This is a genomic window from Acidovorax sp. DW039 (genome assembly GCF_037101375.1).
Classification (GTDB): domain Bacteria; phylum Pseudomonadota; class Gammaproteobacteria; order Burkholderiales; family Burkholderiaceae_C; genus Acidovorax.
The window spans coordinates 2242309-2299545 of the sequence record NZ_AP029019.1 but is presented as its reverse complement, the minus strand read 5'-3'; the positions used below and the strand labels follow the sequence as shown (position 1 = coordinate 2299545).

At 60.8% G+C, this 57237-nt stretch carries 54 protein-coding genes, 2 tRNA genes and 1 riboswitch (2 of these 57 cut by a window edge); of the genes, 13 read left to right on the top strand and 43 right to left on the bottom strand.

Features of this window, described 5'->3' with window-relative positions; genetic code table 11:
* The 5 genes from AACH87_RS10210 to AACH87_RS10190 all read left to right on the top strand — a co-directional run.
* Window positions 1-155: the end of an ABC transporter substrate-binding protein gene (locus tag AACH87_RS10210; protein ID WP_338798704.1), read on the top strand. It extends 877 nt beyond the left edge of the window; the window shows 155 of its 1032 coding nt (coding positions 878-1032); the start codon falls outside the window, past its left edge; its stop codon occupies window positions 153-155.
* An 87-nt stretch (window positions 156-242) separates the two neighbouring features.
* Window positions 243-1505 carry an ABC transporter permease gene (locus AACH87_RS10205; protein ID WP_338798702.1) on the top strand — a complete coding sequence of 421 codons (1263 nt, stop codon included), beginning with the start codon at window positions 243-245 and terminating at the stop codon, window positions 1503-1505.
* A gap of 26 nt (window positions 1506-1531) precedes the next feature.
* Window positions 1532-2359: an ABC transporter permease gene (locus AACH87_RS10200; protein WP_338798701.1), complete on the top strand. Its 828-nt coding sequence runs from the start codon at window positions 1532-1534 to the stop codon at window positions 2357-2359.
* A 138-nt stretch (window positions 2360-2497) separates the two neighbouring features.
* On the top strand, window positions 2498-3988 hold the full coding sequence (locus tag AACH87_RS10195) for an NAD-dependent succinate-semialdehyde dehydrogenase (protein WP_338798700.1): 1491 nt from the start codon (window positions 2498-2500) through the stop codon (window positions 3986-3988).
* Between the two features lie 52 nt (window positions 3989-4040).
* Window positions 4041-4114, top strand: a tRNA-Gly gene (locus AACH87_RS10190).
* Between the two features lie 307 nt (window positions 4115-4421).
* Here AACH87_RS10190 and AACH87_RS10185 read toward each other — a convergent pair.
* The 12 genes from AACH87_RS10185 to AACH87_RS10130 all read right to left on the bottom strand — a co-directional run bounded on the left by AACH87_RS10185 (window position 4422) and on the right by AACH87_RS10130 (window position 17310).
* Window positions 4422-4625, bottom strand: coding sequence for a hypothetical protein (locus AACH87_RS10185; protein ID WP_338798699.1), 204 nt, complete (start codon window positions 4623-4625; stop codon window positions 4422-4424).
* Window positions 4626-4808: 183 nt separating this feature from the next.
* Entirely contained in the window at window positions 4809-5717 is a 909-nt protein-coding gene (locus AACH87_RS10180; protein WP_338798698.1) for an SDR family oxidoreductase, read from the bottom strand.
* A gap of 72 nt (window positions 5718-5789) precedes the next feature.
* Window positions 5790-6725: a glutathione S-transferase family protein gene (locus AACH87_RS10175; protein WP_338798697.1), complete on the bottom strand. Its 936-nt coding sequence runs from the start codon at window positions 6723-6725 to the stop codon at window positions 5790-5792.
* A 25-nt stretch (window positions 6726-6750) separates the two neighbouring features.
* The gene (locus AACH87_RS10170; RefSeq protein ID WP_338798917.1) at window positions 6751-7248 is read right to left on the bottom strand and encodes a GNAT family N-acetyltransferase; all 498 of its coding nucleotides are present in this window, start codon (window positions 7246-7248) and stop codon (window positions 6751-6753) included.
* 38 nt (window positions 7249-7286) lie between these two features.
* Window positions 7287-8303 carry an NADP-dependent oxidoreductase gene (locus AACH87_RS10165; RefSeq protein ID WP_338798696.1) on the bottom strand — a complete coding sequence of 339 codons (1017 nt, stop codon included), beginning with the start codon at window positions 8301-8303 and terminating at the stop codon, window positions 7287-7289.
* 81 nt (window positions 8304-8384) lie between these two features.
* Complete coding sequence (locus AACH87_RS10160) at window positions 8385-8816, bottom strand: PaaI family thioesterase (protein WP_338798695.1); 432 nt, start codon at window positions 8814-8816, stop codon at window positions 8385-8387.
* Between the two features lie 163 nt (window positions 8817-8979).
* Window positions 8980-9777 (bottom strand): SDR family oxidoreductase, encoded by a 798-nt coding sequence (locus AACH87_RS10155; protein ID WP_338798694.1) that lies wholly within the window; start codon window positions 9775-9777, stop codon window positions 8980-8982.
* A gap of 152 nt (window positions 9778-9929) precedes the next feature.
* Complete coding sequence (locus AACH87_RS10150; RefSeq protein ID WP_338798693.1) at window positions 9930-10136, bottom strand: hypothetical protein; 207 nt, start codon at window positions 10134-10136, stop codon at window positions 9930-9932.
* A 2-nt stretch (window positions 10137-10138) separates the two neighbouring features.
* A complete protein-coding gene (locus tag AACH87_RS10145; protein ID WP_338798692.1) occupies window positions 10139-11986 on the bottom strand; it encodes an acyl-CoA dehydrogenase in 1848 nt (615 codons plus the stop codon).
* 150 nt (window positions 11987-12136) lie between these two features.
* Window positions 12137-13312 (bottom strand): acetyl-CoA C-acyltransferase, encoded by a 1176-nt coding sequence (locus tag AACH87_RS10140; protein WP_338798691.1) that lies wholly within the window; start codon window positions 13310-13312, stop codon window positions 12137-12139.
* Between the two features lie 34 nt (window positions 13313-13346).
* Entirely contained in the window at window positions 13347-15446 is a 2100-nt protein-coding gene (locus tag AACH87_RS10135; RefSeq protein ID WP_338798690.1) for a 3-hydroxyacyl-CoA dehydrogenase NAD-binding domain-containing protein, read from the bottom strand.
* 223 nt (window positions 15447-15669) lie between these two features.
* On the bottom strand, window positions 15670-17310 hold the full coding sequence (locus AACH87_RS10130) for an oleate hydratase (protein WP_338798689.1): 1641 nt from the start codon (window positions 17308-17310) through the stop codon (window positions 15670-15672).
* Between the two features lie 644 nt (window positions 17311-17954).
* On the opposite strand from AACH87_RS10130, the gene AACH87_RS10125 reads away from it, so the two are divergent.
* Complete coding sequence (locus AACH87_RS10125) at window positions 17955-18143, top strand: hypothetical protein (protein WP_338798688.1); 189 nt, start codon at window positions 17955-17957, stop codon at window positions 18141-18143.
* A 175-nt stretch (window positions 18144-18318) separates the two neighbouring features.
* On the opposite strand, the gene AACH87_RS10120 is transcribed toward AACH87_RS10125, so the two are convergent.
* The 7 genes from AACH87_RS10120 to AACH87_RS10090 all read right to left on the bottom strand — a co-directional run bounded on the left by AACH87_RS10120 (window position 18319) and on the right by AACH87_RS10090 (window position 26133).
* Window positions 18319-18585 carry a hypothetical protein gene (locus AACH87_RS10120; protein ID WP_338798687.1) on the bottom strand — a complete coding sequence of 89 codons (267 nt, stop codon included), beginning with the start codon at window positions 18583-18585 and terminating at the stop codon, window positions 18319-18321.
* A 614-nt stretch (window positions 18586-19199) separates the two neighbouring features.
* Window positions 19200-19895: an ABC transporter ATP-binding protein gene (locus AACH87_RS10115; protein ID WP_338798686.1), complete on the bottom strand. Its 696-nt coding sequence runs from the start codon at window positions 19893-19895 to the stop codon at window positions 19200-19202.
* Between the two features lie 3 nt (window positions 19896-19898).
* Window positions 19899-20684 (bottom strand): ABC transporter ATP-binding protein, encoded by a 786-nt coding sequence (locus tag AACH87_RS10110; protein WP_338798685.1) that lies wholly within the window; start codon window positions 20682-20684, stop codon window positions 19899-19901.
* A 2-nt stretch (window positions 20685-20686) separates the two neighbouring features.
* Window positions 20687-22015: a branched-chain amino acid ABC transporter permease gene (locus AACH87_RS10105; RefSeq protein WP_338798684.1), complete on the bottom strand. Its 1329-nt coding sequence runs from the start codon at window positions 22013-22015 to the stop codon at window positions 20687-20689.
* A gap of 3 nt (window positions 22016-22018) precedes the next feature.
* Entirely contained in the window at window positions 22019-22972 is a 954-nt protein-coding gene (locus AACH87_RS10100; RefSeq protein WP_338798683.1) for a branched-chain amino acid ABC transporter permease, read from the bottom strand.
* 71 nt (window positions 22973-23043) lie between these two features.
* The gene (locus AACH87_RS10095) at window positions 23044-24276 is read right to left on the bottom strand and encodes a branched-chain amino acid ABC transporter substrate-binding protein (protein WP_338798682.1); all 1233 of its coding nucleotides are present in this window, start codon (window positions 24274-24276) and stop codon (window positions 23044-23046) included.
* Between the two features lie 213 nt (window positions 24277-24489).
* A complete protein-coding gene (locus AACH87_RS10090; protein WP_338798681.1) occupies window positions 24490-26133 on the bottom strand; it encodes a 3-(methylthio)propionyl-CoA ligase in 1644 nt (547 codons plus the stop codon).
* A 165-nt stretch (window positions 26134-26298) separates the two neighbouring features.
* Here AACH87_RS10090 and AACH87_RS10085 point away from each other — a divergent pair, with 165 nt between their 5' ends.
* The 5 genes from AACH87_RS10085 to AACH87_RS10065 all read left to right on the top strand — a co-directional run bounded on the left by AACH87_RS10085 (window position 26299) and on the right by AACH87_RS10065 (window position 29891).
* Window positions 26299-27780 carry a YdiU family protein gene (locus AACH87_RS10085; protein ID WP_338798680.1) on the top strand — a complete coding sequence of 494 codons (1482 nt, stop codon included), beginning with the start codon at window positions 26299-26301 and terminating at the stop codon, window positions 27778-27780.
* Complete coding sequence (gene msrB, locus AACH87_RS10080) at window positions 27777-28190, top strand: peptide-methionine (R)-S-oxide reductase MsrB (RefSeq protein WP_338798679.1); 414 nt, start codon at window positions 27777-27779, stop codon at window positions 28188-28190. Before AACH87_RS10085 ends, msrB begins: the two co-directional genes overlap by 4 nt.
* 32 nt (window positions 28191-28222) lie before the next feature.
* Window positions 28223-28765 (top strand): septation protein A, encoded by a 543-nt coding sequence (locus tag AACH87_RS10075; protein ID WP_338798678.1) that lies wholly within the window; start codon window positions 28223-28225, stop codon window positions 28763-28765.
* 11 nt (window positions 28766-28776) lie between these two features.
* The gene (locus AACH87_RS10070) at window positions 28777-29037 is read left to right on the top strand and encodes a BolA family protein (protein WP_338798677.1); all 261 of its coding nucleotides are present in this window, start codon (window positions 28777-28779) and stop codon (window positions 29035-29037) included.
* Between the two features lie 68 nt (window positions 29038-29105).
* Window positions 29106-29891, top strand: coding sequence for a peptidylprolyl isomerase (locus AACH87_RS10065; RefSeq protein WP_338798676.1), 786 nt, complete (start codon window positions 29106-29108; stop codon window positions 29889-29891).
* A 110-nt stretch (window positions 29892-30001) separates the two neighbouring features.
* On the opposite strand, the gene AACH87_RS10060 is transcribed toward AACH87_RS10065, so the two are convergent.
* The 4 genes from AACH87_RS10060 to AACH87_RS10045 form a co-directional block, all read right to left on the bottom strand.
* Complete coding sequence (locus tag AACH87_RS10060; RefSeq protein ID WP_338798675.1) at window positions 30002-30775, bottom strand: heparan-alpha-glucosaminide N-acetyltransferase; 774 nt, start codon at window positions 30773-30775, stop codon at window positions 30002-30004.
* Between the two features lie 133 nt (window positions 30776-30908).
* Window positions 30909-30985, bottom strand: a tRNA-Pro gene (locus AACH87_RS10055).
* 164 nt (window positions 30986-31149) lie between these two features.
* Complete coding sequence (infA, locus tag AACH87_RS10050) at window positions 31150-31410, bottom strand: translation initiation factor IF-1 (RefSeq protein WP_338798674.1); 261 nt, start codon at window positions 31408-31410, stop codon at window positions 31150-31152.
* Between the two features lie 389 nt (window positions 31411-31799).
* Window positions 31800-34181, bottom strand: coding sequence for a S53 family peptidase (locus AACH87_RS10045; RefSeq protein ID WP_338798673.1), 2382 nt, complete (start codon window positions 34179-34181; stop codon window positions 31800-31802).
* A gap of 115 nt (window positions 34182-34296) precedes the next feature.
* Window positions 34297-34384: riboswitch (cyclic di-GMP riboswitch) on the bottom strand.
* A 137-nt stretch (window positions 34385-34521) separates the two neighbouring features.
* Between AACH87_RS10045 and asd the strand changes: the two genes are divergently transcribed.
* Window positions 34522-35367: an archaetidylserine decarboxylase gene (gene asd / locus AACH87_RS10040; RefSeq protein ID WP_338798672.1), complete on the top strand. Its 846-nt coding sequence runs from the start codon at window positions 34522-34524 to the stop codon at window positions 35365-35367.
* A gap of 73 nt (window positions 35368-35440) precedes the next feature.
* On the opposite strand, the gene AACH87_RS10035 is transcribed toward asd, so the two are convergent.
* The 16 genes from AACH87_RS10035 to AACH87_RS09960 all read right to left on the bottom strand — a co-directional run bounded on the left by AACH87_RS10035 (window position 35441) and on the right by AACH87_RS09960 (window position 52165).
* The gene (locus AACH87_RS10035) at window positions 35441-35659 is read right to left on the bottom strand and encodes a hypothetical protein (RefSeq protein WP_338798671.1); all 219 of its coding nucleotides are present in this window, start codon (window positions 35657-35659) and stop codon (window positions 35441-35443) included.
* A gap of 149 nt (window positions 35660-35808) precedes the next feature.
* A complete protein-coding gene (gene hutG / locus AACH87_RS10030) occupies window positions 35809-36624 on the bottom strand; it encodes an N-formylglutamate deformylase (RefSeq protein ID WP_338798670.1) in 816 nt (271 codons plus the stop codon).
* A 27-nt stretch (window positions 36625-36651) separates the two neighbouring features.
* Window positions 36652-38151, bottom strand: a complete 1500-nt coding sequence (locus tag AACH87_RS10025) for a formimidoylglutamate deiminase (protein WP_338798916.1) — start codon at window positions 38149-38151, stop codon at window positions 36652-36654.
* Window positions 38152-38156: 5 nt separating this feature from the next.
* On the bottom strand, window positions 38157-39461 hold the full coding sequence (hutI, locus tag AACH87_RS10020; RefSeq protein ID WP_338798669.1) for an imidazolonepropionase: 1305 nt from the start codon (window positions 39459-39461) through the stop codon (window positions 38157-38159).
* Between the two features lie 66 nt (window positions 39462-39527).
* The gene (locus AACH87_RS10015; protein WP_338798914.1) at window positions 39528-40154 is read right to left on the bottom strand and encodes a HutD family protein; all 627 of its coding nucleotides are present in this window, start codon (window positions 40152-40154) and stop codon (window positions 39528-39530) included.
* A gap of 77 nt (window positions 40155-40231) precedes the next feature.
* A complete protein-coding gene (hutU, locus tag AACH87_RS10010) occupies window positions 40232-41998 on the bottom strand; it encodes a urocanate hydratase (protein ID WP_338798668.1) in 1767 nt (588 codons plus the stop codon).
* Window positions 41999-42039: 41 nt separating this feature from the next.
* Complete coding sequence (hutH, locus tag AACH87_RS10005) at window positions 42040-43596, bottom strand: histidine ammonia-lyase (protein WP_338798667.1); 1557 nt, start codon at window positions 43594-43596, stop codon at window positions 42040-42042.
* 294 nt (window positions 43597-43890) lie between these two features.
* Entirely contained in the window at window positions 43891-44640 is a 750-nt protein-coding gene (hutC, locus tag AACH87_RS10000; protein WP_338798912.1) for a histidine utilization repressor, read from the bottom strand.
* Window positions 44641-44799: 159 nt separating this feature from the next.
* Window positions 44800-45579: an ABC transporter ATP-binding protein gene (locus AACH87_RS09995; protein ID WP_338798666.1), complete on the bottom strand. Its 780-nt coding sequence runs from the start codon at window positions 45577-45579 to the stop codon at window positions 44800-44802.
* A 10-nt stretch (window positions 45580-45589) separates the two neighbouring features.
* Entirely contained in the window at window positions 45590-46435 is an 846-nt protein-coding gene (locus tag AACH87_RS09990; protein WP_338798665.1) for an ABC transporter permease, read from the bottom strand.
* 22 nt (window positions 46436-46457) lie between these two features.
* Complete coding sequence (locus AACH87_RS09985; RefSeq protein WP_338798664.1) at window positions 46458-47423, bottom strand: ABC transporter substrate-binding protein; 966 nt, start codon at window positions 47421-47423, stop codon at window positions 46458-46460.
* Between the two features lie 364 nt (window positions 47424-47787).
* Complete coding sequence (locus tag AACH87_RS09980) at window positions 47788-49098, bottom strand: HAMP domain-containing sensor histidine kinase (RefSeq protein ID WP_338798911.1); 1311 nt, start codon at window positions 49096-49098, stop codon at window positions 47788-47790.
* Window positions 49099-49250: 152 nt separating this feature from the next.
* The gene (locus AACH87_RS09975; RefSeq protein ID WP_338798663.1) at window positions 49251-49937 is read right to left on the bottom strand and encodes a response regulator transcription factor; all 687 of its coding nucleotides are present in this window, start codon (window positions 49935-49937) and stop codon (window positions 49251-49253) included.
* A 17-nt stretch (window positions 49938-49954) separates the two neighbouring features.
* Entirely contained in the window at window positions 49955-50254 is a 300-nt protein-coding gene (locus AACH87_RS09970; RefSeq protein WP_338798662.1) for a hypothetical protein, read from the bottom strand.
* A gap of 17 nt (window positions 50255-50271) precedes the next feature.
* Window positions 50272-50742, bottom strand: coding sequence for a Spy/CpxP family protein refolding chaperone (locus AACH87_RS09965; RefSeq protein WP_338798661.1), 471 nt, complete (start codon window positions 50740-50742; stop codon window positions 50272-50274).
* Window positions 50743-50875: 133 nt separating this feature from the next.
* Entirely contained in the window at window positions 50876-52165 is a 1290-nt protein-coding gene (locus AACH87_RS09960; protein ID WP_338798660.1) for an HD domain-containing phosphohydrolase, read from the bottom strand.
* A 558-nt stretch (window positions 52166-52723) separates the two neighbouring features.
* On the opposite strand from AACH87_RS09960, the gene AACH87_RS09955 reads away from it, so the two are divergent.
* Window positions 52724-53872 (top strand): tyrosine-type recombinase/integrase, encoded by a 1149-nt coding sequence (locus AACH87_RS09955; RefSeq protein WP_338798659.1) that lies wholly within the window; start codon window positions 52724-52726, stop codon window positions 53870-53872.
* A 333-nt stretch (window positions 53873-54205) separates the two neighbouring features.
* Here AACH87_RS09955 and AACH87_RS09950 read toward each other — a convergent pair whose 3' ends face one another.
* The 4 genes from AACH87_RS09950 to AACH87_RS09935 all read right to left on the bottom strand — a co-directional run.
* A complete protein-coding gene (locus AACH87_RS09950; RefSeq protein WP_338798658.1) occupies window positions 54206-54565 on the bottom strand; it encodes a hypothetical protein in 360 nt (119 codons plus the stop codon).
* 493 nt (window positions 54566-55058) lie between these two features.
* On the bottom strand, window positions 55059-55628 hold the full coding sequence (locus tag AACH87_RS09945) for a GTPase (protein WP_338798657.1): 570 nt from the start codon (window positions 55626-55628) through the stop codon (window positions 55059-55061).
* Window positions 55625-56299, bottom strand: coding sequence for a hypothetical protein (locus AACH87_RS09940; protein ID WP_338798656.1), 675 nt, complete (start codon window positions 56297-56299; stop codon window positions 55625-55627). The genes AACH87_RS09945 and AACH87_RS09940 overlap by 4 nt, the downstream gene beginning before the upstream one ends.
* Window positions 56300-56515: 216 nt before the next feature.
* Window positions 56516-57237: the 3' portion of a hypothetical protein gene (locus AACH87_RS09935; RefSeq protein ID WP_338798655.1), read on the bottom strand. It continues 505 nt past the right edge of the window; only the last 722 of its 1227 coding nucleotides appear in the window; its start codon lies beyond the right edge, outside the window; its stop codon occupies window positions 56516-56518.

Here is a 57237-nt window from a genome sequence, read left to right as displayed (position 1 = left end):
ACACCAAGGCCCTGGCGACGCTGGACAAAAAGGTGCTGGATGACCTGCCCACATCGGCCACCAACGCCAAGGAAGCGCTGCAGTTCAGCGTGGGCTTCTGGGCCGACCAGGGCGAGGCGCTGGAGAAACGCTTCGCCGCCTGGGCAACCCAGTAACAGGTTGAGCCTTTGCCCGGAATGCGCCGCACCTGCTGCGTGCGGCGTACCCGGGCCAGTCCATCGGATCGCAGAGAGCAATACACCATGCAAGCCACTTTGGCCTCCCCCTCCCTCAGTGCACATTCTGGCGAAGCGCAGGGCAACCTGCGCCAGGCCTTGGCGCGTGCAGAATCCCGGCGCAAGTGGCGCGCTTTCGCGCTGACCCTGCCATTGCTGGTGTTTCTGCTGCTGACCTTGCTGGTGCCCATCGTGGCACTGCTGCAGCGTGCGGTAGAAAACCCCGAGGTAGCCAATGCGCTGCCCGCTACCGTGCGGGCGCTGGACGGATGGGACCGCAAGGAGGCCCCCTCTGCCAGCGCCTATGCTGCACTGATTCAAGACCTGGGCCACCTGCCCGACAGCTCAGACGCAGGTGCACTGGCCCGCAGGCTCAATACCGACGTGCCCGGTGCCCGCTCGCTCATCATGGGGGCCTACCGCGCCCAGCCCATGGAAGGCGGGCCGGACGCAATCCGCGCCCAATTGCTGGACAAAGATGCCCGCTGGGGCGAACCTGCACTGTGGCAGGCCATTGCCAAGAACGGGGCGCGCTGGACGCCAGACTACCTGCTCGCCTCGGTCGACCTGCAGCGCGATGCCCAAGGGCATGTGCAGCGCATGCCCGAAGAGCAGCGCGCCTTTGGCGGCATCTTGCTGCGCACCTTTCACATCAGCCTGGTGGTCACGATCGTGTGCCTGCTGCTGGGCTATCCGCTGGCCTGGTGGCTGGCCACCCTGCCTGCCCGCAAAGCCAATGTGCTGATGATTCTGGTGCTGGTGCCGTTCTGGACTTCCATCCTCGTGCGGGTGGCGGCGTGGATCGTGCTGTTGCAGTCCGAAGGGCTGGTGAATCGGGGCCTGATGGGGCTGGGCTTCCTCAACGAGCCACTGGCCCTGCTGTTCAACCGCACAGGCGTGGTGATTGCCATGGTGCACATCCTGCTGCCGTTCATGATCCTGCCGCTGTACAGCGTGATGAAGAGCGTGCCCCCCACCTACCTGCGCGCGGCCGTGTCGCTGGGCAGCTCGCCCATCGCGGCGTTCTTTCGGGTGTACGTACCGCAAACCTATCCGGGCGTGGGCGCTGGCGCACTGCTGGTGTTCATCCTGGCTATTGGCTACTACGTCACGCCTGCGCTTCTGGGAGGGGCCGACGACCAGATGCTGAGCTACTACATCGCGCGCTACACCAATGTGGAGATCAACTGGGGCATGGCCTGCGCGCTGGGCGCGCTGCTGCTCACTGCCACGCTGGTGCTGTACGGCGTGTATCGCCGCATCGGCAAGGCCGAATTGAGCCTGGGGTAACCCGTTTCAGAAAAAAGGCACTGACCATGTTTCGCTTGCTCCCACTCCCTCAGTTTCCCCTCTACGCCACCTGGTCCGACAAGCTCGGCTGGTGGGCGGTGCGTGCGCTGTGTGTGGCCGTTCTGGTGTTCCTGCTGGCCCCCATCCTCGTGATGGTGCCGCTGTCCTTTTCAGAAAGCTCGTTTCTCGCCTACCCCATCCACAGCTGGTCACTCAAGTGGTACCAGCACCTGTTTGAATCGCCCGAATGGGCACGGGCTACGCGCAACAGCTTTATCGTGGCCCCCGCTGCCACATTGATTGCCACGGTGCTGGGCACCCTGGCGGCGGTGGGGCTGTCTCGCGCAGACTTCCGGTTCAAGGGTGTCATCATGGCGATCCTGATCGCACCCATGGTGGTGCCCATCATCGTGGTGGGTGTAGCCACCTACCTGTACTTCGCGCCGCTGGGGCTGGCAGATAGCTACTTCGGCCTCATCATCGTGCACGCGGCCCTGGGGGCACCGTTTGTGCTGACCACGGTGCTTGCGACCCTGGCGGGCTTCAACCACAACCTCGTGCGCGCCTCGCTGAGCCTGGGCGAGACGCCGTTCAACACCTTCTTTCGCATCACGCTGCCGGTGATTGCACCGGGCGTGATTTCCGGCGCGCTGTTTGCGTTTGCCACCTCGTTCGACGAGGTGGTGGTCACGCTGTTCCTCGCAGGGGCCGATCAATCGACCCTGCCGCGCCAGATGTTCACCGGCATTCGCGAGAACATCTCCCCCACCATCGCCGCCGTGGCCACACTGCTCATCCTGTTCACCACCAGCTTGCTGCTGGCACTGGAGTGGTTGCGGGGCCGCAGGGGCTGAAGGCATCAGCATCCAGGCTACCGCCCTTTCACTCGCATGGATTCACTTCTGTGACATACCTGGGCCACCCGCACGGCCGAAAATGCATTGAAGAGGCCGTCATACACACTACAGAAATTCCTTTTTGAAAGACCTTCCATGGACATGAAGACATCCCCCCTCGCCCTGCTGAATGACCCCTCCCTGCTCAAGACGGGGGCCCTGGTGAATGGCCAGTGGCTTCAGGGCACCAGCCGCTTCGACGTGCATGACCCCGCCACCGGCCTGAAGCTGGCTGATGTAGCCAACATGGGCGCGCAGGATGCCGAAGCCGCCATTGCTGTCGCCAATGCCGCCTGGGGCCCCTGGAAGACCAAGACGGCCAAAGAGCGCAGCGGCATCCTGCGCAAATGGTTTGACCTGCTGATGGCACACCAGGACGACCTGGCCCGCATCATGACTGCAGAGCAAGGCAAGCCGTTTGCAGAAGCCAAGGGTGAAGTGGCCTACGGAGCCAGCTTTGTGGAATGGTTTGCCGAAGAAGCCAAGCGCGTCAACGGCGAGACGCTGCCGCAGTTCGACAACAACCGCCGCCTGCTGGTACTCAAGCAGCCCATAGGCGTGTGCGCCGCTATCACGCCCTGGAACTTTCCACTGGCGATGATCACCCGCAAGGTCGCGCCCGCCTTGGCCGCAGGGTGCCCTGTGGTCATCAAGCCCGCAGAGTTGACCCCCCTCACCGCCCTTGCTGCGGGTGAGCTGGCCATCCGCGCAGGCATTCCGGCAGGCGTGCTCAATATCCTGACGGCTGACAGCAGCAACTCCATCGCCATCGGCAAGGTGCTGTGCGCCAGCGACGTGGTGCGCCACATCAGCTTTACCGGCTCGACGGAAGTGGGCCGCATCCTGATGGCGCAGTCAGCCCCCACCGTGAAGAAGATGTCGCTGGAGCTGGGCGGCAACGCGCCCTTCATCGTGTTTGATGACGCCGACGTGGACAGCGCCGTAGAAGGTGCCTTCGCCAGCAAATACCGCAATGCCGGGCAAACCTGTGTGTGCACCAATCGTTTCTATGTGCAAGAAGGTGTCTATGACGAGTTCGTGACCAAGTTTGCCGCCAAGGTGAAGACTGCCAAGGTGGGCAACGGCTTTGAAGATGGCGTGAACCAGGGGCCGCTGATTGAAGAGGCAGCGCTTGCCAAAGTGCAGCGCCATGTGGACGACGCACTCGCCAAGGGTGGCCAGGTGGTAGCCGGCGGCAAGCGCCTCAGCAGCTTGGGTTCAGGCCAGTTTTTCGAGCCCACCGTGGTGGCAGGCGCAACCGCCGACATGCTGTGCGCCCGCGAGGAAACCTTTGGCCCCTTCGCCCCCGTATTCAAGTTCAAGACCGAGCAAGAAGCCATTGACGCCGCCAACGCCACCGAGTTTGGCCTGGCCAGCTACTTCTACAGCCGCGACGTGGGCCGCATCTTCCGCGTGGGCGAAGCCCTGGAATACGGCATGGTGGGCATCAACGTGGGCATCCTGGCCACAGAGCACGTGCCCTTCGGCGGCGTCAAGCAATCCGGCCTGGGCCGGGAAGGCTCGCACTACGGCATGGACGACTATGTGGAAATCAAGTACCTGTGCCTGGGAGACATTCAGAAGTAAGATTCCTGCCCCGCCCTGAACACGGGCGCGGGGCCCTATAATGGACGGCTGTGCGGGTGTAGTTCAATGGTAGAACGGCAGCTTCCCAAGCTTCATACGAGGGTTCGATTCCCTTCACCCGCTCCAGATTTCTCAAAGCCTGATGTGCCCCAAGCCATCAGGCTTTTTGCTTTTCTGCTGGGGCTGATGGCCCACGTTTCTGCTTTGCCAGGAGCGCGTCCAGATCAGATTGCTTCTATGCATAGCTGATCTTCTTCGTTGCCACTGGGCCGGGCTCGCTCTAAATTACAGGCACATGAGCAGCAGAGGCTGTGGAGCCAATGGACCCGAGCCCCTGATCTCTCATGGAGTCTCGGTTGTTTGGTAGGGGGTAAACCTTTGCAGCCCGCTTCGTGCGGGCTGTTTTTTTGCCGCGCGCGATGCACTCCGTCCGTCAGAAACCAGTGGGCTTGGCGCCAGCCTGGGCGGCGTGGTTGATGGCGATGATCTGCGCGATGCCCAGAATCTCCGCCTTCGAAAGCTCTGCCCCAGGGAAGAGTTCCTTGGCCAGACTTTGCGCCTCCTGAATCTGCGCCGTCGCCAGATTGCAGGCCTGGTACAGGCCGCGGGCCAAGGTGATGTTGGGGTCCTGGCTCATGATGTCTCCTCGGGTTCAAAAGACACCAGTATGGGGCCTGCCGGACCGGAAAAATCAGGCTGAGCCACCAGCGGGCATGCGCCCTCAGCCTCGACCGCGAGCCAACGCGACAAGAAACCGCACTCCCGCTATGAATTCAGTAGCTGCCAGCGCTTATGGGTAAAGCGCCAGAACGCCATTCAATCAATCCCCGCTGCGCAGGGCCGCACGCAATTGGGCACCCAGTTCAGGTTTGGCCGCAAATGGATCGGTGGGGTTGCGCCCCATCATCACGTCTTCCATGCGCGTCTGTACTGAGGCCAGAGCCTTGGGGTGGCTGTAGATGTAGAACTGACCCTGGGCTGCAGCGTCAAACACCTTTTGTGCCACCTCGGCGGCAGTCACCTTGCCACTGCCCACGGCCTTGTCGCTCATGGCCTGGCCGATGAGCTGGCTCTTGGTGGGCTTGCTGGCCGCCAGTTCGCCTGGGCGGTTTCGGTGGCTCTGGTTGATGCCCGTGGGCACAAAGAAGGGACACAACACGCTGGCACCGATCTGGTCGGTGACCAGTGAAAGGTCTTGGTAGAGCGTTTCAGACAAGGCGACCACGGCGTGCTTGCTGACGTTGTAGATGCCCATGTTGGGTGCATTGAGCAGGCCCGCCATGCTGGCGGTGTTGACGATATGCCCGCGCCAGGTGGGGTCAGACTGTGCAGCGGCCAGCATCATGGGGGTGAAAAGGCGCACGCCATGCACCACGCCCCACAGGTTGACGCCCAGCACCCACTCCCAGTCTTTGACCGAGTTCTCCCACACCAGGCCGCCTGCACCCACACCCGCGTTGTTGAACACCAGATGCGGCGCGCCAAAACGCTGCTGCACATCAGCGGCCAGCTGCTCCATCTCCGCGGCGTTCGATACATCTACCTTGCGGGCCAGCACTTGGCTGCCTGCCGCCTGCATCTCAGCCGCAGCGGCGTCCAGAGCATCCTGCTGCACATCCACCAGCACCAGGTTCATGCCCAGCCGGGCACCGATGCGGGCGCACTCCAGCCCGAAGCCCGAACCCGCGCCGGTGAGGACTGCGGTCTTGCCTGCAAAGTTGTCGATCATCTGTTGTCTCCTTGATTTTGTTGTGGGACGCGCCGCCCGTCGCTGTGTGCGGCGCGTAGCTCTGTCTTGCGCTCAGGCAGTCGCCTTCTTCATCACATACCCGATGCGCGGGAAATGCAGATGCACGGTGCCAGCGCGCGGGTCGGTGCGGCGCAGGGTGTAGCGCGTGCGGGTGGCTGCCAGCAGCTCGCCCTCGGTCACCTCGGTGCCAAAGCTCTCTGCCGCAATCTGCACCGTGCTGCCCAGCGCAATGCCGTGCTCGTCCTGGAACACATCGCCCACCAGGGGCAAGGGCTCCGCCCCGGCGGCCACGGTGATCGCATCGGCCGCGCTGAACTTCTCCATGCGGCCCTGGCCCAGGGCTTCCATGCGGTCCATCCACTCCAGCACGGCGGGGGTGGCGTCAAAAATGCTGTCCATCAACGGCACCACACGGCGCGTAAACCACAGCGGGTGGTAGGCCGCAAAGTCGGCCACGCAGGGGTCTGTGCCAAACAAAAAGTCGTGCTCTTCCACCATGTGGGCAATGCGCCGCAGGTAAGAGCGGTAGGCCGCCGTAGCGTCCTGCGGGCGCTGGCGCACCATGCCTGCGCTCATGGCCTTGCGGTCTTCTGCAAAGGCCTGCGCAGCCGCCGGTGGCAGGCTGGCAAACAGCATCTCGGCCCCCTGGGGCTGCAGGTTGTAGGCCATTGCGGCCCAGAACAGGGTGCTGTCAGCCCACTGCGCAAAAACGCGGGACACGCCCTTGAGGTGCGGCGGATACAGCACGGGCTCGGGCTGCGTGTGCTCCAGCACATCGCAGATGAGTGCGGTGTCGCAGTAAATGTCAGCCCCCACCTGCAGCACAGGGGTCTTGCGGTAGCCGCCCGTCAGCGCCACCAGATCGGGCTTGGGGCTGATGCTGGGGATGATGACGGACTTCCACGCCAGCTGCTTGAACCCGAGCACCGACCGGATCTTTTGCGCAAAGGGCGACGAGGGATAGTGGTGAAGGATCAGGGCGGTCATGGCGGGCTCTCCTGTACAGCGTTGGCTACCGGGCTACTGAATGCATGGAGGTGGGCTGAGACGGCGGCGTCCACAGCATCTCGATGTGGGGAATATCATCTTCCAGATATTCGTCCGACACGGCAACGAAACCCAGACTGCCGTAAAAGCGCTGCAGGTGGGCCTGCGCACTGATGCGCACAGCCCTGCCCGGCCATACCGCCTGGCAGCGTGCCAGCCCCTCGGTCACCAGCGCGCGGCCTGTGCCATTGCCCCGGGCTTCCTTGGCGGTGACCACGCGGCCAATCGAGGGCTCCGGGTAGTTCACGCCAGGGTCTACCACGCGCAGGCAGGCCTGCAATGCACCCGCATCGTCATAGCCAAGCAGATGCCAGGAATGCTTGTCGGCTCCGTCCGGATCCTGATAAGGCCCCTGCTCCAGGATGAACACCTTGCAGCGCAAGGCCAGGGCATCGTGCAATGCGTGCACGCCCAGATCGTCGAAGCGGGCCCACTGCCAACGCAAAGCGGGCGCGCTGGGCATACCGGCCGTGCTGGGTGGCGATGTCTCTGCTGTAGCCATCAGATCAGCTTGACCAGTTGCTTGCCAAAGTTCTTGCCCTTGAGCAGGCCCAGGAAAGCCTCGGGCGCGGCGGCAATGCCTTGGGCAATGGTTTCGCGGGGGCGCAGCTTGCCGGTGCCCACCAGCGTGCCCAGTTCCTTCAGTGCCTCAGGCCAGACTTCCATGTGCTCGCTGACGATGAAGCCCTCGACCTTCATGCGGTTGATGAGCATGAGCGCCGGATTGGCCATGGGCAGCGGTGCGCCGTCATAGCCCGCGATCATGCCGCACAGGGCGATGCGGCTGAAGGCGTTCATGCGCAGCATGACAGCGTCCATGATCCAGCCGCCCACGTTCTCGAAGTAGCCGTCGATGCCATTGGGGCATACCTCTTTCAGCGCCTTGGACATGGCTTTCACGTCGCCATGCACCTTGTAGTCAACGCAGGCATCAAAGCCCAGTTCTTCAGTGGCATAGCGGCACTTCTCCACGCCCCCGGCAATGCCCACCACGCGACAGCCACGGGCCTTGGCCAAGGCGGCAAACGCGCTGCCCACGGCACCCGTGGCAGCGCTCACCACCACGGTGTCGCCCTCCTTGGGTGCAATGATCTTGACCAGGCCGTACCAGGCCGTCACGCCGGGCATGCCCACGGTGCCCAGGTAGTGCGACAGCGGCACATGGGTGGTGTCCACCTTGCGCAGCGCACCGGGCTGGTCGGCGTTGACCACGCTGTACTCTTGCCAGCCCCCCATGCCCACCACTTTGTCGCCCACGGCGTACTTGGGGTTCTGGCTCTCCACCACTTCGCCCACCGTGCCGCCAATCATCACATCGCCCAGGGGCTGCGATGCAGCGTAGCTCTTGCTCTCGTTCATGCGCCCGCGCATGTAGGGGTCCAGGCTCAGGTAATGGTGGCGCACCAGCACCTGGCCGGGTTGCAGCGCGGGGGTGTCTGTGGCCACCAGTTTGAAATTGCTGGCAACGGCCTCGCCCTGGGGGCGGTTGTCCAAAACGATCTGCTGGTTGCGTGGCATGGAATGGCTCCTCTATCGCTATGAAAAACATAGCTGCCTGCGCTTATATTTATTGCGCTGGCAGCCAATGGGGTTTGAACATCAATCCGTGGAGATCACTTTGAGGCCGTTGACGTTGCGCCCATCCACCGGCAAACGCTTGACGTACTTGAACGTGCCCGTGGCATGGCTGCACACGCGCCCCTGGGCGTCGTACACCGTGCCCTCGGTGAATGCCATGGTGGACGTACGGTGAAGAATGCGCCCCTTGGCCACCAGCGGGCCCACGGCAGGCTGCATGAAGCTGGTTTTCATCTCTATGGTGACGACACCCATCTCGGGCGTTTCGCTGCGCGCCGCCGTGGCCATGGTCACATCAAGCAGCGTCATGGATGCCCCCCCGTGGGTGACCGCAAACGAGTTCAGATGCTCAGGCTTGGCCTCGTAATGCAACTCTGACTCACCACCCTCCATGCGGTGCAACGTAAAGCCCAAGAGGCTGACAAAGGGGATTTCAACGCCAAAACTGATCAAGGTTCATTCCTTTGGATTTGGAAACTGTGGGTTGCGACTGGCAGGGCCGAGGCCAGTAAACGCCGCGCAAGGGCCGCCCCGCCGCGCTGGCGGTGTCCCCCTTCCCGCGCGCAGCGCGAGAGAAGGGGGAAGGCGCAAAGCGCCTCAGGGGGTTGTACTCTACCTAACCGCCAGTCACCACACTCACCCCACCATCCACCGCCAGCCACTGGCCCGTGATGTGCTTGCCCGCATCAGACGCATACAGGGCGCACAGGCCCTTCAGGTCCTCATCGTCTCCCAGGCGGCCCAGCGGGGCACCGGCCTTGAGGTTCTCTTCGCCCAGGGCCTTGAGGGTGCCGACCGTCATCTTGCTCGGGAAGAACCCGGGGCAGATCGCGTTCACGCGGATGTTGTACTTGCCCCATTCCGCCGCCAGGGCACGCGTGAAGTTGATGACCGCGCCCTTGGACGTGTTGTACGCAATGGTGTTCATGCCGCTGGGGTTGCCCCCCAGCCCGGCAATGGACGCCACATTGATGATGCTGCCCTTCTTGCGGGCAATCATGCTCTGCTTGGCAATGTGCTGGCTCAGGATGAAATAGCCACGCACGTTCAGGTTCATCACCTTGTCCCATGCATCCACAGGATGGTCTTCCGCAGGGGCACCCCAGGCTGCGCCCGCGTTGTTGACAAGGATGTCCACATGGCCGCCCAGGCGGCGGATGGCTTCGTCTGCAAGGTTGCGAATCTCGGCCTCGTTCGCGCAGTCCGCGGCAATCCATTGCGCATCGATACCCGCGGCCTTCAGCTCGGCGGCAGCTTCCTCCAGGTCAGACGCCTTGCGCGAGCTGATCAGCACCTTGGCCCCTGCCTCGCCCAGCGCATGGGCCAGTTGCAGCCCCAGGCCCCGCGAGCCGCCGGTGACCAGCGCGGTCTTGCCGGTCAGGTCAAACAATTGCTGAATGGTGCGTGGTGTCATGAACGATGTCTCCTGATATGGAATGAGGGTGAGTGAGGGTGAGGCGCTGGAGGGCGCGAAATTCACTGCGGTTTCGACCCCGGTGAACAGCAGCACTCAGATAGCGCAAGGCATTGTGCGAGGCGCGAGGGGCGCGTGCTGTCACCTGAGTGCTAAGGCCCCTCCACCCGCATGCGGGCCCGCACAAAAATGAGCAAGACACCCACCGCCGCCAGGCCGCCGCCCACCACTTGCAACACCACGCCCAGCGGCCCCTGCGTGCGTGCGGTGGCAATGCCCAGCACCAGGGTCAGCAGCCCGCCGTAGATCAGCACCCAGATCAGCTTGTGCAGACGCTGCACTGCGCGTTGCGAAGCCATGCTCAAAACGCCTCTTCAGGCAGGTCTGCGCAGGTCATGTCGCGCGTGCTGACCACGCCCAGCCAAGCGCTGATCTTGGGCAGCTCGTAGCGGAAGAAGAACTGCATGGCCCCCATGCGCCCCTGGCTGGCAGGCAGGCCCATTGGCGCATCGGCGGCCAGGGTAGCCAGGGCCAGGTCCAGCCACACCCAGGCCAGCACGGTGTGCCCAAAAGCCTGCATGTAGGGCACGGCATTGGCCAGTGCCTGCGTGGGCTCGCCCGTAGCCCAGGCCGCCTTGGTGGCCGCGCCCACCTGCTGCAACGCGCCAGCCAGTGCGTTGGCCTGCACCGCCAGTTGGGGCACTTGCAGGGCACGCTGCACCGTGTCGTTGATGCGCCCGGCCAGCAGTTGCAGGCCACGCCCGCCCTCCATCAGCACCTTGCGGCCCAGCAGGTCCATGGCCTGGATGCCGTGCGTGCCCTCGTGGATCATGTTCAGGCGGTTGTCGCGCCAGTACTGCTCCACCGGAAAATCGCGCGTATAGCCGTAGCCACCGTGAATCTGAATCGCCAGGCTGTTGGCCTCCAGGCACCACTCGCTGGGCCAGCTCTTGGCAATGGGCGTGAGCACTTCCAGCAGCAGCCGGGCCTCGTCGGCAGACTCGGGCGTGCCCGTGTGCTGTTCGTCCACCAGCAACGCGCAGTACAGGTTCAGGGCCAGGGCGCCCTCTCCGTAGGCTTTTTGCGCCAGCAGCATGCGTTTAATGTCGGCATGCTCGATCAGGCGCACCTGGGGGGCGCTGGCGTCCTTGCCGCCTTTTCCCACGGGTCGGCCTTGCGGACGGTTCTTGGCATAGTCCAGGCTGGCGTAATAGCCCGCCAGGCCCAGCATGGAGGCCGCCATGCCAATGCCGATGCGGGCCTCATTCATCATGTGGAACATGCACCGCAAACCATCGCCGGGCTTGCCGACGAGATAACCCACCGCGCCAGCGCCACCGCGCACGGGGTACGTCGCCTCGCCAAAGTTCAGCAGCGTGTTGGTGGTGCCGCGCCAGCCCAGCTTGTGGTTCAGCCCGGCCAGGGCCACGTCGTTGCGTTCGCCCGTGAGCTGGCCCTCGGTGTTGACCAGCTTCTTGGGCACGATGAACAGTGAGATGCCCTTGACCCCCGGCACCAGCTTGCCGTCCGGCCCCGGAATCTTGGCCAGCACCAGGTGCACGATGTTCTCCGTCAGCTCATGGTCGCCCGAGCTGATCCACATCTTGTTGCCCTTGAGGCGGTAGCGCGGCCCCAGCGGGTCGCTTTCAAAATCGGCCCCATCCGGCACGGCACGCGTGGCCACGTCCGACAGCGACGAGCCCGCCTGCGGCTCAGAAAGGCACATGGTGCCCGACCAGCGGCCGTTGAATTCATTGAGCGCAAACACCTGTTTTTGCAGATCGGTGCCATGCACCATGAGCAGGTTGGCATTGCCCGAGGTGAGCAAGTTGGAGCCGATGCTGATGGATGCCGCCGCAAAAAAGCTGTTGGCCGCCGCCTCTACGGTGTAGGGCAACTGCATGCCGCCAATGTCGTAATCCTGCGCGGCGCTGAGCAGGCCCGATTCGGCGTACGCGCGGCGCGCTTCGTAGGTGGCCTGGGGCAGCACCACGCTCAGCGTGCCATCGGGCTGCGTTTCGGTGCGCGGCTCCTCCACATCCACCAGGCGATTGAAGGGCGCGTACTTCTCGCGCGCAATGCGCTCCGAGGTGTCCAGCACCGCGTCAAAAGTTTCGCGGGAGTGGTCGGCAAAGCGTTCGCGCGCTTGCAGCTTCTCGGCATCGAGCCACTGGTACAGCAGAAAGTCAACGGTGGGGCGCAGGCTCATGGCGTTTAGATCAAAAGGCCTCTAGCGCTTATCCATCAAGCGCAAGCAGCTATAAAAACAGGAGTATCGAAATAAGAAACCCCGCTACAGCATCACTCAGCTCGGTGGCACTGCATGCGGGGTTGTTCGGGTAGCGAAACCGCAGCGGGATCAGAACACTTCAAAAATGCCCGCAGCGCCCATGCCGCCGCCAATGCACATGGTCACGCACACGCGCTTGGCACCGCGGCGCTTGCCTTCGATGAGCGCATGGCCTGTGAGGCGCTGGCCCGACACACCGTAGGGGTGACCCAGGGCGATAGCACCGCCGTTCACGTTCAGGCGGTCGGCAGGGATGCCGAGCTTGTCGCGGCAGTACAGCACCTGCACGGCAAAGGCTTCGTTCAGCTCCCACAGGTCGATGTCCTCCACCTTGAGGCCCAGCTTCTTGAGCACCTTGGGCACCGCGAACACGGGGCCAATGCCCATCTCGTCAGGCTCGCAGCCTGCCACCGCAAAGCCCAGGAAGCGGCCCAGGGGCTTGAGGCCCTTGGCACTGGCGTACTGTTCGCTGGTCACTACGCAGGCACCGGCACCGTCTGAGAACTGGCTGGCGTTGCCCGCAGAGATCAACCCACCGGGCAGCGCGGGGCGGATGCCGCTGATGCCTTCCTTGGTGGTGCCTTCGCGGGTGCCTTCGTCCTTGCTGACGGTGACTTGCTTGGTGATCAGGCCCAGGGTCTTGTCGGCAATCCCGGCGGTGACGGTGATGGGGGCAATTTCCGCATCAAACAGGCCAGCAGCCTGGGCTGCGCAGGCCTTTTGCTGGCTGGCAGCGCCATATTCGTCCATGGCGTCGCGGCCGATGTTGTAGCGCTTGGCCACCTGCTCGGCGGTCTGCAGCATGCTCCAGTAGATTTCGGGCTTCTGCTTGGCCAGGGCCAAGTCCTGGATCATGTGCAGGTTCATCTCCTGCTGCACGCAGGAGATGCTTTCCACACCACCGGCCACGTACACATCGCCCTCGCCTGCAATGATGCGCTGCGCGGCTGTAGCAATGGTCTGCAGGCCCGACGAGCAGAAGCGGTTGATGGTCATGCCCGATGCGGTGATGGGCAAGCCAGCTTTGAGCGCAATCTGGCGGGCAATGTTGCTGCCCGTCGCGCCTTCAGGTGTGGCACAGCCCATGATGACGTCGTCTACATCTGCGCCGTCAATGCCTGCGCGCTGCACAGCGTGCTGCACCGCATGGCCGCCCAGGGTCGCGCCGTGGGTCATGTTGAACGAGCCCTTCCAGCTTTTGGCAAGCGGCGTGCGGGCGGTGGAAACAATCACTGCGGATGTCATGTGAATTCCTTGGTTCGGTAGATCGTGGCGCGGATTACTGGAAGGCCTTGCCTTCAGCGGCGAGCTTGGCCAGCAGGGGCGCTGGCTTCCAGGCATTGGCGTCGTCCATGGGGTTTTGCGCGAAGCGGTTCATGGCTTGCACCACGTTGAACAGGCCCACTTCGCTGGCGTAGTGCATGGGGCCGCCACGGTGGATGGGGAAGCCATAGCCGGTGAGGTACACCATGTCGATGTCACCCGACTTGCTGGCAATGCCCTCTTCCAGAATCTTGGCACCTTCGTTGACCAGCGCGAACACCAGGCGCTGCACGATCTCTTCGTCCGAAATCTTGCGGGCTGCAACGCCCAGGCTCTTGCGGTGGTCTTCAATCATCTTGTTCACCACATCGCTCGGAATGGCGTCACGCTTGCCTGCCTGGTAGTCGTACCAGCCTGCACCGGTCTTCTGACCAAAGCGGCCCATCTCGCACAGCAGGTCAGCGGTCTTGCTGTACTTCATGTCGGGCTTTTCGGTGTAGCGGCGCTTGCGGATGGCCCAGCCAATGTCATTGCCCGCCAGGTCGCCCATACGGAACGGGCCCATGGCAAAGCCAAACTTTTCGATGGCCTTGTCCACCTGCTGGGGCGTGCAGCCTTCGTCCAGCAAGAAGCCCGCTTGCTGGCTGTAGCGCTCGATCATGCGGTTGCCGATGAAGCCGTCGCACACGCCAGAAACCACTGCCGTCTTCTTGATCTTCTTGGCCACGGCCATCACGGTGGCCAGCACGTCCTTGGCTGTCTCTTTGCCGCGCACCACCTCCAGCAGCTTCATCACGTTGGCGGGGCTGAAGAAATGCATGCCCACCACGTCCTGCGGGCGCTTCGTGAACGAGGCGATCTTGTCCACATCCAGCGTGGAGGTGTTGGAGGCCAGGATGGCACCGGGCTTGGCCACAGCATCGAGCTGCTTGAACACGGCTTCCTTCACGCCCATCTCTTCAAACACGGCCTCGATGATGAGGTCTGCGTCCTTGAGGTCGTCGTAGCTCAGGGTGGTGCTCAGCAGTGCCATGCGCTGCGCGTACTTGTCTTCCTTGAGCTTGCCCTTCTTGACCTGGGCTTCGTAGTTCTTCTGAATGGTGCCGATGCCGCGGTCCAGCGCCTCCTGCTTCATCTCCAGAATCTTGACGGGAATGCCAGCGTTCAGGAAGTTCATGGCAATGCCGCCGCCCATGGTGCCTGCGCCGATCACGGCCACAGACTGAATGTCGCGCTTGGGTGTGTCCGAAGGCACGTCCGGAATCTTGCTGGCCGCACGCTCGGCCATGAACAGGTGACGCAGCGCACGCGACTCGGGCGTCCACATCAAGTTGATGAAGATTTCGCGCTCCAGCAGCATGCCGTCGGCAAACTTCTTCTTGGTGGCGGCTTCCACCGCATCCACGCACTTGGCAGGCGCAGGGAAATTCTTGGCCATGCCTTTGACCATGTTGCGCGCGAACTGGAAGTACGCATCGCCTTCAGGGTGCTTGCAAGGCAGATTGCGCACCAGGGGCAGCGGACGCGCATCCGCAACACTCTGAGCAAAGGCCAGGGCTTCTTCGGCCAGCGACTCTGGCGATGCCGCCATCTTGTCGAACAGCTTCTGGCCGGGCACGGCGCCAATCATCTCGCTCTTGACGGGCTCACCGCTCACGATGAGGTTGAGCGCGGCTTCCACGCCGATCACGCGGGGCAGGCGCTGCGTACCGCCAGCACCGGGGATGAGGCCCAGCTTGACCTCAGGCAGCGCAATGGAGCAGCCAGGGGCTGCAATACGGTAGTGGCAACCCAGGGCCAGCTCCAGCCCGCCCCCCATGGCCACGGTGTGCACCGCAGCCACCACGGGCTTGGCCGAGTTTTCCACGGCCAGAATCACGGACAGCAGATTGGGTTCCTGCAAGGACTTGTCGGTACCAAACTCTTTGATGTCTGCACCGCCGGAGAACGCACCGCCCGCCCCCGTGATGACGATGGCCTTCACGGCCGCATCGGCATTGGCCCGCTGCAAGCCGTCCACAATGCCTTGCCGGGTGGCAAGACCAAGCCCGTTGACGGGCGGGTTCGACATGGTGATCACGGCAACGGGGCCGTGGACTTTGTATTCAGCGGTCATGCTGTTGTCCCTTGCAAAGTAAAAAAGAACGGTCGTGCGATTTTTATTGTAGTGGCTCACAATGACTTTGCCAGTGACAGTGCGTATCTGTTTGTCCCGCTCGGGACAAGACAAGGGGATTCCCTGCGGCCCCTGTGGATCTGCTCAAAGAAAACGGCCACAAAAAAGCCCCCGGGCGGGGGCTTGGTGAACGAGGCGAGCCGCGACAGTTCGCAGTGAAACCTCAGTGAAAGGCGGCCTCCAGCGCCTGCAAGCCTACCTTGGGGTCCAGCAGGCCGTTGTAGATGGCGGGAATCTCCCGGTCGATACCCAGCAGCTGGTAAGTCGCCAGCATGGCGCAGCGCACCGAATACTCCACGGTGAACACCACGTCTTGTTCCATCTCCACAAACTGGCCGAGGAAGGCAAAGTTCTGAGCGCCATCCGGCAGCACCTTGGGCCGATCGCCAGGAGCCCGGCAGGCAAACAAGGCAGAGGCGTAGGGCATCATCACGGTGGTGATGTCGGTGGTGGCCAGCACATGGTCCAGCAGGTCATCAAAGCCCATCTGCAGGATCAGCTCCGTCAGGATTTCGCGGCCCGTGGCCTGCGCCATGGGCTTGCGCACGTAATCCCCCAGGTTGTCCACCTGGAAGCCGTAGCCCCACAGGGTGTAGGTGCCTTCGGCCATGCCATAGAAATGAGGCTGGTATGGCACCACCACCGAGAGATGCCATCCCGATTCGTACCACGTCATCAGCGCCCCGGTGCCGGGCTTGTTGCCCGAGTATTCGGTGATGCGCTGAAGCAAACGGTCGTCGCGCATGGTCAGGGTGAACGACTCCCACTTGTGCTCGTCCACATTGCCGCAAAACGCCGCGGGGCGACCAAAATCCGGGGCCTTCTGCGCAATGCTCTCCCACAAGGCCCAGCCATGGTCCTGCCGGTCGCGCACCAGCGCGGGCACGTCGTCGTTGCCACCATAGCGCGCATCAGAGGTGATGGAGCCCAGGGTGAAAAACGCAATGTCGTCAGCCCCCAGCGGCAAGGTCGAATCGGTGATGGAGCCACCCTGCTGCGCCTGAACCCGCAACGATGTCGCACGGCGGCTGCCATCAAGCAGCGTTTCAAAAGCGGCGTCCACCACGCGGTGCCCAAAGCGCACATCCACGCCCTGCTGCATCAGCCAGCGCTGCAACGGCATCACCATGGAGTCGTACTGGTTGTATTTGGTGCGCCGCACCCCGGCCAGGGTGTGGATGCGCGGAAACTCCTGCACAAACCGCAGGAAGTAGCGGCGCAATTCAATGGCGCTGTGCCACTTCTGGAATGCAAAGGTCGTCCGCCACATGCGCCAGAAGTGGGTCTGGAAGAACGCTTCGTCAAAGAACTCTTCGATGCGTCGGCTGCCAATGTGTTCTTCGCTCAAGGCCAGCAGGCGCAGCATCTGCACCCGGTGCCCCATGCTGAAGCCCAGCTTCGCAGCATCCGCAATCCGGTGCTGCCCATCGATCAGGCGTGCCTGGGCATGGGTGTGCACCTTGGCGTTGAACTGTCTGCACTCTTCGCGCACCGACACCGTGGGGTCTTCCAGCGAAGGAATGCTCTCAAACAAGTCCCACAGGCACAGGTAGGTCTCATCGGTCAGCATGCGCCCGCCACGGGTCACCCAGGTCTGCGGGGCTGGAGCATTGGGCGCGGCCCCACCGTCCATGGAGCCACCGGGGATGGCGGTCTCTTCCAGGATGTGGATATGACTGGCCGGTACCCCGCCGTCGCGGATGGCGAAGGCAGCCACAGACATGCCTGCGATGCCACCGCCCACGATCCAGAGGTGGGCGGTCTGGGGGTTGAAGGGTGTGAGATGGGGTGTGCGTGTCTTCATGTCGGCGTGCTCCCTGATGGACTCGTTGGTTGGAGTCGTTGATCCGTATTGCTGACCAGCACCGGTTCACGTTGCGATTGACCATGCGAACCGGCCCCAGCCATCCACGCCAAGCTTCAGAGCCACGCTGCCTGTCCGGCAGCGGGTGAGCCCCCTGGCTGGCGTTGCAAAACGTTATACGCCTCGCCCGTGAAGGCCGTGAGTGCGCTGCCTGCAAAAGAGGCAAGTTCCAGACACAGATCAAATGCCGCGCCAAAAAAAGAGCCCCAGCAGGGTTGCCGGGGCCTCAAGTCACTTTCACTGACAACGTGCTGGGAGACGTCAGCCTGTGGAGGGCATTGCAGAGGCCAACGCGCTTGCGCTGGGCAGGGTGACACAGTTGGCAATGGCTCCAACACTGAACGCTGCCCAATGCCTTTGCACACTACCAGCGCAGACACACTTTGACTGTTGAACCCGGCAGGGTCATCGGCAATCAGGGCCCGGCTTTGCCTGTACCAGTTGCGGCAAAGGCGGTTAGCGAGCCCAATGCTCCAACCGCACCATGCGTCGCAAATCAGCCTGCCGGAGATTGCCCGCAAGTGCATTGCTAGTCTGCTGCACCATCAGGGACTGTCTCGGGTCAGAGGGTGTAGGGAGACAAGATGCAAGACTTGATCCTACTTTCCATCCAGGCGCAGTTCTATCGGCGCGCAGTCCGCACATGCAAGGCGCTGCTCGGCACCCGTGCATCCAACCGCTTAATCAAAGACAACCCGGAATACGGCCTCATCCAGCGACAGATTGAACGCGAGGCTGAGCTTGCACAAAGCCGCTTTTGGGAGAACGACTGATGAAGAACATCACCCTGCTCTATCGCTTGGCCAGTATGCGCAGTGATGCTGGTGCTGGACCCGTCAAGTCCACCAAATGGCCTGCTGGCCTGCTCTGGCGAGCGCGGTGATCTTGCGCGGGCTCAAAAAGAAAAGCCCTCTTGTGAGGGCTTTTTTGTGCCTGCGACCACTGCACTCAAAGGACTAAACGTACGCAAATGAAAATCCAAACATTACAAATCATGGTTTTTACCCAAGGCGATATCCCCAGCGCAACCATATCGGAAGAATCTTCCTTTTTCGCAAACAACAACACTGGCACCATTAAAGCAAAGTAAAGAACTACAAACACAAAAAATATATGACCAACAATATTTTCGAGTTTGGGCACCGCATTGCTCAATACCAAAGCAATCAACAAAAAACTCCCCAGAATGAACAAAAAATTCCAGCGCAGTTTCATTATCATTGCAATGATTTTTATTGATAGGCTCGCGTATATTTTTGGAGTAGGCATCTGCGCAATAGTTAAATATGAAAACAGTCAACTCTAGCCAAAATAATTATAACTACCCATAAACAACATTCCTAATGAGGTCGTAGTTCATTACCTTAACTTGAGAACGACGAACCAAGCATGTGCCGAGTCTGCCAGGGAAGCTCTTCACAAATCTGTTCTGGCTGAGCCATAGCGCTGCCAAACCAAAAACAGCACCTGCTTTCGAGAATTGGTCACCCCCAGCAGGCGCTGCGAAGGCGCTGGGGTAGAGTCTTGTCTTTTGACCCATACGTGTATTTCTCACAAGCCTAATCACGCTCCAGCGCTTATTGAGCAAGCGTAAGCAGCTATCAATTAAATAGCAAATACACTGCGATGACCTGCACCGCATGGCGCAGTCTCAATGCGGCAAGGAAGCGCTGTTTGAGTACGTCCACGACGCCACAAGCCAGCTGCAAAACTCCAAGGTCGTCACCCGCCCGCCTTAACCGCGCCTTCGCCAACGACTCCCGATGGCGAAACACCTCTAACCGCAAACAACGCAGCCCCGCCACTGCGCAAGCAAGGCAGGAACCTGTCTACACCTCCAGCCACTCCTTGCGGATGTAGTTGTCCGCACGCAGGCTGTCTGGCGTGCCCTGAAAGACGATGGAGCCATGCCCCATGACCAGCGCGCGGTCCGAGATGGTCATGGCAATCGTGAGCTTTTGCTCAATCAGCAACACAGAGACCCCCCGGGCCTTGAGCGCCTGGAGGTATTGCCCCACCAGCTCCACGATTTTGGGAGCCAGCCCTTCGGTGGGCTCGTCGATGATGATGAGATCGGGGTCGCCCATCAGGGTGCGGCACAGTGTCAGCATCTGCTGCTCGCCGCCAGACATCACGCCCGCCTCGGTGTGCTGGCGCTCCTTGAGGCGGGGAAACATCTGGTACATGTCGTCAAACGACCAGCGGCTGCCCTTGCCGTTACCCTTTTGCCCCAGCAGCAGGTTCTGGTGCACCGTGAGGTTGGGAAACACGTCGCGGCTTTCGGGCACGTAGCCTAGGCCCAGGTGGGCAATCTCGTAGGCTTTTTTGCCCCGCAGGTCCTGCCCTTTCCACTGCAGGGTGCCTTCCCAGTCCACCAGCCCCATGATGGCCTTGGCGGTGGTGGAGCGGCCTGAGCCGTTGCGGCCCAGCAGGGCCACGATTTCGCCGGGCTGCACATCAAAGCTGACGCCGTGCAGCACATGGCTTTTGCCGTAGTAGGCGTGGAGGTTGTCGATTTTCAGCATAGGTCAGTGTCCCGCTCCCTGCGCATCTGCAATGGCCGACCCCAGGTAGGCCTCTTGCACGCGCTGGTTGGCGCGCACCTTCTCCGGGGTGTCAAAGGCAATCACTTCGCCATAGACCACCACGGCAATCTTGTCGGCAAGGCCAAACACCACGCCCATGTCGTGCTCCACCGTCAGCAGGGTGCGGCCCACGGTCACTTCCTTGATGAGGCGGATGAAGCGCGAGGTTTCACTTTTGCTCATGCCTGCCGTGGGTTCGTCCAGCAGGATGACGTTGGCCCCGCCTGCGATGGTGATGCCGATCTCCAGCGCCCGCTGCTCGGCGTAGGTCAGGTTCATGGCCAGGGTGTCGCGCTTCTTGTCGAGCTTGATCATTTCCATGAGCTGGGTCGCCCGCTCGTTGGCATCGTGCAGGCCCGATAGAAAGCGCAGGAAGGTGTACTTGTAGCCCATGCTCCACAGCACGCCGCAGCGCAGGTTTTCAAACACGCTCAGCTTGGGGAAGATGTTCGTGATCTGGAAGCTGCGCGAAAGGCCCCTGCGGTTGATTTCGTAAGGCGGCAGGCCGTTGATGCGCTGGCCGTTGAGGATCACATCACCGCTGGTGGGCGCAAAGCGGCCACTGATCAGGTTGAACAATGTGGACTTGCCAGCCCCGTTGGGGCCGATGATGGCCACGCGCTCCCCCTGGGCTACCGCCAGGTTGGCACCGCGGATGATCTCGGTCTTGCCGAAGCTCTTGCGCAGGTCGCGCAGCTCCAGCGCATAGGTTGCGTTGTCAGCCGCCATGGTTACAAGGCCTCCCCGCGTTTGATTTCATGCTCGATCTCTTCCTGGATGCGCCCCCACTGCTGCAAAAACTGACGTCGGCACAGCTCGAAAAGCCCTGCCCCCGTCAGCAACACAAAGCCTGCCCCGAACCAGCTGGTCAAGCCCTTGGCGTTGATGGAGGCTCCGAGGAAATTCATCTGCGGGCCCAATGCGGCATTGAGCTGCAGGTGGTACGTCATCTCGACCATGCAGGCCACGCCCATCACGGCCACCAGGCCTGAGCCAGCCAGCCCCAGGTAAGAGGCCCACAGCTGACGCAGCTTGCCGTACTTGGCCAGGCGCAGGTTCATCATGATCAGGCTGGCAATGCCGCCGGGCGCAAACATGACCATGAACAGAAAGACCAGCCCCAGATAGAGCAGCCAGGCTTTGGAAAGCTCTGACAGCAGCACCGACGCAAGCACCAGCAGCACGGCACCGATGATGGGCCCGAAGAAGAACGTGGCACCGCCGAGGAAGGTGAAGAGCAGATACCCGCCAGAGCGCACCACACTCAGGCTGTCTGCGCCTGTGATGATTTCAAAGTTGATGGTGGCAAGCCCCCCGCCAATGCCCGCAAAGAAGCCCGCAATGATGAAAGCGAAGTACCGCACGCGCTGCGTGTTGTAGCCGATGAACTCCACGCGTTCGGGGTTGTCGCGCACTGCGTTGAGGATGCGACCCAGAGGTGTACCGGTGAACGCAAACATGGCGGCGGTGCACACAAAGCAGTAGGCAGCGATCAGGTAGTAGACCTGGATGGCTGGGCCGAAGCTGATGCCGAAAAACGGTTTGCCGTATACCCGGTCGGTAGTGATGCCGCCCTCGCCACCAAAGAACTCGGGAAACATGAGCGCCATGGAGGCCACCAGCTCGCCAATGCCCAGCGTGATCATCGCGAAGGTGGTGCCCGACTTTTTGGTGGTGACGAAGCCGAGCAGAATCGCAAAAAACGCCCCCGCAAGACCGCCCACCAGAGGAATCAACACAAGCGGAATGGGCAGCGCCCCCTTGCCAGCCATGTTCATGGCATGGATGGCAAGAAAAGAGCCCAGCCCCGTGTACACAGCATGCCCGAAGCTGAGCATGCCCCCCTGCCCCAGCAGCATGTTGTACGAAAGGCAGATGATGATGAGGTAGCCAATCTGGGACAGCATGGTCAACGCCAGGCTGCTGCGAAACAGCATGGGCGCGACGATGAGCGCAATGGCAAACAGCGACCAGATCACGAAGCGCCCCACATTCCAGGGCTTGAACCGGTAGTAGGCCACGGGGCCCGATGCAGAAGACGGTTGGGTGGATGTTGTCATGCGTCAGTCCTCCCGGGTACCCAGCAGGCCCTTGGGGCGGAAGATCAGGATCAGAACCAGGAACAGGTACGGCAGGATGGGTGCCACCTGCGAGATGGTGAGCTTGAGCAGCGGGTAGCCAAAGGTCTGCTCGGTAACTGCTACCCCCACCAGCCGGAAGGCATGGATCAGCGAATAGTCCAGCGCCACCGCAAAGGTCTGGACGATGCCGATGAGCAGAGAGGCCAGGAATGCCCCCGCCAGCGAGCCCATGCCCCCCACCACGACCACCACGAAGATGATGGAGCCCACCGATGCCGCCATGGCAGGCTCCGTGACGTAGGTGTTGCCCCCGATCACCCCGGCCAGCCCGGCCAGGGCCGCACCGCCGCCAAAGACCAGCATGAACACGCGCGGTACGTTGTGGCCCAGGGCCTCCACCATTTCGGGGTATTTGAGGGCTGCCTGAATGACCAAGCCAATGCGGGTGCGCGTGAGCAGCAGCCACACCGACAGCAGCATCAGCAACGCCACCAGCATCACAAAAGAGCGGGACTTGGGGAACTGCGTGCCGTACAGCGTGAACAGCGGGCCTTGCAATTGCTCAGGCAGCCCATAAGGCACCGTAGAGCGGCCCCACACCAGTTGCACCAGTTCCAGAATGAGATAGGAAAGACCGAAGGTCACGAGCAGCTCAGGCACATGGCCAAACTTGTGCACCCGGCGCAGGCAATAGCGCTCAAACGCGGCCCCCATCACGAACACGACCAGAGGTGCCAGCACCAGCGCGGGCCAGAAACCCACCACGCTGGAGATGGTGAATGCGAAATAGGCCCCCAGCATGTAGAAGCTGGTGTGCGCAAAGTTCAGCACCCCCATCATGCTGAAGATCAGCGTAAGCCCTGAACTCAGCATGAACAGCAGCAGCCCGTAGCTGACGCCGTTGAGCAGGGAGATCACGAAAAACTCAAGATTCATGGGAATTTTTCATCTCTGGATCGTAAAAAAAAGGCCCGAGTATGTCGGGCCTCCGAGCTGTGCCGCCGAGCTTACGGGCGCTTCATCTGGCACGAGGTAGGCGTGCTGGCCACATAGGGCTCGTAATACTTCACAGGTACAAAGGTGTAGCCGGTATTTTCAGAGTCGATGGGGTACTTGTCGTTGACCTTCTCCCACTTGGAGATGAACAACCCCTGTTGCAGCTGGTGGTCGGTCTTGCGCATTTCGACCTCACCATTGAAGCTCTTGAACTTCATGCCCTCCAGCACCGCGGCCACCTTGACGGGATCGGTGGATTTGGCTTTGACAAAGCCTTCGGACAGCATGGTGTAGGCGTGATAGATGGAGCCGGTGTACATGTCGTCGTTGAACTTCTTCTTGTAGTCCAGCACGATCTGGTTCAGCGGGCCAGGCAAGTTCATGTGCGCATAGGCCACCATGTAGACGCGGCCTGCGGCGGCCGAGCCCATGGCCGTGGGGCTGCCAGTGACCGAGCCGTAATAGGTGTAGAAGTTGACGTTGTTCAAACCTGCATCGTTGGCGGCCTTGATGAGCAGCGCCAGGTCAGAGCCCCAGTTACCGGTGATCACGGTGTCTGCCCCTGACTGCTTGATCTTCGCGATGTAGGGAGAGAAGTCGCGCACCTGGGCCAGCGGGTGCAGGTCGTCGCCCACAAACTGCACATCGGGGCGTTTGCGCGCCATCATCTCCTTGGCGTACTTGGACACCTGCTGGCCATGCGAATAGTTCTGGTTGATGAGGTAGACCTTTTTGACCTCGGGCAGGTCCTTCATGTAGGTGGTCAACGCCTCCATCTTCATGGAGGTGTCTGCATCCAGACGGAAGTGCCAGTAGCTGCACTTGCTGTTGGTGAGGTCTGGGTCCACCGCCGCGTAGTTCAGGAACAGCACTTCCTTGCCGGGGTTGCGGGCGTTGTGCTTTTCCAGCGCATCCATAATGGCCAGCGCGGGGCCAGAGCCATTGCCCTGCACAACGTAGCGTGCGCCCTGGTCCATGGCCGAGCGCAAGGCGCTGGTGGTTTCCTGAGGGCTGAGTTTGTTGTCGATGCCGATGATCTCGAATTTCACACCTGCGGGGTTCTTCTTGTTGAACTCCTCCGCCAGGAACTGAAAGCTCTTGAGCTGGTTGGTTCCCACCGCTGCCATCAAGCCCGAAAGGGGGTCGAGCCAAGCGATCTTGACGGTCTCGCCCTTTTGGGCAAAAACCCCGCCAGCGCTCACCAGAAGTACGGAAGCCGCTACAGCCTTGATAGCAAATTTCATGGTGTTGTCTCCTTGTTGATCGACACGACGCAGAGTACCGCTTTGCAATCCCTGAACGCTCAGGGATTGCCCCTAGCAGCTATCGCACACGCGACTGGAGGCCCACCATGAAGTGCCAGAAGCCTGTTGACGGACCACGCCAAAGACCCGGAGAAACCGCCCAAAGCCCCGCCAACAGGGGCTTTGGCGGCATCCGCAGCGTGGCCCTCAAGCTCAGAGGCCTGGCAGCTTGTAGTCCTTGAGCTGTTCGCGCAGCTTGGTCTTGAGCATCTTGCCCGTGGCTCCGATGGGGATAGCCTCGACAAACACGACGTCATCCGGTATTTGCCACTTGGCCGTCTTGCCTTCGTAGAAGGCCAGCAACTCCTCGCGCGTGACTTCTGCCCCTGCGCGCTTGACTACCGCCACGATGGGGCGTTCGTCCCACTTGGGGTGGGGCATGCCCACGCAGGCGGCCATGGCGATCGCGGGGTGAGCCATCGCGATGTTCTCGATGTCGATGGAACTGATCCACTCCCCACCCGACTTGATCACATCCTTGCTGCGATCGGTGATCTGCATGAACCCATCGGCATCAATGGTGGCCACGTCACCGGTGGGGAACCAGCCCCGGCCCTGCGCATCCTTGACCAGCGGGTTGCCGCCCTCGCCCTTGAAGTAGCTTGCAACGATCCACGGGCCTTTGACCAGAAGGTCGCCATAGGTCTTGCCGTCCCACGGCAGCTCCTCGCCATCGCCTCCCACGATCTTCATGTCCACGCCGTAGATGGCCCGCCCCTGCTTTTGCACGATCTTCATCTGTTCGTCCTTGGGCAAGGACAGATGCTTGTTCTTGAGCGTGCACAAGGTGCCCAGCGGGCTCATTTCCGTCATGCCCCAGGCATGCAGCACGGTCACTCCGAACTCTTCCTGGAAGGCGGTGATCATGGCGGGCGGACAGGCAGAGCCACCGATGACGGTGCGCTTGAGCGACGAGAACTTGAGCCCCGCCGGTTTGACATGGCCCAGCAGCATTTGCCACACGGTGGGCACACCCGCCGCGTAGGTCACCTGCTCTGCCTCCATCAGTTCGTAGACCGATTTGCCATCCAGCGCCGGGCCGGGGAAGACGAGCTTGCACCCTGTGAGCGCTGCCGAGTAGGGAATGCCCCAGGCATTGACGTGGAACATCGGTACCACGGGCAACACCGAATCGCGGGCAGAGATGCACATCACATCTGGCAGGGCCGCGGCGTAGGCATGCAAGGTGGTGGAACGGTGGCTGTACAGGGCTGCCTTGGGGTTGCCCGTGGTGCCGCTGGTGTAGCACATGCTGGAGGCCGAGTTTTCATCAAACTCCGGCCAGGCGTAGTTGCTGTGGTGCGCCCCAATCCAGGCCTCGTAGCTCACCAGCCCGGGCACGCCCGTGTCAGCGGGCAGCTTGTCTGCATCGCACATGGCCACCCACTGCTTCACTGTGGGACAGCGGGCGTGCACGGCCTGCACCAGGGGCAGGAAGGTCATGTCAAAACACAGCACCTGGTCTTCTGCATGGTTCACGATCCAGGCGATCTGATCAGGGTGCAGGCGGGGGTTGATGGTGTGCAACACCCGGCCCGAGCCGCTGACGCCGAAATACATCTCCATGTGCCGGTAGCCATTCCACGCCAGAGTGGCCACGCGGTCGCTGAACTGGAGCTGCAAGGCGTCCAGGGCGTTGGCCAGCTGGCGCGAACGCGCAGCAAGGTCCCGGTAGGTATAGCGGTGAATGTCCCCCTCCACCCGCCGCGAGACGATTTCGGCATCGCCGTGGTGGCGCTCTGCAAATTCGATGAGGGATGAAATCAGCAGCTGTTGACTCTGCATCAGACCCAGCATGTTGGCTCCTTGGATGTAGTTATGGACAAAGAGATCATCGTAATGCGCACAAAGCGCTGAGCGTGTCGCAAAAGGCACGTGAAATCCCTTGGTTTCGCCCCGAAGCCGGTACGCGCGATGGCCCCTCGGGCGGGGGGAGTTTGTGCGCTACGAGACAATGCCACCATGCAATCACAGTCCCCCAGCCCGCACAGCGAGCCACTGCAACTGCAGTGGCAAGCCGGGTTCGCTGCCTTGGGCAGCGCCTTTTACACGCAGCTGCGCCCCACCCCGCTGCCCTCGCCTTATTGGGTGGGGCATAGCGAGAGCGTGGCGCAATTGCTGGGCTTGCCCGAGCAGTGGCAACACGCACCCGATGCCCTCACGGCCTTTTCGGGCAGCACCTTGCTCGCGGGCTCTGAGCCGCTGGCCAGCGTGTACAGCGGGCACCAGTTCGGTGTCTGGGCAGGACAGCTGGGCGACGGGCGGGCCATTTTGCTGGGCGAGACGGCGGATGGGCAGGAAATCCAGCTCAAAGGTGCTGGCCGAACCCCCTATTCACGTATGGGCGACGGGCGCGCCGTGCTGCGCTCCAGCATCCGAGAGTTTTTGTGCAGCGAAGCCATGCACGCGTTGGGCATCCCCACGTCACGCGCTCTGTGCATCACCGGTTCGCCTGCGCCGGTGTACCGCGAGGAGGCAGAAACCGCAGCCGTGGTTACCCGCATAGCACCCAGCTTCATACGCTTCGGGCATTTCGAACATTTTTCGGCCAACGGCATGGAGGCAGAACTGCGCCAGCTGGCCGACTATGTGATAGACCGCTATTACCCCGGCTGCCGCACCGAGACCCGCTTTGGCAGTAACCCATACGCGGCCTTGCTGCATGAGGTGAGCGAGCGCACGGCACGCCTGATGGCCCAATGGCAGGCCGTAGGTTTTTGCCACGGTGTGATGAACACGGACAACATGAGCATCCTGGGCCTGACCGTGGACTACGGGCCATTTCAGTTTCTGGATGCCTTTGTGCCTGGGCACATCTGCAACCACAGCGACACCCAGGGTCGGTACGCCTACAACCGCCAGCCCAACATCGCCTACTGGAACCTGTTTTGCCTGGCGCAGGCGCTGATGCCATTGATTCAGGACCAGGAGCTGGCCCTCGCGGCGCTGGAGCCGTACAAGACTGCCTTCCCCACAGCATTCATGCACGAGATGCGCCGCAAGCTGGGATTGACCGCAGCGCGTGAGGGAGACGCCGAGCTGATCGATGGGCTGCTGCAACTGCTGGCACGCAATGCAGTGGACTACACCATCTTCTGGCGGCGCTTGTCGCATGCGGTGGGCAATGGGCTGTTTGAACCTGTGCGCGATCTGTTTGCCGACCGCGCCGCCTGGGATGCTTGGTTGCTATCATATTCAGAGCTGCTAGCGCTGGAAGATAAAGCGCTAGCGGCCAAAACCATGCTTAACACCAACCCCAAGTTCGTTTTGCGCAACCACCTGGGTGAACAGGCCATTCAGGCAGCAAAATTGGGTGATTATTCCGTCCTGGCCACCTTGCAGCGGGTGCTGGAAAGCCCGTTTGAGGAACACCCGGACCACGAAGCGCTTGCAGACTTTCCGCCCGACTGGGCTTCCTCCATCTCCATCAGTTGCTCATCATGACCTTCCCCATCCAGAAGACTGAAGCCGAATGGCAAACCATCCTTCGTGAAAAGGGTGCAGAACCCCTGGCTCTGCAGGTCACGCGCCATGCCGCGACCGAGCGCCCGTTCACCGGCAAATATGAAGCCCACTGGGCAGATGGCAGCTATCACTGCATCTGCTGTGGAGCCAAGCTGTTCGACTCGGACACCAAGTTTGACGCCGGTTGCGGCTGGCCCAGTTTCTCGCAAGCCATTCCCGGCACCATCAAGGAAATCGTGGACCGTAGCCACGGAATGGTGCGCACCGAAACCGTGTGTGCACAATGCGGGTCCCACCTGGGGCATGTCTTTGAAGATGGACCGGCTCCGACAGGCTTGCGCTATTGCATGAACTCCGCGTCACTGGACTTTGAACCCGACGCATCCTGACCCGCTGCGCCAGTGGTTGCTGGCCTTGCTTTATGAAGATATTGATTGATTTTTTCCCGATCCTGCTCTTTTTCGGGGCCTACAAGCTGTTCAACATCTACACCGCAACCGCCGTACTGATGGCGGCCACTGCGTTGCAGATGGGGCTGATTTACGCCATCGACCGCAAACTGCAGACCATGCACAAGATCACGCTGGTGCTGATCCTGCTGTTTGGCACGTTGACACTGGTGCTTCAGGATGACCGCTTCATCAAGTGGAAGCCCACCGTGCTGTACGGTGCCATGGCCTTGGCGCTGGCGATTGCCGTGTGGGGCATGAAGAAGAATATTTTGCACATGCTGCTGGGCAGCCAGCTCAGCCTACCCGACGGGGTTTGGATGCGGCTGAACCAGGCGTGGATTGTTTACTGCGCCTTCATGTCAGCCGTGAATGCGTATGTCGTTTTCAACTTCAGCACCGAATTCTGGGTGGACTTCAAGCTCTGGGGCTATGCATTCCCCTTGGTCTTTCTGGTGGGCCAGGGCCTGTACATCGCTCCGCACATCAAGAGCGACGAACCCAGCAACTCGTGAAGGCCTACCCCATGACGTCTGTCGCCCAGCAAATGCACGACAAGCTCAGCCGCGTGCTTTCGCCCAGCCAGCTCGAAGTGCTTGACGAGAGCGCAGCCCACGCAGGGCATGCAGGCTCCAACGGAAGCGATTTCGGCACCCACTTTCGGGTGCGGATAGCGTCACCTTTGTTTACAGCAAAGTCGCGCGTAGCCCAGCACCGCCTTGTGTATGATGCGCTGCAGGAATTTATTGACCGGGGTGTTCACGCACTCGCCATTGAAATTCTCTGAGCCGGCCCCACTCTTCAGAACTTGCCGGTTTTCAGCCTGAAAACACCTTCTCTTTATTTGGATTTCGCATGAAGAAACAGCTCCTGTCTGGCCTCGTGGCCGCTGCCGTGCTGGGCACGATGGCCCTGCCCGTTTCCGCCCAGAACATCGCCATCGTCAACGGCAAGGCCGTCCCCAAGGAGCGCGCTGAAGTGCTGCGCCAGCAGGTTGAGCGCTCGGGCCGCCCCGTGACTCCCGATGTGGAAGGTCAGATCAAGGAAGAAGTGATCGCCCGCGAGATCTTCATGCAAGAAGCCCAGAAGCGCGGCCTGGAAGGCTCCGCAGACTTCAAGGTGCAAATGGAACTGGCCCGCCAGACCATCCTGATCCGCGAATTGTTCGCTGACTACCAAAAGAACAACCCCGTGACCGACGCCGAAATTCAGGCTGAGTACGACAAGTTCGTTGCTGCCAACAGCGGCAAGGAATACAAGGCCAGCCATATCCTGGTGGAAAAGGAATCGGAAGCCAAGGCCATCATCGCCGCCCTGAAAAAAGGCGCCAAGTTTGAAGACCTCGCCAAGAAGCAATCCAAGGATCCAGGCTCCGCAGCCAAGGGTGGTGATCTGGACTGGGCCAACCCCGCCAGCTACGTCAACGAGTTCACAGAGGCTCTGCTGAAGCTCGAAAAGGGCAAAACCACCGAGACCCCCGTCAAGAGCCAGTTTGGCTGGCATGTGATCCGCTTGGTGGACGTTCGCCAAGCCGAGCTGCCCAAGCTGGATGACGTGAAGCCTCAGGTTGCACAACAACTGCAGCAACAAAAGCTGGTGAAGTTCCAGGAAGACCTGCGCGCGAAGGCCAAGGTGGAATAACCTCGCCCGACCCTCAGCACTGAGGGCACGGAAATCAAAAGACGCGGCCAAGGCCGCGTTTTTTATTGATGAGCTGACGGGGACGAGGTCGGTTCACCGAAGGCCCAGCTTCAACGGCTTACAAACCACAGCACCGCCATCAAGCCGCCGATCAAAACAGGCTGATGCAGCATGTAGTAGCTGAGACTCCACCGCCCCAGAACCCCCAGCCATGCACACCCACGCGGCGCTGACCATTGCAGCCAGCTGGGCTTGTAGCGCAAAGCCCATTGACCCGAAGCCATTCCCAGCCACATCACCCCTACCCAAGGGAAGACAGGCACGTAGTCCTCAGTGAACGGCTTGCGGCTGACCAGACCCAGCCAATTGAGCCAGCGCCCATTGAATACAGGGGCCCAATGGGCGAAATCATGAGTCAACAGGTGGGCAGCCAACGAGGGCGCACAGAGCGCAAATACGCCAGCTAACCAGAGCCAATGTCCACCATTCGCTGAACAGCGAACCAGCACAAGCATGACGGCCATGCCGTGCAAAACCCCAAAGTAGATATAGCTTTGCGGGAACATGATGTAAGACCCTATGCTCACGAGCAAGGCACATCCCGCAATCTGCAGCCATCGCCTCCCAAAGCGCCCCCAAGCCTGCCCCTGCTGCACGGCAATGGCTTGCGACAGCCCCGCGCAGAACAAGAAAAGGCTGACGATCACTGTGCGCTGCCCAGTCCAGAACGGATCCAGACGAAAGTTTTGAGACCACAACCCAAAGTGGGCCAAGTCAAAACAAAAGTGGAACAAGGTCATCCACACCATGGCGAAGCCCCGCAGTTGATCCACGATGGGGTAGCGGACAGTCGGTCGATGGGAGAGTGATGGGCTGGCGGTCATGGGAGTTGAAAAAATGCCTGTCCAAGCCTGAAAACAGACGAAGTCCATGTGGGCACAACTTGGAAGATGTTGTGCCGACCGAAAAACAATGCAAAAAGGGTCTGCAACTTGCGTTGCAGACCCTTTGAAACAATGGTCGGAGCGGCGGGATTCGAACTCGCGACCCTCTGCTCCCAAAGCAGATGCGCTACCAGGCTGCGCTACGCTCCGACAGCTCGTATTCTAACCTGTTTTTTCTAGGTTTCTGGCCAAACAACAATGTTTTTGAAAACACTCTTGTTTACGAGATGACCAGATCAGTGATTTGCCAGCGAACTAACCAAATACTGAAGAGCTTTAAATTATATGCTGGATTTAAGCCGCTGAGAAAAAACTCAGCGGTTGCCACCCGAGGGGCCAGGACCTGGGCCACGTCCTGCCAAGTGGCGGAAAGTGATGCGACCCTTCGTCAGGTCATAGGGAGACATTTCCAGAGAAACCTTATCGCCAGCCAGAATGCGAATGTGGTGCTTACGCATCTTTCCACCGGTGTAAGCAATGAGCTGGTGTCCGTTGTCCAGGGTCACGCGGAAACGGGAATCGGGCAGCACTTCAGTGACGGAGCCCTGCATTTCGATAAGTTCTTCTTTGGCCATGAGGTAGGTTTGGTGGTCTCGGTAATGAGTCAATAATTTGCGCGCTGCACATGCGGGCATCCGCCGGTCGGCCACGGAAGTATCAATTCCAGTACCGAATCCGGTGCCTAGCAGGCGGGTGAGTCGCTGCACCCGGGGCGCAGATCAGAATGAAAAGAGGCCTGGATGAGACGGCTTCAATGAACAGGCAAGGCGCTGTGCACAAGCTCTCATATTGTACTGCGCTGCCACACTTTTGCCTATTCTCCAGGAAACGCTGCATGCGAGGGCCCGGGCAGGCGACTCAATCCCTTATCTTTGGTGACACAGTAAAGCGATTCAGACAAAACAAAACGACAGGGATGCCCGTCAGAGCTCCCTGCCGCCTTTAAAAGTACAAAACTTCGTGCTTACTTCGCAGTGATGGTGATGGGCACCAACGCCTGAGCAGTTCTGCCCGCCGAGTCCTTCGCCACCACCGTGAGCTGGTAGTTACCCGTGACGGGCGATGGCCAGGTCGCGGTGATCGTAGTTCCGCTGATGGAGAAGCCCATACCGAAAGGCACGCCCGTGATGGAGACTGAAAGGGAGGTGCCTGGTTGCGCGGAAATCGCAATCGTGCCAGTCAACACCTTGCCCGCCACACCAGTCATCGCTGGCGCAGTGATGGTCAGTGCAGAGGTGGCGATCTGTACCGAATAGGTACCCTTGCCTGAAAGACCTGTCTTGGTGTCCTTGGCGGTAATCACCACCGAGTAGGTTCCCAGCACAGGTGAACTCCAGCTCACCATGCCTGTAGTGGAATTGATGGTCATCCCCGCTGGGGCACCTGTCATGGAATAGGTGATGGGGTTCGACGAAGCCACCGCAGCGCTGAATGACAGGGCAACGCCCACCTTGCCAGAAATGGTGCCGCCCGCCACCACTGGCGCGCTAGGTGGCGGGGCGATGTTCACCGTGTAAACGCCCTGCCCCGTCAGACCGGTCTTCGTATCTTTTGCAACGACAGTGACTGCGTAGCTTCCTGCCACGGGTGTAGACCAGGTCACAACACCCGTCGTGCTGATCACCATACCGGAAGGCGCACCGCTCAAGGAGTAGGTCAGCGGATTCGGTGCAGTCACCGAGACAGTGAACGAGACCGGAGTCCCCACTTGCCCTGTGATCGTGGCAGGCGTTACCGATGGGGGTACCGCAGGGGCTGAGGCACCCGACAGAAGACTGATCAAGCTGCCAGCATTCGGCGTTCCCAAACCGCTGAGCTGGTCGTAGCCACTGCGAGCTGCACAGGTGCTGCAAGTGCCGTGCGATCCCGAAGTGATATCAGCAAAACCACTGGCGTAGTTGCCCGGCACTGCGCCAATCTGCGAGTACAAGGTAGCGTGAGCTGATCCACCCAGAAGCGGCTTGGATGCTTGCAGACGGGTGGCGTTAGCAACAGCAACCAAGCCAGCCCACATGGGCGAAGACAGGCTCGTCCCGCCCGCGCTGATCCACTGCACGGTGGTGCTGCCTTGGGCAATCACCGCAACGTAATTGCCAGTGGCAGGGTCTGCATTCATGGCCACATCGGCCACGGTACGACGCGCCACCGATCCAACACCCGGGAGTCCGGATTGCTGGTACGTGGGAGTGGGGACATAAGCGCTCGTGCCTCCGCCCGTGCCAGACCAGCTCACCTCAGAACGGGTGCCCGTGCCTGTGTACGTCAGGGAGGTCCCTCCTACACCCAGCACATTGGAGGCAACCGATGGCCACATCACACTGACCCCGTTATCTCCTGTGGCGGCCAAGTAGGTCATGTTGGTGCCGGTGAACAAGGAATCCAGCGATGAAGTCCATGTGCCTTCCGGCGCCCCGAAGCTCATGGACAGCACGCCGGGGCCCATGGAATTCGCCAGACGAATGGCGTAGGCCAAACTGTTGACCGATGCATCAGGCGCCTCGACCAGCACGATGCGGGCCAGGGGAGCCATGGCGTGGGACCATTGAACGTCCAGCGCAATCTCGGTTGCCCAGCCAGAGTCATAGGCGGGCGGAGTGGAAGTCAAAGTGCCTGTGGTTGTGCTGTAGGCAAGCACCAATTCGCATCCAGAAGCCGAGGCAGCAGCCAAAGGCAAGGATGTGGAAGGTGCGAGAGTGCGCACAGCACAGTTGGGCAAGCCAAACTTCTGGTTGAACGCTGCCAACTCGGCCGCCACATTGGGATTGTGCTTGGCGGCAACGATATAGATCGTCTGCCCAGCGCCTAATTGGGCAGCCTGGGCACCCGTGGGAACCGAGCCCACAGCGGGCAGCGCCGGGAAGCCGTAAGCTGCGCGCATCTGGGCCACTGTATAGGTTGTTACGACGCCGGTTCCAGCCAAGGGAGTTGCTGACTCACCGTCAGCCGATTTGACCGCTTGAGCGCCCTTGGTGCGCGCCACTTCCAGGGCTTCAATCGTCAACCGCTTCGTCGACAGCGACCGCAGCTCAGAAGGCACTACCTGGGCCTTGGGGGCCATGAAGGCAGAGGCGTTGGCCTCACGCTCATCAACGTCGTCAGGAGGCGTGAGAACCACAGGGGCCACGTGGAAAGTGGGCTTGGCCAGCAAGGCAGGATCTGCCGTACCAACCTCCGCTCCGTCCAGATGCAGAGTGGTGGTGGTCGTAGCAATCTCTGCTTGTGCCTGAGCGACCGGATCCGTACCGCCCCCGCCGCAGGCAGCCAGCGCTGCCGCCACAACACCGCTCATTAGCCATCGGGTGGCACGCGAGGCGGGAGGTAAACCAATGATGGATGAACTGTGCATGTATGACTCCAAACAGGGCTGCATCAATACAAGGCACGTTCAGCGAGAGTCTCGTTCAGCCGCCACGTTCGTGGCATGGAGCGCTCTCATCAACGGCCTCATGGAGATCCGCTGCGCTGGCAACCCCGCTGTCATGCCCATAAACAGGTTTAGACCGGAGGCTTTGCGACCCCGGCTTTCGCTCGGGTGTGCCTTGATGGATGTAAATGTAATTACTTGTTTCAATTGCGTCAATAGCATTTACATCATTTTCATCAAATGAGAATGACTGGCATTCCGTCGTGCATTCACCCTCGCACGCTTAGAATGGCCCGCAACCACAGCCTTGAAGGAATAGCCCTTGTCTGATCGCCTTGCCGTGCTACCCCAATACCTGCTTCCCAAGCAGGCTCTGACATCCACTGCGGGCCGCCTCGCCCGCGCGCGGGCCGGCAGGTGGACGACAACAGCCATTCAGAAATTCATCGCTCGTTACAACGTGAACATGGCCGAGGCGGCAAACCCCGACCCAGCGTCGTACGCCACCTTCAACGACTTCTTCACACGGGCTCTGAAGCCGGGGGCACGTCCGTTGGCAGATGCGACGTGGATCTGCCCTGTCGATGGGGCGATCAGCCAGTTCGGTCGGATTGAACGGGACCAGGTGTTTCAAGCCAAAGGGCATGCCTATTCCACGACGGCGCTGGTGGGTGGAGATGCCCAGCGGGCCGCCGTGTTTGAAAACGGCTACTTTGCCACCCTGTACCTGAGCCCCAGGGACTACCACCGCATCCACATGCCATGTGCAGGGCAACTGACCCATATGGTGCACGCCCCGGGTGACTTGTTCTCAGTCAACCCGACCACGGCACGGGGGGTGCCTGGTTTGTTCGCCCGCAATGAGCGCGTTGTGTGTTTTTTTGATTCAGAGAACGGGCCCTTCGTCATGGTGCTGGTGGGCGCCACCATCGTGGGCAGCATGGCCACCGTGTGGCACGGACTCGTCAACCCGCCCCGCACCGGGCAACTGCGTCGGTGGGACTATGCCCCCGGCCAGGTCCACCTCCAGCAAGGCGAGGAGATGGGCCGCTTCCTGCTCGGCTCCACGGTGGTGATGCTTTTCCCCAAGGGAGCCATGCAATTCAACCCGGCATGGGAGCCCGCGCGGCCGATTCGGCTGGGCGAGGTCATGGCGCAACGCCGCTGATTCACAACGGCACAGTGTCTTGTTCTCTGGTGAGCAGGCTCACCAGAGGTCGGTAAGAAGTGTTCCGTACCGTTCAGTACCCGCAGTCGCGGTCTGGTTGACGGGTCAGGCAAAAAGCCGTGGGTGCCAATTGCAGGGATTCAGGATGCACTGGTGAGTCATGCCCACGCAGATACACCATCAGTGCAAATCGGCGCAGCACGACGTGGCTCACGGTCTCCTGGCGGGAGCCCCATAGAACGGCTGCTCCGGGGCGAAACAAGGGCATGTAGTAGTAAGCCGCATCGTGCATGGTCTGCGGCTCCTCCCGCATCGGTGGCGGAGCCACCGGGCCTGCCCCACTGCGGGGCTAACGTCTGCCTGCATGGTAGCACCTCAATCGCATGCGCAGCCGGGTTAGCACAAGCAAAGAGCCCCCCGGCAGACAGACTGAGCAAATCGCTACATATGCGATTTGCGGGCAAAGGCCAGTGCAGCGTTCAGCATCTGTTCGAGCACAGGTTGAATGCGCTCGGCACGCTCAGGCAGGTAGTCAAAGGGCAAGGCCTCCTGCATGTAACTGCTCTGCGTCATCTCCAGTTGCACGGCATGCACGCCCTGTTCGGGCTCGCCGTAGTGGCGGGTGATGTAGCCGCCCTTGAACCGGCCATTGAGCACTGCCGTGTATCCGTGGGCCGCCTTGGCAAGGCTCAGCAGCTCTTGCGCCAGTGCAGGGTCACAGCTCGCTCCATCAGCCGTGCCCAGGTTCAGGTCGGGCAGCTTGCCTTCAAAAAAACGTGGAAGCACCGAACGGATGGAGTGTGCGTCCCACAGCATGGCCACACCATGCTGGGCCCGAATGCGGTCCAGTTCAGAGCGCAGTTGGGCGTGGTATGGCGCCCAGACCGCATCGCGCCGGGCGGCAATCTCTGCGTCGTCCGGTACATCGCCTGCCGCGTAGATTGGCGTATCGTCAAACGTGTCTACCGGGCACAGGCCCGTCACGCTCTGGCCCGGATACAGACTCGCACCATCGGGCGGGCGGTTCAGGTCCACCACGTAGCGCGAATGCGTGGCCACCAGGATAGACGCCCCCATGTCTTTGGCAAACGCGTACAAACGCTCCATGTGCCAGTCGGTATCGGGCACCTGGCGGGCTTCGGGCGTAAAGCGCTCAGCCAATGCGGTAGGCACATAGGTACCTGCGTGTGGCATGGAAACCAACAGGGGCTGCGTGCCCTGATGAAAAAGAAAAGGAGGGGGTGCGGTTTCAGACATAAAGACTCAAAGCAGAGGTTCAAATAATCAATCAGCCGCGACCGTGGCGGCACGCGCGGCCACAAAGGCACGGGCAGCGGGCTCATGAAGCGCATGACGGCCTTGTGCCACGCGGCACTGGCCGCCCACCCACACGCTGTGGATAGCCGACGTGCGGTGGCTAGCAAACACATGGGCGGACAGCATAGAGGGTGCGGGCAACCCCTGCAGCGCGACGTGCTGCGCGTCCAGCACCACCCAGTCCGCTGGCTGACCGATTGCAATGCCCGCCCCAGCCCCAGCCCCAGCCCCAGCCCCAGCCCCAGCCCCAGCCCCAGCCCCAGCCCCAGCCCCAGCCCCAGCCCCAGCCCCAGCCCCAGCCCCAGCCCCAGCCCCAGCCCCAACCCCCAGGCGGCCCGACGCCTGCGCCCCGCCCTGCAGGGCCTGCAGCGTCATGGCCGTGGCTACTTCTGCGTGGGTTTCAGACGCCAGCACATTGCGCTGGCGGCGCGACAGACGCTGGCCGTATTCAAGTATCAGCAGTTCCTCCGCCGCATTGACGCAGGCGTGGCTGTCAGAGCCCACGCCCCAGCGCCCGCCGTGCTGTAGCCACAGGGGCATGTCAAAGATGCCATCGCCCAGATTGGCCTCGGTGGTAGGGCAGATGCCGGCCACCGCGCCGGTGCGCGCCGCGCCTGCGTATTCGTCCTCCGTCATGTGCGTGGCATGCACCAGGCACCAGCGCGCATCCACCAGCGCATGGTTCAGCAGCCACTGCACGGGGCGCTGACCGCTCCAGGCGATGCAGTCCTGAACCTCCTGCGTCTGTTCGGCAATGTGGATATGAATGGGAGCATGCGGGTTGAGCGCCGTGACTCCCTGCACGGCAGCGGTCAGGCTGTCAGGCGGCACAGCGCGCAGCGAATGCGGAGCCAAGCCCAAAACAGCCGCTTGCGCTTGTGCAGCGGGCGCAAGACGCTCTAATAATGAGAGCATGTTGTCCGTGCTGCGGATGAAGCGCGCCTGGTCAGCCCGGGGCGGCTTCGCGCCAAAGCCGCTGGTCTGGTACAGCACGGGCAGCAGTGTGATGGCGATACCCGCCGTCTGCGCCGCACGCAACAGGGCCAGCGACAAGGTGGCGTCGTCGGCATAAGGGCGGCCATCGGTGTCGTGGTGCACGTAATGGAATTCGCACACGCTGGTGTAGCCCGCCTCCAGCATCTCGATGTAAAGCCAGGTGGCAATCGCCTCGAGCGATTCGGGCGTGATGCGCTGGGCAAAGCGGTACATCAGGTTGCGCCAGCTCCAGAAGCTGTCTTGCGCCTGGCCGCGGTATTCCGTCAGGCCCGCAAACGCGCGCTGGAAGGCATGCGAATGCAGGTTGGGCATGCCGGGCAGCAGCGGGCCTGCCGCGGTGGCCACGCCAGCAGGGGCGGCAGCATGGGGCGTGACCTGGGTGATGCGCCCTGCCCCATCCCACGCCAACAGCACATTGCGCGCCCAGCCCATGGGCAGCAGCGCATCGGCAGCAAACAGTTGGTGCGTCATGGCGCTCATGCAGCGTCTCCGTACACGCGCCCCTGGCGCACGATGGTGCAAGGGGGTTTGTGGCCGAACCAGTAGGCCAGCTCGGCAGCAGCGGCCACAGGCCAGAGCACAAAATTGGCGGGCCGCCCCGATGCGATCAAACCGTGCGAGTCTTGCAAGCCCAGCGCGCGCGCGGCGTGGGTGGTGACGCCCGCCAGCGACTCGGGCACCGTCAGCCGGAACAGCGTGCAGGCCATGTTGGCCATCAGCAGCAGGCTCAGGGCGGGCGAGGTTCCGGGGTTGTGGTCGGTTGACACCGCCATGGGCACACCCGCATCGCGCAGCGCCTGGATGGGCGGCAGGTGCGTGTCGCGCAGCGTGTAGTAGGCCCCTGGCAGCAGCACGGCCACGGTACCTGCGGCCTTCATCGCCGCGATGCCCTCTGCCGACAGATGCTCGATGTGGTCGCACGAGAGCGCACCGTAGCGCGCTGCCAGCACCGCGCCCCCCATGTCCGAGAGCTGCTCGGCATGCAGCTTGACGGGAATGCCCAGCCACTGCGCAGTCTGGAAGACCTGCTCGGTCTCGGACAGAGTGAAGGCAATGCGCTCGCAGAACACATCGACCGCATCCACCAGCCCCTCGGCAGCCAGCGCGGGCAGCATGTCGTTGCAGACGAGGTCGATGTAGTCCTGGCTGCGCCCCGCATATTCGGGCGGCAAAGCGTGTGCGCCCAAAAAGGTGGTGCGCACCGTCACGCCAAACACCTCGCCCAGGCGGCGGGCCACGCGCAGTTGCTTGCGCTCGTGCTCCAGCGCCAACCCGTAGCCTGACTTGATTTCGATGGCGCACACGCCTTCAGCCAGCAGCGCCTGCAAGCGCGGCGCGGCCTGGGCGAACAGCTCGTCCTCGGTCGCGGCACTCGTGGCCTTCACGGAGGACACGATGCCGCCCCCAGCCTGGGCAACTTCTTCGTACGTAGCACCTGCCAGGCGCATGGCGAACTCGTTGGCACGCTGCCCCCCGTAGACAAGGTGGGTATGGCAATCCACCAGCCCTGGGGTCGCGAGAGCGCCAGCACCTTGCCTGTGCGGCAAATGCTGCCAGGCGGGTGGCACAGCGGCATCAGGCCCCACCCACCGGATCTGCCCCTGTTGCACCACGATGCTGGCACGGGCCGTGGGAGCCATGGCAGCGTCTGCCACCGCGAGGCCTTCCGCCAGCTGCAGCCCGTGCCAGATGCCGTCTGCACTGGCGCCGGTTGCACTGCTGCCGTCAGCAGTCGTACCGTTTGCAGTCGTGCCAAGAGGTGGAGAAACAAACGCTGTCATGGCCGCAATTACTCTCTTTTTGATAGCTGCTTGCGCTTGATGGATAAGCGCTACAGCCTGATTTGACTATATATCACCGGAGCGCACATCCACCCACACCAGCGCAGGCCGTGCATCCGGAGCAAACGGATGAGGGTGTGCGGCCTCTGGCCCCAGCGGCTGCAGAGGCTGCAGCACGCAGGGGCCGATGGGCGCGGGCCACCACAGGCCCTGCCCCGGCTGCAGCAACTGGGCCATGCCATTGCCCAGCACGGCCCACTGGCCCTGCAGCACCATGACCAGCCCGGCACCTGTGGTGCCCACGGTGCAGGCGTCGCGCACCACCTGCATGCCGCCATGCCAATGGCCTCTGCGCACCATCAGGTTGAAGTCGGTCGATGGCCCGCCGATCAAACAGCAATCCAGTGGCAGTTCTCCGGCAAAGCTCCAGGGCTGCCATCTTTGCTGCAGCGTGTGGCACAACTCCGACTGCTCGCCATACAGCGTGACGCCGTCCCCATCGAGCAGCATGATCTGCCGGTCCACGTCCGGAAACGCGGAAAAAGGCCCAGGCGCAGCGATGCGCGCCACGCTTACGCGCCAGGCAAAGGCTTGCGTCCCTGCACCGGGCGGCCAGCTCACCAGCTCACGGGTGCTGCCACCGCCGTTCTTCCACGGGGTGGCGGGCACCGTACGCAAGTCAAACCAGTGCACAGCGCAGTCCGGCTGCGATGCAGGTTCAGGCAGGGGGTGCATGGTGGCAAGCGCGGTGGCAGACATTCACCCGTGCCTCAGCTCTTTCCTTTCCCGCCGGTCGTCCCCTCAGCCCCTGCAATCATGGGGAGCTTCAGCCCCTGCTTCTTCGCGGTTTCCACGGCCAGGGGGTAACCTGCATCGGCATGGCGCATCACGCCGCTGCCGCAGTCGTTCACCAGCACACGCGCCAGGCGCTCGGCCGCAGCGTCGGTGCCGTCGGCCACGATGACCATGCCCGAGTGCTGCGAGTAGCCCATGCCCACCCCACCGCCGTGGTGCAGGCTGACCCAGGTGGCACCGCCCGCCGTGTTGAGCAGCGCATTGAGCAGCGGCCAGTCGCTCACGGCGTCGGTACCGTCCTGCATGCCTTCGGTCTCGCGGTTGGGGCTGGCCACGCTGCCAGTGTCCAGGTGGTCGCGGCCGATGACGATAGGGGCCTTGAGCTCGCCGTTTTTCACCATCTCGTTGAAGGCCAGGCCCGCGATGTGGCGCTCGCCCAGGCCCAGCCAGCAGATGCGTGCGGGCAGGCCCTGGAAGGCGATGCGCTCGCCCGCCATATCGAGCCAGCGGTGCACATGCTTGTTCTCGGGGAACAGCTCTTTGATCTTGGCATCGGTCTTGCGGATGTCTTCCGGGTCACCCGACAGGGCCACCCAGCGGAACGGACCCTTGCCTTCGCAGAACAGCGGGCGGATGTAGGCGGGCACAAAGCCGGGGAAGTCGAACGCGTCCTTCACGCCTTCGTCAAACGCCACCTGGCGGATGTTGTTGCCGTAGTCCACCACCGGAATACCCATGTGCTTGAAGTCCAGCATGGCCTGCACATGCGCCGCACAGGACTTGGCGGCCGCTTTCTTCAGCACCTCATGCTGGGTCACGTCCTGCTGCGCGGCGCGCCACCGGGCCACCGTCCAGCCTGCAGGCAGGTAGCCGTTGACAAGGTCGTGCGCCGAGGTCTGGTCGGTGACGAGGTCGGGCTTCAAGCCCCCCGCCTTGGCGCGGCGCACCAGCTCGGGCAGGATTTCTGCGGCGTTGCCCAGCAGTGCAATCGACACGGCCTCTTTGGCTGCGGTGTGCTGCTGGATCAACTCAAACGCGTGGTCAATGTCACGCGCCTGCTTGTCGACATAGCGCGTGCGCAAGCGGAAGTCGATGCTGCTTTGCTGGCATTCGATATTGAGCGACACCGCCCCCGCAAAGGTGGCGGCCAGCGGCTGTGCACCGCCCATGCCGCCCAGGCCTGCCGTAAGGATCCACCGGCCTGCAAGCGAGCCGCCAAAGTGCTGGCGCCCGGCTTCGGCAAAGGTCTCGTAGGTGCCCTGCACGATGCCTTGCGTGCCGATGTAGATCCAGCTGCCCGCGGTCATCTGGCCGTACATGAACAGACCCTTGCGATCCAGCTCGCTGAAGTGCTCCCACGTGGCCCACTTGGGCACCAGGTTGGAGTTGGCCAGCAGAACGCGCGGTGCATTGGCGTGGGTCTTGAACACGCCCACGGGCTTGCCCGACTGGATGAGCAGCGACTCGTCCTCATTCAGATCCTTGAGCGAGGCGAGGATCTGGTCAAAACATTCCCAGTTGCGCGCAGCACGGCCAATGCCGCCGTACACCACCAGGTCTTGCGGGCGCTCGGCCACCTCGGGGTCGAGGTTGTTCTGGATCATGCGGTAAGCGGCTTCGATGAGCCAGTTCTTGCAGGTCAGCTCGCTGCCACGGGGGGCGCGGATCACCCGGCTGGCGTCGTGGCGCGGGTCGGTGTGGGCGGAAGCTGCTGCGGCGATGATGGCGTCATTGGCGTTCATGGTGGGCTCCTGGGGAATATGGCGGGACGGGGTGGTGGCTCTCAGGCGTAGCTGGGCTGACAGGCGCGCAGCGGTGCGGGCCAGTCAGCCTGCAAAGCCCACTGGCGCATGGCTTCGATGTCGGGGGCGAGGTAACGGTCTTGCTCCAGGAAGGGCACGCGCTGGCGGATGGCGGCGAACTGCGCTTCCATCAGCGGGGAGGATTTCAGCGACCGGTCAAATTCCATACCCTGCGCAGCGGCCATGGCTTCGACGCCCACCACCACGGCTGCGTTGTTGACCATGTCTGCCAGACGGCGCGCGCCGTATGTGGCCATGGAAACATGGTCTTCCTGGTTGGCCGAGGTGGGCAGGCTGGTCACGCTGCTGGGGTTGGCCAAGCATTGATTTTCTGCCGTGAGTGCCGCGGCGGTGACCTGGGCAATCATGAAGCCAGAGTTCACGCCGCTGTCTCGAATCAGGAAGGCGGGCAGGCCCGACAGGCCTGTATCGAGCAGTAGCGCCATACGGCGCTCGGAGATCGCGCCAATCTCTGCCACCGCCAGCGCAATGATGTCGGCCGCAAAGGCCACGGGCTCGGCGTGGAAGTTGCCGCCCGAGATGACCTCGCCCGTGTCGGTGAACACCAGCGGGTTGTCCGATGCGGCATTGGCCTCGATGCGCAGCACGCGTGCAGCGTGCTGCAGGTTGTCGAGGCACGCACCCATCACCTGCGGCACGCAGCGGATGGAGTATGGGTCTTGCACACGGCCACAGTTGGGGTGCGATGGGTCGATCTCGCTGCCTTCGAGCAAGGCGCGCACCGCCGCCGCCACGGCAATCTGCCCCAGCTGGCCGCGCGCCTCGTGGATGCGGGCATCAAAGGGTTTGACCGAGCCCTTGATGGCTTCCAGCGAAAGGCAGCCTGCCACCAGGCCTGCAGCCAGCAGGTTCTCTGCCCCGAACAGCCCCGCCAGGGCCAGCGCGGTAGATACCTGCGTGCCATTGAGCAGGGCCAGCCCTTCCTTGGGGCCCAGCACGAAGGGTTCAAGGCCGATGGAGCGCATAGCCTCGGCACCCGACACCACCTTGCCATCCAACTTGGCCTGGCCTTCACCAATCAGCACGCAGGACAGGTGCGCCAGCGGCGCCAGATCGCCCGATGCGCCGACCGACCCCTTGGCGGGGATGACGGGCAGCACGTTGGCGTTGGCCAGCGCCAGCAGCGCATCAACCAGCGCAGGGCGAATGCCCGAATGCCCCCGCGCCAGGCTCACGGCCTTGGTGGCCAGAATGAGGCGCACCACACCGTCGGGCAGCGCATCGCCCGTGCCCACGCTGTGCGACAGCACCAGGTTGCGCTGCAGCTCTGCCAACCGGTCATGCGCAATCTTGGTGCTCGCCAGCTTGCCAAAGCCGGTGTTGATGCCATAGACCACCTGGTCCTCGTCCACGATGCGCTGCACCACGGCCTGCGCCTCGCGCATGCCCGTCAGCGCAGCAGGGGCCAGACGCAAGGCAACGCCCCCGGCATGGACGCGGCGCAACTCGGCCAGGGTGACGGCACCGGGCACCAGCGTGATGGAGGAAGAAGGGCTGTGAGGTGTAGAGGTGGTCATAAATCTCATCCTGTATATACAGGTAAGTATCAGCGAAAAAATGGATCTTGAGAAGAGGTCAATTCCTAGGGATGTCCTGCATAACTCCCTGCGGACGGTGATAGCACGGCGTCGGGCGGTCCACTGCGTTGCTTTTCTTGCCAATAGCCGGGCTATTGGCCGCAAAAAGACGCCTTGTGGCCCATCCCGATCCGCACTATCACCGCCTCGCGAGGGTTATGCAGGGCATCCCCGGGATATCTCCGAATCGGTTCACGGGAGAGGAACACGCGCGCACTCCCCTGCCCCTCTGCGTCAGCCCGCCGCCGGGTTCCCATCGGCCTTGAAGCGGCTGCCCAGCCGGTAACGGGATGCCGGGTGCAGACAGCGCACCACGGTGATGGGCACGCCACGCGACCAGGTGCGCCGGGTCAGCAGCAAGCAGGGTTCGGTCACCGGCATCTCCAGCAATGTAGCCTGCTCCGCAGTGGGCATGACGGCATCCACCACATGCTCCACCTGATCAAACGGCACGTTGCGCACCAGGTATTCGGACGGCTGCAGCGCGACAAAGTCTTGCGCTGCAAACTGGGGCACCTGGCGGGGGTTGACGTACCGGTCTTCCAGCTGCACCGGCAGGCCGTCTTCACGATGAATGCACAGCGAATGGAACACCGACTCGCCGGTGCGCAAATCCAGCGCAGCAGCTACCTCCAGCGATGCGGAGACTCGCTCCACCGCCAGCACATCGCAGCGGTAGTCGTGCCCGCGCTGGCGTATCTCGCTGGCCAGGTTGGCAATCTGCAGCAGGGTGGACTGGGGCTTGTCTTCCGCCACAAAACTGCCCACCCCGGCCACACGCACAATGCGCCCCTGCTCTGCCAGCTCGCGCAAGGCGCGATTCACGGTCATGCGCGAGATGCCAAACTGGGTGACCAGTTCGCTCTCCGAGGGCAGACGGTCCCCCGCGCGCCATGCACCCTCCTGGATCTTGCGGGCAATGAAGTCCTTGACCTGCTCGTACAGCGCCATGGCGGACGTGGCCGCAGGGGCCGACTTTGACATCACGCCCTTGGCCGCCGCTCCCCCCTGCCCTTCACTGGCGTGGGTTGCCCGCCGCCCCTTCACCCCTGCAGAGCGCTTGGCGGAAGAGGTGTTTAGGGCAGGAGTGGCAGGGGCCGCGATGCGGCGTGGGGAACGGACAGGCATGGAGAATTCAGGCAATCAGTGCAAATCGGCAGCCATGGATTCTGCGCGAATCTCTTCGGTCAACCGGGCTTTGAGCTGCATGAACTCTGGGCTGGTCTTGACGGTGTAGTGACGCGGATGCGGCAGGTCCACCGCCATCTCAGTCTTGATGCGCCCGGGCCGCGCACTGAACACGGCGACACGGTTGGCCATGAAGATGGCCTCGTCAATGTCGTGGGTGACGAACAGCACGGTCTTGCGTTCAGCCTCCCAGATGCCCAGCAGCAGCTCTTGCATCAGCACGCGGGTCTGGTTATCCAGCGCGCCAAAGGGTTCGTCCATCAGCAAGATTTTCGGGTCATTGGCGAGAGCTCGGGCAATGGCGGTGCGCTGCTGCATGCCGCCCGACAGCTGCTTGGGAAAGTGCTGCTCAAACCCACGCAGCCCCACCTTGGCGATGAAGTACGCAGCGCGTTCTTTCTGCTGGGCTTCGGGCATGCCGCGCTCGCGCAGGCCAAAGCGAATGTTCTGCTCAATGGTGAGCCACGGGAACAGGGTATAGCTCTGGAAGACCATGCCCCGGTCTGCACCGGGGCCTTCCACCGGTGCGCCGTCCAGCAGCACACGGCCGCTCGTAGCGTGGTCCAGCCCTGCCACGATGCGCAGCAGGGTGGACTTGCCGCAGCCCGAAGGGCCCAGGATGGTGACGAAGTCGTTGTCACGCACTTCAAAGTCCACCGGCAGCAGGGCCTGGGTGCGCTGGCCTTGGGTGGTTTCAAAAATGCGCGAAACCGCTTGAATGGAAACTCGGCTCATGGGTGCGTCCTCAAATAAAGCTCCACGCAAACAGGCGACGGTTGAGCGCCTTGAATGCGAAGTCAGACACCAGCCCGATCAGGCCGATGACGATGATGCCGAAGATGATCTGGCCGGTGTTGAGCAGCGCCTGGCTGTCGGTAATCATGTGACCGATGCCGCTGGATGAGCCAATCAGTTCGGCCACGATCACATAGGTCCAGGCCCAGCCCAGCACCAGGCGCAAGGTCTCCGCAATCTCGGGGGCTGCACCGGGGATCAGCACGCGGCGCACGATGCCTTGGTGCCCGGCACCCAGGGTGTAGGCAGCCTCCACCAGATCACGCCGCGCACTACCTACGGTGACGGCCACCATCAGCGTGATCTGGAACACCGAGCCGATGAAGATGACCAGAATCTTCTGCATCTCGCCAATGCCCGCCCACAGGATGAGCAGCGGAATGAAGGCAGACGCAGGCAGGTAGCGGCAGAACGAGACGAAGGGTTCAAAAAATGCCTCGATGCCTTTGTAGGCACCCATGGCAATGCCCAGGGGCACGGCAATGACGGCCGCCAGAACGAAGCCACCGACCACCCGCCAGATGGTCATGCCGATGTCCTTGATGAACCCGTATTCGGTGAACAGCGACCAGCCTTCTCTGGCCATGGTGACGGGGCTGGCCAGGAAGGTGGGAGACACAAAGCCCCCCAGCGTGAAGAACGCCCACACCGCCACAAACAGGGCAAAAAAGGCCAGGCCCAGCATCCAGCGGGCCCGGCTGCTCACGGGCTCCAGCGGAGCCAGCGAACGCCGACGGGCAGTGGCATGGATCTTGGTGTCGGGCTCAGACACAGACAGGGGTTGCACGGCAGACATGGCGCGTTCTTCTTTTCTCTGTTTACTTGATGAAGCTCGCGTCAAAGGTCGCATTCAGGTCATCCGGCGCCTTGCGGATGATGCCTGCCTCCAGCAGGATGGCGGTGGCGTCTTTCATGAAAGACTGCAGTTCACCGGCAAAGAACTTCTGGTTGGCCGCCTTGTCTTGCCAACGCAAGAAAGAAGATGACTTCGCAAACTGCTCGCCCGTCTGCTTGACGGCGGCTCCCATGATCTCGTTGGACTTGGCTGGGTCGGCCTTGATCATGTCCAGCGCCTGGAAGTAAGAGTTAGCCAAGGCCTGCGCGGCCTTGCCGTTGGCCTTGAGCCAGGCAGGATCGCAACCCACGGTGTCCATCACCATCGGGTAGTCCAGCGTGGTGGCCAGAATCTTGCCCGCGCCGGGGTTTTCGCGCACGGTAGACAGGTAGGGCTCATAGGTCATGGCAGCATCGTTCTGCCCTGCTACAAAAGCCTGCGCAGCAGCCTGGGGGGACAAGGTGGTGGTCTTCACATCCTTGAGGCTCATGCTGTTCTTGCTCAGCATCCAGGCCAGGCCGAAGTAAGGCGCGGTACCGGGCGCATCCACCCCGACGGTCTTGCCCTTGAGGTCAGCAAAGCTGTTGATGTTGCCGCGCACGGCGATTCCATCAGCGCCGTAGGACTTGTCCATCTGGAAGATCTGCACGATGGGCACGCCGTTGGCATTCCAGGCCACATGCGTCTCTACGGTGGTGGCGGCGCACTGGATGGATTTGGAGGCCAGTGCCAGGTGGCGGTCTTTCTGCGGAATCATCTTGATCTCCACATCCAGCCCGTTCTTCTTGAAGATGCCTGCCTTGTCGGCCAATGTCAGCGGTGCAAAGCCCGTCCAGCCCGACATGCCCAGCACGATTTTGGTGTCCTGGGCCACTGCCTGCCCCGCAACCACTAATGCGCACGCCGCAGCGGCTGCCAGCTTTGCCATCTTCATCACCGATCGAGTCATCATCTGCTCCTGTCTGAAAAAAATGTGGGTTGCCTGTCCGGACGGCACCAAGCTCCTGCCGGTTCATCATGATGGCACTCAGGACATACCTGTCTATACAGGGTAAGTACCAACGACACCTCCAGAACACCAGGCTGCACTTGTTCAGCAAGAACAAGGCCAGCCTGAGCAACACCGCATTGAATTCTCAAAGATTTTGATTTGCTACTCTTTTGATAGCTGCCCACGCTTGATTCAAAAGCACTGGAGGCCAGTTTCAGCCTGAGGCAATAAAAGTCCGGCGCATTGACTGCAACGCACCGCAGCGGTGCGTGCAAACCCGGCGGAAACGGATACCTGGGGATGAGAAGCTGCAGCGCAGCCGTCAGGCAGGACTGGTGCTGCTGGCAGGCGGCAGCACCACCCGCACCAGCAAGCCGGGGGCCGCATTGCTGAAGTGCAAGGAGCCGCCATGGGCCTGCGCCACCAGTCGGCAAAGGTACAGCCCCAACCCCACGCCCCCCGTAGCCCGCTGACGCGCCGTATCTGGACGAAAGAAAGGCTCTGCCAGCCGCGAGAGGTGTTCTGGATCGACACCCGGGCCATAGTCGCGCACGCGCACCACCACGGCACCGGCGGCATCCCAAGTGCAGTGCAACTCCACGGGAGGCAAGGCAGGGTCGGTATGGCGCAGGCTGTTGTCCAGCAAGTTGCGCAGCAGCAACCGCATGCGCGAGCGATCCAGCGGCAGCAAAGGCATTTGATCCGCTGGCCCATCGGTGCGCACAGCCACGTGATGGGCATGCGAATGGCGAGCCGACAACTCCTCTACCACTTCGCGCGCCAGCGAAAGCAGGTCTACCGGTTCGCGATGAAGCGCCGCGTGACGTCCTGCCAAGCGCTCGCTCTCGAGCAAATCAGAAATCAGCCGCGCCATTTCCCCCAGGTCGCGCAACAATGCGTCCCGCTGGGGCTGGGTATCGGCGCTCTCGGGCAACAGCTCGGTATGGAGACGGGCACGCGTGAGGGGACTGCGCAACTCATGGCTCATAGCCAGCAGCAGCGCCCTCTTGGCTTCCAGCATTTGGTGGATGTCTTCACCCATGGTGTTGATGGTGGCTGCCAACTGGTGCAACTCATCAGGCCGACGTGTGGGCGGCAAGGCGATGGGTTGCGAGAAATCACCCGCACCAAAGCGCCGTGCGCCTTGCCGGATATCTTCCAGGGGGCTCAGAAGACGGCGAACCCAGGCGTAAGCAAATGCTGTGAGAAGCAGGAGCGCCGTGAGCGTGAACCAGGCGATGCGGGGTTTTTGCTCCCAGGTCATGGCGTTCAGCCCAAAGACGATGGTGTGACCATCCTCCGTCACCCGTTGCAGCAGTTTCTGCCCATCGACCTCAGCCAGCCAGCGCTTGTCGGACCGGACCGCATGGCTCATCCACTCGGGTCGGGGCTGCTCGGGGTGTGAATCCCAATTCACCTTCGGGCCCGCAATGTGCATGTGGATCGGCAGCCGATTCACGATGGCCCGGGCGCGCTCAATGTCCGGCGGTGTTCCCACCTCTTCCACCAAGCGGTCCACATAGTCCATCAGAAGAGGCCGCGCGGCCTCACGCCAGCCCATGGCAATAGCCTTTTGCACCCCGCCCAGGAAGATGATGGTCATGGCCAACGCCAGCACCGTGAACACCAGCATGAGCCGCAGACGCAAGGAGTAACCCACAGCATCGCGCGTGCGCCGATGCCAGGGGCAGGGTCTGATGCCCGCCTTGGGCGTGGCCGCGGCTCGCAAAGCCGCCGTGTCACTCCACCGTGCGCGGGAGCGACGGCGATGCCAACCCAGCCCTTTCACGCCTGCACCCTGCGCAGGGCAAGTGCGTAGCCCGCGTTGCGCAGGGTCTTGATGCAGTCCAGCGGCTCGAGCTTCTTGCGAAGGCGGCTCACCACAATATCAACGGCCCGGGTGTACAGCTCAGCATCGTGCCCTCGCAGCTGGCTCAGTATGTCGTCGCGGCTGAAAACGCGGCCCGGTTCCCGGGCCAGCAGGTGCAACAAGTCAAACTCTGTTCCTGTCAGCTCCACGGGCTGCCCCTGCCGCATCACGCTGCGGCGGCTGGTATCCAGGCTCAACCCTTCAAACTTGAGAATGTCTCCAGGCTCTGCCTGCACACTGCTGCGGCGCCTGCGCAGCACTGTCTGCATGCGGGCCACCAGTTCGCGCGGTTCGAACGGTTTGGGCAGGTAGTCATCCGCCCCCAGCTCCAGCCCCACAACGCGGTCCATCACATCGCCTCGCGCCGTGAGCATGATGATGGGCAGGTCGCTTTGCTTGCGTATGGTGCGGCACAGTTCAAATCCGTCCATCTCGGGCAGCATCACATCCAGGATGGCGGCATCAAAACCACCCTGCCCCAATTGGGAGAGGCCCTCACTGGGCTTGAGGGCATGGGTGAGGGCCATTTCAAACCGCTGGAAATAAATCGCCAGTGGAGGGCCCAGCTGTTCGTCGTCGTCGATAAGCAAAATCCGATGCATGGGGGATTCTTACACCATCACCCGCCAGCACCGCACGCCAGCGCACGGTGTCGCAAAATCATCCGGCGCAGCCGTGTCTGGGCCGCTACCTGAAGCTGATCAAACTGGTCTGCGGCATCCAGCAAGGCGGGCAGCACGGTTGCCGCAGCCTGAGGCTGACGGGCCACCAAACCCATGGCATGGGCGCGATCAAAGCGAGGGCCCCAAACGAGGGACATCAGCTCGTCATGCGGTTCAGCGACACCCGCCAACAGAAGCGGGCCATGTTGGCGCAGGCCGCGGGCCAGACTCAGCACGGGCTCTTCACATTGGGGCATATTTCACTCCCTTTTGTTCAGGAATGAGAAGACATCCATCCCCGGCGGCGCTGCATCATGTCGCGCACTTTTTGCTGCTGCTCAGGGCGAAGACTGTCATAGAAATCCCCCATGGCTGCGATGACCGAGGGGCTGCCCGACTGAATCGCCTGGGTCTTTTCGTTCACCAGTGCCTGGGCGGCGGCGCGGTCAAACTTGTCGCCAGATACCAACGCCTGCACTTGCGCGCGAGGCTCTGCGCCCGTGCCCGCCATGGCTTTGCGCTGGGCAACCAGCACCTCCGACAGCGCCTGGAGCTTGAGCTTCTGAGCCGCGTCCAGATCCAGCTTGCTCGCGATTCGCTCAACCATCTTCCCCTGCATCGCAGCCATGTGCTCGGGGCTGCCGCCATGCTGCCAGGGGCGCACACCTGAACACGCAGTGAGACCCCCCAGTGCAATACCCGCACCAAAAACTGCAAACAAAGATCTCTTCCACCAGGATTTCATGGTCCCCTCTTTTGCCAAGCGTTGAACATGGCATCCATGGTGCCGGACCAGCCCCTATCGGTCTTCTCTGGACGGTTTCGGTTTATTGCGCTTTGTTTCAATGATGGAGTATGGCGGCGTGGAGCGCTGCCGCTCACCCACCATCGCTCTGCAGCCCTGCCCCCATGGCAAACGAATCGCACAACTCCAGCAGTTGGCCTGCGTAGGGCTCTGGAAGATGCCCGCCTCGCAAAAGCACGGAGCGCTTGATGCCTCGAAGGCGAAAATACAGCTCGTCCTCCAAGGCCTCCACCTCTGCTGCATCCGCTGTGGCAAGGGATTCAGGATTCCACAGACCACTCTCGTTCCACCCCGTTCGCAGTCGCTGCAAAAGGAAAGCTGCAAGGGTCAACGCCCCCTGGTGCGCTGGCAAATCGGCAGAAGCAGCTTGTAGTCGAACACCCTCTTCCGCATCGTTCAGCACGGCATCCAACGCGGCAAGTCGCTGCTCGACTTCCTGGCGCTCCAGCACCGCAGCCTGCGGAGGCTGCGCACTCGCCGCCGCGGTGATCTTGCCGACCCAGTGAAGATCAAACTCGCCAGGCACGGCACGCAGCGCCACACTGGCGTGCAGCAGGTGGCTGTAGGGACTGCGCAGCGCTTGCAAAGTGGCCTCAGTCACAGCCAACATGCGCCCCCACCGAGAGAGATCATCGGCCTGCAACGCGTTGGGATAACCAGAGCCGTCCAGCTTTTCGTGATGCTCGGCAATCGCGCGGGCGACCTCGGGCGGGTAATTGGTAAGTTGCAATACCAGCAGGTAGCCCACATGGGGATGCACCACGAGCTGCTGGTAGCTTTCAAAATCCAGATCCCGGTCAGCCTCCGCTTCACCATGGTCAGGGCCAATGTACATCTCGCCCAGATCATGAAGCAGCCCGGACAGCATCGCCATGCGCACGGCCTTGTCGTCGCCCGCATCAGAAGCCATGAGAGCCCCGTTGAGCACCATCGCAGCCACCGCGTGCTCGAAACGCTCAGGCCGAGCAGTCTGCGCAGCGGTCAGAAGCAATTGCGCAACAGGGTGCAAGTTCAACTGGGAAACAAGCCCGAGCAGATACTCACGCGACTCCCCCACCAGTATTGCCAGCGGAGGCATCTTCGCGAGCAGCGCACGCACGGCATCAGCCAGAGTGGCGGGCGAGACCCCATCCTGGGCGACGAGACTCGTTTCCAGCGGTTCGCGCAACTCGCGATCCAGCAGCTTGCGCTGCAAGGCCGCAGAAACGGGCTGATTGCTCGCCCACAGCTTGATCCCCGAGATGTCGTAAATATCGGTCGCAGAAATGATGCGACGGGTTTCACTGGCCTCCAGAATCGTCGCCAGCGCGTGGGGATTTGCTGTACCAAAAGCATTGCGGCGGGTTGACACAGATGAGGTCATGGCGCACCTTTTCCGGAACGTGATGGGAAGATTATGGTCCCGACACAGTGCCAACGCACCTGTTTTGTGCAGCTCCACTCCGATGCTTTGGGTGATCAGGAGGCTCCATCGCCTGCTTCAACCGCACAAAAGAAAAAGCCCAAGCATTGCTGCTTGGGCTTTATCTTGGCGGAAACAGAGTCTTTCTCCGCCAAATGCAAGCACGTCCAACCTCTTCAAAATAAAACCTCTAAGTGATTGATTTATAAAGATTTCAATGAATTTTCACCTCTCGTCATTTCCAATGAAATCCAGTGAAATCCGCTCTAATCCAATCCATATTGGTAGATAAGATGGTGTAATATTTCTCACTCAAATCTAATGGCGGAGAATTTTAGCGATTGACCCCATAAAAAATCGTTTCAATATAAGAATTCAGAATAAGGCAAAAAATGCGAAGGAGCTCTCAGCCCTAGAAGTCGGACGCCTCACCTCTCCAGGAAATCATGCTGTAGAGGGGTTGCAGGTCTCTATTTATATGTTGTGGATTCAGGTGCAAGATCCTGGGTTCTCCGAACAATGATCGGCTCCAAGCGCCGACATATGGGGCGTGGCGGTTTTCCGGAGGTGCCTCTGGCAAAAGCTAAAGAAAAGGCTCGAGCCGCAAAAGAACAGATAACCCAAGGGATTGATCCGATAGCCCATCGGCTTGCCACTGCCAGCAGCCTCAAAGCCCAACAGGCCACAGAAATCACGTTCGCAAAGGCAGCTGAGGCTTATATCGAAGCACATGGCGAGAGTTGGAAGAGTCCGAAACATCGTGCGCAATGGACAGCGACCTTGACGACGTACGCGTATCCGCACTTCGGCAACTTGCTCGTCAAAGACGTTGCACAGGAACATGTCCTCAAAGCACTTGAGCCCATCTGGAAATCAAAAACGGAGACCGCCACCAGATTGAGAGGACGTATTGAATGCATTCTGGATTGGGCAACCGTACGCAAATACAGAACGGGTGATAACCCGGCGCGATGGAAAGGACACTTGGACAAGCTCCTGCCAGCCCCCGGCAAAATCCAGAAAGTGGAGCACCACAAAGCGCTGCCCCTGTCGCAGATGACTGCTTTCATGCAGGACCTGAGAACGAGAGAAGGGATTGCAGCCCGAGCCTTGGAGTTCGCAATTCTCTGTGCCTCTCGTAGCGGAGAGGTTCGCGGCGCCCGCTGGTCTGAAATTGACATGCAACAAGCTGTCTGGGTTGTACCTGCAGAGCGCATGAAAGCAGGCAAGGAACATCGTGTGCCACTCAGCACTCAAGCTCTGAACCTGCTGAAATCACTTGCAAAATCCGAAGCAAGTGACTTGGTATTCAGATCCACATCTGGGAGCCAACTGTCGGATATGGCGCTGACTACCGTAATGCGACGAATGAAAGTCGATGCTGTGCCTCACGGGTTTCGCTCAACGTTCAGAGATTGGGCAGGTGAAATGACAAACTACCCTCGCGATGTTGCGGAACAGGCCTTAGCTCATGCGTTGGAAAACAAAGTAGAGGCAGCGTATCGCCGAGGAAATGCGCTGGAAAAAAGGCGCCTAATGATGCAAGAGTGGGCGGATTACAGTGATGCATCCAAGCAAAGCGAACAGGGACTAACCTCAGCGATGCATTCACAGGCGGAGTCGCATCAGCTAATTGACATAGCAGGACGAAGCACCACAAGCGAGTGACTGAAGTTGCGACACTCCCGCGATGCCTCATTGCGAATAATGCTACATATCAAGACAGAAAAGACTCACAAATGAGTGCGGTGGAACAAGCAACAAATTGACGCACCGCACGTTAGATGTGTCGCCACGACTCATTGCTCTGCTGATAGCAGGATGTAACCTTGCGGCCTAACGCTACTTCGGTCAACTCAACCGTACTATCCGGTCTTCAGACGAAGACTCAAAGAGTAATGCTCACCCTCTGTGATTTAGCGAATTTTCGCGTTGAAACACGGAAACTTCTTTGCCAATGCACTATGAGAGCTCTGACCTGATTCAGCTATCTCTTCATCTTCAAAAGAGTAAAGACTTTTCGATTTCCTGAACCTTGCGACGCGCAAGCGCAAGGTTAGCCTTCGATTTATCAAGGACCAGATAAATAAACACCCCTTCTTGTTGCAGCATAGGTCGGATAATGTGGTATTGCTTACCCAGAGTAATCAGGATGTCATCAATAACGTCATCCAGTCCCAGTGCGCGCATGGTTTTGATTTTTGCTCGGACTACCTCTGTATTACCCGCTGCTGCCAGCTCCATGTCAACGCCACCTCCAGCACTGCCAAGCAGCATACCGCTAGTGCTGTCAACTACTGCAGCACACAAAGCGCCGTCAACAGCAACCAACTGACTCAAAGATTCATTCAGATTAGACACTTACTTTCCTTTTGTAGATTGGCCTTTAAAAATCAGACTGTGGCGGCCAATAGAAAGCCACACTCCTAAAATCAGGATTTGGATGAAGTAGCAAGCGAAGAGTCTTCCACCAGAACTTTCGCAATCTCTCCGGCCGCCCAAAGCAAGCGTCCCAGAACCCCTCCGCGCTTAAGAACCATACACAGGATGCAAGGGAAACCGCCTCCTATAGATTGGAAAAGTACTACATTCCCCTCTGCCTCAAAAATGAGCCTATTACAAGAATTAGCTTGAATTTCGCGAGCAACTGCGCGCCCCATGGCCATGAGTGAACTAGACATTGGAGCCAACCGATTGATCCGAAAATCTGAGCCTCTGCTAAAAGAAGCAATGTCAAAACCGTCTAAAGTGGTTATTAAAGCGACTTCTAACCCTTCTATGGAGGCGGCATAGTCACCCAAAACTCGGTTAGAGGTATTAATTAATAGCGGGGGAATTGAAGAGTATGAGGGATTCATAACAACTCGCTGCGCAATGAAAGCATGGCAACCAAAACCTCCAGAACTTGAAGGAGTTGATTTCGATCCCGAACATCAACCGGCAGAACTGGCATCACGCCAAAGCCAGCTGACAATAAATCATTCGAAAAGGATAGAATCTGGTCGTTTGAAGCTTCGCGTGCGCAAAGTATTAACGTCACAGGACGTGTCGGAGCGAGAGAGATCTCCCGTAGCAAATCAGTGGCTGACTCCATCACCTTTTCAGAGCCTAAGTCCACCATCACAAATATGCCAACAGAGACAGATATAAGCCATTGACGAGCGAAGTCAAAACGATCTTGACCTGGGCAACCCCACAGTTGGACTCGCTCACCGCCGCCAAGATCTATTTCACCAAACTCGACGCCTACTGTGGTGTGTTCTTTCGTATGAGCGATCCGATCTAGGTTTGGAACATCAGACGAAACAATGTCACTGCCGCACAGAACACGAATCGCAGTAGTCTTGCCAATCCCCATCGGGCCCAATAAAGCAATACGATGCATTCCGTCCGTCATATCAGAGGAGCCGAAATGCTTAGTCATACGCGCACCGTTCCGATGATCCAATTGCTGAGACGCTGAACGAACCGTCGATAGCTACTGTGTGTAGAAGATCTCGATTTAATGTCCACCTTCCCGCTCGGCGGAGAAGTAACCTTACTTACGTGTAGCACTTCTCGTTTTTGGAGCTCCATCAGCAGGGCGCGTACTTGATCTTGGGATAAGCCGGAGTGATTCTTGAGTTGCGACAGCGTTGCAGCCTCGCGCGTCATTAGAGCCAGGGTTCGAACATATTCAGTTCGATCAAATGGAGGGGCTAGTGATATCCAACTCATCAATTGGTATTTGACACTAAAGGTATGTTCAGCGTGTGACGTGCCATGCCCTTTGATAGCCAAAGTCGAATCATGAATTCGGCTCCCCTTCCAATCCATTAGAAATACAGCAGCTCTGTCCAGTATATCGATCAATTCTGAGACGGTGTAGTTCTGAGGCAATAGCTTCACCCAGTCAAAATTATGTGAAAAATGTTTTGGCTGCTCCCCAAGCCAGATCACACAAGGTGGCCAACTCGGTAAATTGATATCCATTACGGTGCTATCGAGAACCAGCACCTTCGCATGCGAGAGCTCTGCCTCACTCCATGCAAATACCGACTTTCGTGAGGCAACAGAAAATAACTCGAGAAAACGCGCCCGGAGGTTCTGAGACAACAAGCAGGTTGCTATATCTCCATTCAATTTCCTACTCATATGCACACACCTCAATCAAATCCGCAATTACCAAGCACAAGGCAATCTAAACACCTAAAACAACCAGAGATACTACTTTTTTAAAAAGCAGAACCATAACCAATAGATTAGATTATCACCAAACAAATCGCCACCACTTTCAAGAAACAACCTTAAAAAACCAAAATAAGTAAGGCATTAAGTTGCACTCTTCTTTTTACGGCGTCGCTGAAGATAGAGACCGACTAATCCGAGCATGCTAGAAGTCGCAATTAAACCCACCTCATCGAGAACAGGAATTGGCTCGACACCGGTGGCATTCGTAGTTGCACTTCCAGAACAAGTCAATGTTGCAGTAGCGGGTACCTGCATCTGTCCAAGAGTGGTATTGAATTCCCCTGTCAATGCACCATCTTTATTTCCGAGCAAAGCGGAGCGAACACTACTACTATTGGCAGGGGTAATAGTATTAGTAATTGTCGGAGATGATAGACAAATATTCGCAGCTTCAGTGGTTTTCGGCCATTCAACTTCAGCAGTAACTTGGCAACCAGTTATCGGAATACTAGTATTTGTAAGACTTATAGTCGAGCTTCCTGAAACTGCTGTGAAGCTACCTCCTTGGCAAGAGTGCGATGCACTCACCAAACGAAGAGGAGAAGGCAAAATATCTGTCAGATTTGCACCAGGCACCACAGTACCCAGACTTGGGTTCTTAAGCAAGATGATGAGAGTACTTCGCCCCCCTAGGGAGATTGTCGTCGGTGAAAAGCTCTTGCTCACGCTCGGAGAGTCCGCTATCCGAACATCCCCATAAATGAAATCTGCTCCCGCAGAATTGGTGGCACGAAATGTAATTTCGCGCACATACGGTGTCAATTTTATTTTTAGCCCGTTACTCTGAATATTACCAGAGCCAG

Bases quoted from the DNA above. Each gene is read 5' to 3' on its own strand.
- AACH87_RS09970 (WP_338798662.1), bottom strand. From the start codon at position 50,254: ATGCCCCAATGTGAAGAGCCCGTGCTGAGTCTGGCCCGCGGCCTGCGC.
- AACH87_RS10155 (WP_338798694.1), bottom strand. From the start codon at position 9,777: ATGACACCACGCACCATTCAGCAATTGTTTGACCTGACCGGCAAGACC.
- AACH87_RS09975 (WP_338798663.1), bottom strand. From the start codon at position 49,937: ATGCATCGGATTTTGCTTATCGACGACGACGAACAGCTGGGCCCTCCA.
- AACH87_RS10165 (WP_338798696.1), bottom strand. From the start codon at position 8,303: ATGCCACGCAACCAGCAGATCGTTTTGGACAACCGCCCCCAGGGCGAG.
- AACH87_RS10025 (WP_338798916.1), bottom strand. From the start codon at position 38,151: ATGACGCACCAACTGTTTGCTGCCGATGCGCTGCTGCCCATGGGCTGG.
- AACH87_RS09955 (WP_338798659.1), top strand. From the start codon at position 52,724: ATGATCGGCTCCAAGCGCCGACATATGGGGCGTGGCGGTTTTCCGGAG.
- hutI (WP_338798669.1), bottom strand. From the start codon at position 39,461: ATGACAGCGTTTGTTTCTCCACCTCTTGGCACGACTGCAAACGGTACG.
- AACH87_RS10045 (WP_338798673.1), bottom strand. From the start codon at position 34,181: ATGCACAGTTCATCCATCATTGGTTTACCTCCCGCCTCGCGTGCCACC.
- AACH87_RS10090 (WP_338798681.1), bottom strand. From the start codon at position 26,133: ATGCTGGGTCTGATGCAGAGTCAACAGCTGCTGATTTCATCCCTCATC.
- AACH87_RS10070 (WP_338798677.1), top strand. From the start codon at position 28,777: ATGACGTCTGTCGCCCAGCAAATGCACGACAAGCTCAGCCGCGTGCTT.
- AACH87_RS10075 (WP_338798678.1), top strand. From the start codon at position 28,223: ATGAAGATATTGATTGATTTTTTCCCGATCCTGCTCTTTTTCGGGGCC.
- AACH87_RS10065 (WP_338798676.1), top strand. From the start codon at position 29,106: ATGAAGAAACAGCTCCTGTCTGGCCTCGTGGCCGCTGCCGTGCTGGGC.
- hutH (WP_338798667.1), bottom strand. From the start codon at position 43,596: ATGACCACCTCTACACCTCACAGCCCTTCTTCCTCCATCACGCTGGTG.
- AACH87_RS10185 (WP_338798699.1), bottom strand. From the start codon at position 4,625: ATGAGCCAGGACCCCAACATCACCTTGGCCCGCGGCCTGTACCAGGCC.
- AACH87_RS09960 (WP_338798660.1), bottom strand. From the start codon at position 52,165: ATGACCTCATCTGTGTCAACCCGCCGCAATGCTTTTGGTACAGCAAAT.
- AACH87_RS10175 (WP_338798697.1), bottom strand. From the start codon at position 6,725: ATGACCGCCCTGATCCTTCACCACTATCCCTCGTCGCCCTTTGCGCAA.
- infA (WP_338798674.1), bottom strand. From the start codon at position 31,410: ATGGCCAAAGAAGAACTTATCGAAATGCAGGGCTCCGTCACTGAAGTG.
- AACH87_RS10195 (WP_338798700.1), top strand. From the start codon at position 2,498: ATGGACATGAAGACATCCCCCCTCGCCCTGCTGAATGACCCCTCCCTG.
- AACH87_RS10105 (WP_338798684.1), bottom strand. From the start codon at position 22,015: ATGACAACATCCACCCAACCGTCTTCTGCATCGGGCCCCGTGGCCTAC.
- AACH87_RS10135 (WP_338798690.1), bottom strand. From the start codon at position 15,446: ATGACCGCTGAATACAAAGTCCACGGCCCCGTTGCCGTGATCACCATG.
- AACH87_RS09985 (WP_338798664.1), bottom strand. From the start codon at position 47,423: ATGACTCGATCGGTGATGAAGATGGCAAAGCTGGCAGCCGCTGCGGCG.
- AACH87_RS10140 (WP_338798691.1), bottom strand. From the start codon at position 13,312: ATGACATCCGCAGTGATTGTTTCCACCGCCCGCACGCCGCTTGCCAAA.
- AACH87_RS10205 (WP_338798702.1), top strand. From the start codon at position 243: ATGCAAGCCACTTTGGCCTCCCCCTCCCTCAGTGCACATTCTGGCGAA.
- AACH87_RS10110 (WP_338798685.1), bottom strand. From the start codon at position 20,684: ATGGCGGCTGACAACGCAACCTATGCGCTGGAGCTGCGCGACCTGCGC.
- AACH87_RS10095 (WP_338798682.1), bottom strand. From the start codon at position 24,276: ATGAAATTTGCTATCAAGGCTGTAGCGGCTTCCGTACTTCTGGTGAGC.
- AACH87_RS10200 (WP_338798701.1), top strand. From the start codon at position 1,532: ATGTTTCGCTTGCTCCCACTCCCTCAGTTTCCCCTCTACGCCACCTGG.
- AACH87_RS10115 (WP_338798686.1), bottom strand. From the start codon at position 19,895: ATGCTGAAAATCGACAACCTCCACGCCTACTACGGCAAAAGCCATGTG.
- AACH87_RS10035 (WP_338798671.1), bottom strand. From the start codon at position 35,659: ATGCACGATGCGGCTTACTACTACATGCCCTTGTTTCGCCCCGGAGCA.
- AACH87_RS10125 (WP_338798688.1), top strand. From the start codon at position 17,955: ATGCAAGACTTGATCCTACTTTCCATCCAGGCGCAGTTCTATCGGCGC.
- AACH87_RS09980 (WP_338798911.1), bottom strand. From the start codon at position 49,098: ATGCTGGTGTTCACGGTGCTGGCGTTGGCCATGACCATCATCTTCCTG.
- AACH87_RS10060 (WP_338798675.1), bottom strand. From the start codon at position 30,775: ATGACCGCCAGCCCATCACTCTCCCATCGACCGACTGTCCGCTACCCC.
- AACH87_RS10120 (WP_338798687.1), bottom strand. From the start codon at position 18,585: ATGAAACTGCGCTGGAATTTTTTGTTCATTCTGGGGAGTTTTTTGTTG.
- AACH87_RS10170 (WP_338798917.1), bottom strand. From the start codon at position 7,248: ATGCCCAGCGCGCCCGCTTTGCGTTGGCAGTGGGCCCGCTTCGACGAT.
- hutG (WP_338798670.1), bottom strand. From the start codon at position 36,624: ATGTCTGAAACCGCACCCCCTCCTTTTCTTTTTCATCAGGGCACGCAG.
- AACH87_RS10145 (WP_338798692.1), bottom strand. From the start codon at position 11,986: ATGAGCCTGCGCCCCACCGTTGACTTTCTGCTGTACCAGTGGCTCGAT.
- AACH87_RS09965 (WP_338798661.1), bottom strand. From the start codon at position 50,742: ATGAAATCCTGGTGGAAGAGATCTTTGTTTGCAGTTTTTGGTGCGGGT.
- AACH87_RS10180 (WP_338798698.1), bottom strand. From the start codon at position 5,717: ATGATCGACAACTTTGCAGGCAAGACCGCAGTCCTCACCGGCGCGGGT.
- hutC (WP_338798912.1), bottom strand. From the start codon at position 44,640: ATGTCAAAGTCGGCCCCTGCGGCCACGTCCGCCATGGCGCTGTACGAG.
- AACH87_RS09945 (WP_338798657.1), bottom strand. From the start codon at position 55,628: ATGACTAAGCATTTCGGCTCCTCTGATATGACGGACGGAATGCATCGT.
- msrB (WP_338798679.1), top strand. From the start codon at position 27,777: ATGACCTTCCCCATCCAGAAGACTGAAGCCGAATGGCAAACCATCCTT.
- AACH87_RS10150 (WP_338798693.1), bottom strand. From the start codon at position 10,136: ATGGCTTCGCAACGCGCAGTGCAGCGTCTGCACAAGCTGATCTGGGTG.
- AACH87_RS09990 (WP_338798665.1), bottom strand. From the start codon at position 46,435: ATGTCTGCCGTGCAACCCCTGTCTGTGTCTGAGCCCGACACCAAGATC.
- AACH87_RS10085 (WP_338798680.1), top strand. From the start codon at position 26,299: ATGCAATCACAGTCCCCCAGCCCGCACAGCGAGCCACTGCAACTGCAG.
- hutU (WP_338798668.1), bottom strand. From the start codon at position 41,998: ATGAACGCCAATGACGCCATCATCGCCGCAGCAGCTTCCGCCCACACC.
- AACH87_RS10130 (WP_338798689.1), bottom strand. From the start codon at position 17,310: ATGAAGACACGCACACCCCATCTCACACCCTTCAACCCCCAGACCGCC.
- AACH87_RS09995 (WP_338798666.1), bottom strand. From the start codon at position 45,579: ATGAGCCGAGTTTCCATTCAAGCGGTTTCGCGCATTTTTGAAACCACC.
- AACH87_RS10100 (WP_338798683.1), bottom strand. From the start codon at position 22,972: ATGAATCTTGAGTTTTTCGTGATCTCCCTGCTCAACGGCGTCAGCTAC.